Source organism: Dermacoccus sp. 147Ba (genome assembly GCF_004151355.1).
GTDB lineage: Bacteria > Actinomycetota > Actinomycetes > Actinomycetales > Dermatophilaceae > Dermacoccus > Dermacoccus abyssi.
The window spans coordinates 112984-167738 of the sequence record NZ_SEHL01000005.1; the positions used below are offsets into that span (position 1 = coordinate 112984).

General features: G+C 68.8%; 59 protein-coding genes (2 of these 59 only partly in view). 41 read left to right on the top strand and 18 right to left on the bottom strand.

The features are described from left to right. The 3 genes in view from folP to EVU97_RS08115 are tightly spaced (at most 24 nt apart) and all read left to right on the top strand, a layout consistent with a single transcriptional unit that may run on beyond the window. On the top strand, positions 1–637 hold the 3' portion of the coding sequence (gene folP / locus EVU97_RS08105) for a dihydropteroate synthase (RefSeq protein WP_225911341.1). 263 nt of this gene lie to the left of the window's left edge; the window shows 637 of its 900 coding nt (coding positions 264–900); the start codon falls outside the window, past its left edge; it ends in the stop codon at positions 635–637. A gap of 24 nt (positions 638–661) precedes the next feature. Further along, complete coding sequence (gene folK, locus EVU97_RS08110; RefSeq protein ID WP_129664954.1) at positions 662–1633, top strand: 2-amino-4-hydroxy-6-hydroxymethyldihydropteridine diphosphokinase; 972 nt, start codon at positions 662–664, stop codon at positions 1631–1633. Then, positions 1630–2163 carry a DUF3180 domain-containing protein gene (locus EVU97_RS08115; protein ID WP_129664956.1) on the top strand — a complete coding sequence of 178 codons (534 nt, stop codon included), beginning with the start codon at positions 1630–1632 and terminating at the stop codon, positions 2161–2163. The genes folK and EVU97_RS08115 overlap by 4 nt, the downstream gene beginning before the upstream one ends. A gap of 206 nt (positions 2164–2369) precedes the next feature. Here EVU97_RS08115 and EVU97_RS15115 read toward each other — a convergent pair whose 3' ends face one another. From EVU97_RS15115 to EVU97_RS08130, 3 genes are all read right to left on the bottom strand, one after another. Beyond that, positions 2370–3362, bottom strand: coding sequence for a DUF6801 domain-containing protein (locus tag EVU97_RS15115; protein ID WP_129664958.1), 993 nt, complete (start codon positions 3360–3362; stop codon positions 2370–2372). A 533-nt stretch (positions 3363–3895) separates the two neighbouring features. Next, positions 3896–5062 (bottom strand): NADH-quinone oxidoreductase subunit D, encoded by a 1167-nt coding sequence (locus EVU97_RS08125; protein WP_118915078.1) that lies wholly within the window; start codon positions 5060–5062, stop codon positions 3896–3898. Positions 5063–5302: 240 nt separating this feature from the next. Beyond that, positions 5303–6424 (bottom strand): DMT family transporter, encoded by a 1122-nt coding sequence (locus EVU97_RS08130; protein ID WP_129664960.1) that lies wholly within the window; start codon positions 6422–6424, stop codon positions 5303–5305. A gap of 81 nt (positions 6425–6505) precedes the next feature. On the opposite strand from EVU97_RS08130, the gene EVU97_RS08135 reads away from it, so the two are divergent. Further along, a complete protein-coding gene (locus EVU97_RS08135; protein WP_047312464.1) occupies positions 6506–7051 on the top strand; it encodes a CGNR zinc finger domain-containing protein in 546 nt (181 codons plus the stop codon). A 13-nt stretch (positions 7052–7064) separates the two neighbouring features. Here the strand turns inward: EVU97_RS08135 and EVU97_RS08140 are convergent, their stop codons facing one another. Next, on the bottom strand, positions 7065–8099 hold the full coding sequence (locus EVU97_RS08140; protein WP_240730163.1) for an SAM-dependent methyltransferase: 1035 nt from the start codon (positions 8097–8099) through the stop codon (positions 7065–7067). A gap of 78 nt (positions 8100–8177) precedes the next feature. On the opposite strand from EVU97_RS08140, the gene EVU97_RS08145 reads away from it, so the two are divergent. The 5 genes from EVU97_RS08145 to EVU97_RS08165 all read left to right on the top strand — a co-directional run bounded on the left by EVU97_RS08145 (position 8178) and on the right by EVU97_RS08165 (position 11383). Continuing rightward, complete coding sequence (locus EVU97_RS08145; RefSeq protein ID WP_370448530.1) at positions 8178–8741, top strand: AAA family ATPase; 564 nt, start codon at positions 8178–8180, stop codon at positions 8739–8741. Positions 8742–8829: 88 nt separating this feature from the next. Then, on the top strand, positions 8830–9768 hold the full coding sequence (locus EVU97_RS08150; RefSeq protein WP_129665155.1) for a Rossmann-like and DUF2520 domain-containing protein: 939 nt from the start codon (positions 8830–8832) through the stop codon (positions 9766–9768). Next, entirely contained in the window at positions 9765–10619 is an 855-nt protein-coding gene (gene panC, locus EVU97_RS08155) for a pantoate--beta-alanine ligase (RefSeq protein ID WP_129664964.1), read from the top strand. The genes EVU97_RS08150 and panC overlap by 4 nt, the downstream gene beginning before the upstream one ends. 83 nt (positions 10620–10702) lie before the next feature. After that, positions 10703–10966, top strand: coding sequence for a hypothetical protein (locus EVU97_RS08160; RefSeq protein ID WP_047312459.1), 264 nt, complete (start codon positions 10703–10705; stop codon positions 10964–10966). A 96-nt stretch (positions 10967–11062) separates the two neighbouring features. Further along, positions 11063–11383, top strand: coding sequence for an Lsr2 family protein (locus EVU97_RS08165; RefSeq protein ID WP_047312620.1), 321 nt, complete (start codon positions 11063–11065; stop codon positions 11381–11383). 65 nt (positions 11384–11448) lie between these two features. Here EVU97_RS08165 and ligD (EVU97_RS08170) read toward each other — a convergent pair whose 3' ends face one another. Further along, on the bottom strand, positions 11449–12330 hold the full coding sequence (gene ligD, locus EVU97_RS08170; RefSeq protein WP_129664966.1) for a non-homologous end-joining DNA ligase: 882 nt from the start codon (positions 12328–12330) through the stop codon (positions 11449–11451). Next, positions 12323–13270, bottom strand: a complete 948-nt coding sequence (gene ligD, locus EVU97_RS08175; protein ID WP_129664968.1) for a non-homologous end-joining DNA ligase — start codon at positions 13268–13270, stop codon at positions 12323–12325. Before ligD (EVU97_RS08175) ends, ligD (EVU97_RS08170) begins: the two co-directional genes overlap by 8 nt. A 56-nt stretch (positions 13271–13326) precedes the next feature. On the opposite strand from ligD (EVU97_RS08175), the gene EVU97_RS08180 reads away from it, so the two are divergent. Then, positions 13327–14118, top strand: a complete 792-nt coding sequence (locus tag EVU97_RS08180; protein ID WP_047312457.1) for a Ku protein — start codon at positions 13327–13329, stop codon at positions 14116–14118. Between the two features lie 27 nt (positions 14119–14145). Here EVU97_RS08180 and EVU97_RS08185 read toward each other — a convergent pair whose 3' ends face one another. Continuing rightward, positions 14146–15318, bottom strand: a complete 1173-nt coding sequence (locus tag EVU97_RS08185) for a hypothetical protein (RefSeq protein ID WP_129664970.1) — start codon at positions 15316–15318, stop codon at positions 14146–14148. A 242-nt stretch (positions 15319–15560) separates the two neighbouring features. Between EVU97_RS08185 and EVU97_RS08190 the strand changes: the two genes are divergently transcribed. Then, positions 15561–18182, top strand: a complete 2622-nt coding sequence (locus EVU97_RS08190; RefSeq protein WP_129664972.1) for an ATP-dependent Clp protease ATP-binding subunit — start codon at positions 15561–15563, stop codon at positions 18180–18182. Positions 18183–18267: 85 nt separating this feature from the next. Here the strand turns inward: EVU97_RS08190 and EVU97_RS08195 are convergent, their stop codons facing one another. Continuing rightward, a complete protein-coding gene (locus EVU97_RS08195; RefSeq protein ID WP_129664974.1) occupies positions 18268–19173 on the bottom strand; it encodes a ketopantoate reductase family protein in 906 nt (301 codons plus the stop codon). 90 nt (positions 19174–19263) lie between these two features. Between EVU97_RS08195 and EVU97_RS08200 the strand changes: the two genes are divergently transcribed. Beyond that, on the top strand, positions 19264–19764 hold the full coding sequence (locus tag EVU97_RS08200; protein ID WP_129664976.1) for an amino-acid N-acetyltransferase: 501 nt from the start codon (positions 19264–19266) through the stop codon (positions 19762–19764). 63 nt (positions 19765–19827) lie between these two features. Here the strand turns inward: EVU97_RS08200 and EVU97_RS08205 are convergent, their stop codons facing one another. Continuing rightward, on the bottom strand, positions 19828–20142 hold the full coding sequence (locus EVU97_RS08205) for a hypothetical protein (RefSeq protein WP_129664978.1): 315 nt from the start codon (positions 20140–20142) through the stop codon (positions 19828–19830). A 142-nt stretch (positions 20143–20284) separates the two neighbouring features. Between EVU97_RS08205 and EVU97_RS08210 the strand changes: the two genes are divergently transcribed. From EVU97_RS08210 to EVU97_RS08220, 3 genes are all read left to right on the top strand, one after another. After that, positions 20285–20818: a hypothetical protein gene (locus EVU97_RS08210; protein WP_129664980.1), complete on the top strand. Its 534-nt coding sequence runs from the start codon at positions 20285–20287 to the stop codon at positions 20816–20818. A 63-nt stretch (positions 20819–20881) separates the two neighbouring features. After that, positions 20882–22324, top strand: a complete 1443-nt coding sequence (locus tag EVU97_RS08215) for a gluconate:H+ symporter (protein WP_129664982.1) — start codon at positions 20882–20884, stop codon at positions 22322–22324. Positions 22325–22347: 23 nt separating this feature from the next. Beyond that, positions 22348–22884, top strand: coding sequence for a gluconokinase (locus tag EVU97_RS08220; protein ID WP_129664984.1), 537 nt, complete (start codon positions 22348–22350; stop codon positions 22882–22884). A gap of 74 nt (positions 22885–22958) precedes the next feature. Here the strand turns inward: EVU97_RS08220 and EVU97_RS08225 are convergent, their stop codons facing one another. The 5 genes from EVU97_RS08225 to EVU97_RS08245 all read right to left on the bottom strand — a co-directional run bounded on the left by EVU97_RS08225 (position 22959) and on the right by EVU97_RS08245 (position 28542). Continuing rightward, positions 22959–23831: an A/G-specific adenine glycosylase gene (locus tag EVU97_RS08225; RefSeq protein ID WP_240730164.1), complete on the bottom strand. Its 873-nt coding sequence runs from the start codon at positions 23829–23831 to the stop codon at positions 22959–22961. A gap of 4 nt (positions 23832–23835) precedes the next feature. Further along, entirely contained in the window at positions 23836–24915 is a 1080-nt protein-coding gene (gene disA / locus EVU97_RS08230) for a DNA integrity scanning diadenylate cyclase DisA (protein WP_129664988.1), read from the bottom strand. Positions 24916–25033: 118 nt separating this feature from the next. Beyond that, on the bottom strand, positions 25034–25879 hold the full coding sequence (locus tag EVU97_RS08235; protein WP_047312448.1) for a CoA ester lyase: 846 nt from the start codon (positions 25877–25879) through the stop codon (positions 25034–25036). 141 nt (positions 25880–26020) lie between these two features. Next, positions 26021–27439, bottom strand: a complete 1419-nt coding sequence (gene radA, locus EVU97_RS08240; protein ID WP_129664990.1) for a DNA repair protein RadA — start codon at positions 27437–27439, stop codon at positions 26021–26023. A gap of 257 nt (positions 27440–27696) precedes the next feature. Then, positions 27697–28542, bottom strand: a complete 846-nt coding sequence (locus tag EVU97_RS08245; protein WP_129664992.1) for a hypothetical protein — start codon at positions 28540–28542, stop codon at positions 27697–27699. Positions 28543–28690: 148 nt separating this feature from the next. Here EVU97_RS08245 and EVU97_RS08250 point away from each other — a divergent pair, with 148 nt between their 5' ends. The 15 genes from EVU97_RS08250 to EVU97_RS08320 all read left to right on the top strand — a co-directional run bounded on the left by EVU97_RS08250 (position 28691) and on the right by EVU97_RS08320 (position 42791). Beyond that, entirely contained in the window at positions 28691–29569 is an 879-nt protein-coding gene (locus EVU97_RS08250; protein ID WP_129664994.1) for a hypothetical protein, read from the top strand. A 19-nt stretch (positions 29570–29588) separates the two neighbouring features. Continuing rightward, positions 29589–30512 carry a Ppx/GppA phosphatase family protein gene (locus EVU97_RS08255; protein WP_129664996.1) on the top strand — a complete coding sequence of 308 codons (924 nt, stop codon included), beginning with the start codon at positions 29589–29591 and terminating at the stop codon, positions 30510–30512. Beyond that, positions 30512–31327, top strand: coding sequence for a sugar phosphate isomerase/epimerase (locus EVU97_RS08260; protein WP_205744876.1), 816 nt, complete (start codon positions 30512–30514; stop codon positions 31325–31327). The genes EVU97_RS08255 and EVU97_RS08260 overlap by 1 nt, the downstream gene beginning before the upstream one ends. Positions 31328–31397: 70 nt before the next feature. Continuing rightward, the gene (locus EVU97_RS08265; protein WP_047312441.1) at positions 31398–32312 is read left to right on the top strand and encodes a hypothetical protein; all 915 of its coding nucleotides are present in this window, start codon (positions 31398–31400) and stop codon (positions 32310–32312) included. 5 nt (positions 32313–32317) lie between these two features. Continuing rightward, entirely contained in the window at positions 32318–33112 is a 795-nt protein-coding gene (gene proC / locus EVU97_RS08270) for a pyrroline-5-carboxylate reductase (protein WP_129664999.1), read from the top strand. Between the two features lie 116 nt (positions 33113–33228). Continuing rightward, a complete protein-coding gene (locus EVU97_RS08275) occupies positions 33229–33786 on the top strand; it encodes an N-acetyltransferase (protein ID WP_129665001.1) in 558 nt (185 codons plus the stop codon). A gap of 5 nt (positions 33787–33791) precedes the next feature. Beyond that, on the top strand, positions 33792–34988 hold the full coding sequence (locus EVU97_RS08280; protein WP_129665003.1) for an acetoin utilization protein AcuC: 1197 nt from the start codon (positions 33792–33794) through the stop codon (positions 34986–34988). Between the two features lie 365 nt (positions 34989–35353). Next, positions 35354–35452 carry a 30S ribosomal protein bS22 gene (locus EVU97_RS08285; RefSeq protein ID WP_003792170.1) on the top strand — a complete coding sequence of 33 codons (99 nt, stop codon included), beginning with the start codon at positions 35354–35356 and terminating at the stop codon, positions 35450–35452. A 164-nt stretch (positions 35453–35616) separates the two neighbouring features. After that, the gene (locus tag EVU97_RS08290) at positions 35617–35859 is read left to right on the top strand and encodes a glutaredoxin family protein (RefSeq protein ID WP_369798813.1); all 243 of its coding nucleotides are present in this window, start codon (positions 35617–35619) and stop codon (positions 35857–35859) included. 182 nt (positions 35860–36041) lie between these two features. Then, positions 36042–36722 (top strand): redox-sensing transcriptional repressor Rex, encoded by a 681-nt coding sequence (locus EVU97_RS08295; RefSeq protein WP_129665005.1) that lies wholly within the window; start codon positions 36042–36044, stop codon positions 36720–36722. After that, entirely contained in the window at positions 36719–38023 is a 1305-nt protein-coding gene (locus EVU97_RS08300; protein ID WP_047312436.1) for a glutamyl-tRNA reductase, read from the top strand. Before EVU97_RS08295 ends, EVU97_RS08300 begins: the two co-directional genes overlap by 4 nt. Then, positions 38020–39015: a hydroxymethylbilane synthase gene (gene hemC, locus EVU97_RS08305; protein WP_129665007.1), complete on the top strand. Its 996-nt coding sequence runs from the start codon at positions 38020–38022 to the stop codon at positions 39013–39015. Before EVU97_RS08300 ends, hemC begins: the two co-directional genes overlap by 4 nt. A gap of 80 nt (positions 39016–39095) precedes the next feature. Next, the gene (locus EVU97_RS08310; protein WP_240730177.1) at positions 39096–40652 is read left to right on the top strand and encodes a uroporphyrinogen-III synthase; all 1557 of its coding nucleotides are present in this window, start codon (positions 39096–39098) and stop codon (positions 40650–40652) included. Continuing rightward, on the top strand, positions 40649–41626 hold the full coding sequence (gene hemB / locus EVU97_RS08315) for a porphobilinogen synthase (protein ID WP_129665011.1): 978 nt from the start codon (positions 40649–40651) through the stop codon (positions 41624–41626). The genes EVU97_RS08310 and hemB overlap by 4 nt, the downstream gene beginning before the upstream one ends. 184 nt (positions 41627–41810) lie before the next feature. Continuing rightward, positions 41811–42791: an endonuclease domain-containing protein gene (locus tag EVU97_RS08320; protein WP_129665013.1), complete on the top strand. Its 981-nt coding sequence runs from the start codon at positions 41811–41813 to the stop codon at positions 42789–42791. An 84-nt stretch (positions 42792–42875) separates the two neighbouring features. On the opposite strand, the gene EVU97_RS08325 is transcribed toward EVU97_RS08320, so the two are convergent. Beyond that, positions 42876–44084, bottom strand: coding sequence for a PLP-dependent aspartate aminotransferase family protein (locus EVU97_RS08325; RefSeq protein WP_129665157.1), 1209 nt, complete (start codon positions 44082–44084; stop codon positions 42876–42878). 94 nt (positions 44085–44178) lie between these two features. On the opposite strand from EVU97_RS08325, the gene EVU97_RS08330 reads away from it, so the two are divergent. Then, positions 44179–44706 carry an Lrp/AsnC family transcriptional regulator gene (locus tag EVU97_RS08330; RefSeq protein ID WP_240730165.1) on the top strand — a complete coding sequence of 176 codons (528 nt, stop codon included), beginning with the start codon at positions 44179–44181 and terminating at the stop codon, positions 44704–44706. Positions 44707–44808: 102 nt separating this feature from the next. Here EVU97_RS08330 and EVU97_RS08335 read toward each other — a convergent pair whose 3' ends face one another. After that, positions 44809–45339, bottom strand: coding sequence for a YceI family protein (locus tag EVU97_RS08335; protein ID WP_129665015.1), 531 nt, complete (start codon positions 45337–45339; stop codon positions 44809–44811). A 212-nt stretch (positions 45340–45551) separates the two neighbouring features. Between EVU97_RS08335 and EVU97_RS08340 the strand changes: the two genes are divergently transcribed. The 8 genes from EVU97_RS08340 to EVU97_RS08375 are packed head-to-tail and all read left to right on the top strand — an operon-like array spanning position 45552 to position 52485. Continuing rightward, positions 45552–46016, top strand: coding sequence for a MarR family winged helix-turn-helix transcriptional regulator (locus EVU97_RS08340; RefSeq protein WP_047312429.1), 465 nt, complete (start codon positions 45552–45554; stop codon positions 46014–46016). Positions 46017–46061: 45 nt separating this feature from the next. Continuing rightward, positions 46062–47390 carry a glutamate-1-semialdehyde 2,1-aminomutase gene (gene hemL, locus EVU97_RS08345; RefSeq protein WP_129665017.1) on the top strand — a complete coding sequence of 443 codons (1329 nt, stop codon included), beginning with the start codon at positions 46062–46064 and terminating at the stop codon, positions 47388–47390. A gap of 2 nt (positions 47391–47392) precedes the next feature. Beyond that, positions 47393–48079, top strand: coding sequence for a histidine phosphatase family protein (locus EVU97_RS08350; RefSeq protein ID WP_129665019.1), 687 nt, complete (start codon positions 47393–47395; stop codon positions 48077–48079). Continuing rightward, on the top strand, positions 48079–48693 hold the full coding sequence (locus EVU97_RS08355) for a TlpA disulfide reductase family protein (protein ID WP_047312427.1): 615 nt from the start codon (positions 48079–48081) through the stop codon (positions 48691–48693). The genes EVU97_RS08350 and EVU97_RS08355 overlap by 1 nt, the downstream gene beginning before the upstream one ends. Then, positions 48690–49457 carry a cytochrome c biogenesis CcdA family protein gene (locus EVU97_RS08360; RefSeq protein WP_082128883.1) on the top strand — a complete coding sequence of 256 codons (768 nt, stop codon included), beginning with the start codon at positions 48690–48692 and terminating at the stop codon, positions 49455–49457. The genes EVU97_RS08355 and EVU97_RS08360 overlap by 4 nt, the downstream gene beginning before the upstream one ends. Beyond that, positions 49457–51169: a cytochrome c biogenesis protein ResB gene (locus EVU97_RS08365; RefSeq protein WP_240730166.1), complete on the top strand. Its 1713-nt coding sequence runs from the start codon at positions 49457–49459 to the stop codon at positions 51167–51169. The genes EVU97_RS08360 and EVU97_RS08365 overlap by 1 nt, the downstream gene beginning before the upstream one ends. Next, the gene (gene ccsB, locus EVU97_RS08370) at positions 51169–52236 is read left to right on the top strand and encodes a c-type cytochrome biogenesis protein CcsB (protein ID WP_129665021.1); all 1068 of its coding nucleotides are present in this window, start codon (positions 51169–51171) and stop codon (positions 52234–52236) included. The genes EVU97_RS08365 and ccsB overlap by 1 nt, the downstream gene beginning before the upstream one ends. Positions 52237–52239: 3 nt before the next feature. Further along, positions 52240–52485 (top strand): DUF4229 domain-containing protein, encoded by a 246-nt coding sequence (locus EVU97_RS08375; protein WP_047312426.1) that lies wholly within the window; start codon positions 52240–52242, stop codon positions 52483–52485. 21 nt (positions 52486–52506) lie between these two features. Here the strand turns inward: EVU97_RS08375 and EVU97_RS08380 are convergent, their stop codons facing one another. Continuing rightward, positions 52507–53079 (bottom strand): vitamin K epoxide reductase family protein, encoded by a 573-nt coding sequence (locus tag EVU97_RS08380; RefSeq protein ID WP_047312425.1) that lies wholly within the window; start codon positions 53077–53079, stop codon positions 52507–52509. Further along, positions 53076–53732 (bottom strand): thioredoxin domain-containing protein, encoded by a 657-nt coding sequence (locus EVU97_RS08385; RefSeq protein ID WP_047312424.1) that lies wholly within the window; start codon positions 53730–53732, stop codon positions 53076–53078. The genes EVU97_RS08380 and EVU97_RS08385 overlap by 4 nt, the downstream gene beginning before the upstream one ends. Positions 53733–53808: 76 nt before the next feature. On the opposite strand from EVU97_RS08385, the gene EVU97_RS08390 reads away from it, so the two are divergent. Continuing rightward, positions 53809–54192 (top strand): helix-turn-helix transcriptional regulator, encoded by a 384-nt coding sequence (locus EVU97_RS08390; protein WP_047312423.1) that lies wholly within the window; start codon positions 53809–53811, stop codon positions 54190–54192. A 1-nt stretch (position 54193) separates the two neighbouring features. Then, positions 54194–54755, top strand: the 5' portion of a protein-coding gene (locus tag EVU97_RS08395; RefSeq protein WP_047312422.1) for a cation diffusion facilitator family transporter. It continues 359 nt past the right edge of the window; the window shows 562 of its 921 coding nt (coding positions 1–562); its start codon is at positions 54194–54196; the stop codon falls past the right edge of the window.

Sequence of the window (54755 nt, forward strand, 5' to 3'; positions counted from 1 at the left end):
GTGCGTCAGTGTCGACACGATGCGGGCGAGCGTCGCCCAGGCTGCCGTGGAGGCGGGTGCAGCGATCATCAACGACGTCAGTGGGGCGCTCGCTGACGAGGCGATGCCACGCGTCGCAGCCGAGACCGGTGCCGCGTTCATCGCGATGCACTGGCGTGGGCACTCGGTCGACATGCAGCAGCGCACCGTCTACGCCGACATCGTCGCCGACGTCGTGGCGGAGCTGACGGCGAGCGTGGAGACGCTGCTCGCGGCCGGTGTGTCGCGTGAGAAGCTCGTCGTCGACCCGGGTTTCGGGTTCGCGAAGACGGGGGAGCAGAACTGGGAGCTGCTCTCGCGCATGGGGGAGTTCGACGTACTCGGCCTGCCGGTGCTGTGGGGCACGTCGCGCAAGACGTTCCTCGGACGTGTCGGGCGCTCGCCGGCGCTGGTGACTGAGGACGGCGCCGTCCAGCCTGCGGAGCGTGACGCCGCGACGGCCGCGACCAGCCTGCTGGCAGCCCAGCACGGCGCGTGGGGTGTGCGCGTCCATGACGTTCCCTCGACGCTCGCCGCCCTCGACGTCGCGGTCGCGGCAGGGCAGATTGGCGTTCTGGGCCGCTCGTCGAGCCGCGGCTCAGCGCGATCACTGGGATGACGAAGACGCACGGAAGGTAGGGCGATGAGCGACACGATCACACTCACGGGGCTCGCGATCAGCGCACGCCACGGTGTGCTCGACTTCGAGAAGCAGATCCCGCAGCCGTTCGTCGTCGACCTTTCGCTCGAAGCCGACTTGGCGCCCGCGGGGCGTAGCGACGACCTCACCGCCTCGCTGTCGTACGCCGACGTCGCGGCGCGCGTCGTCGAGGTAGCCAGCGGAGAGCCTGTCGACCTCATCGAAACTCTCGCCGAGCGCATCGCCGACGCCGGCCTCGAGTGGGCGTTCGTCGAGGCCGTGGACGTGACGGTGCGCAAGCCGCACGCGCCCGCTGGGGTTCCGTTCACCCCGACCACGGGCGTCATGGCTGGGCCCGCTGTGTCGGTGCGCCGCGAGCGACGTCGTGCGGTCGTCATTGCGATGGGAACGAACCTCGGGCGTCGGGTGGCGACCATGCGTTCTGCGCTGGAATCGCTGCGCGCTCTCGACGGTCTCGACGTCGTGCACGTGTCGCCGCTCGTCGAGACCGACCCGGTCGGTGGCGTCGGGCAGCCTGACTATCTCAACGCCGTCGTCGTCGGTTTCACGCGCCTCACGGGGGAGCACCTGCTGGCCGAACTGCATCGCATCGAGGCCGAACACGGCCGTCGTCGCGACGTGCGCTGGGGCGCGCGCACCCTCGACCTCGACGTCATTGCCTTGGGCACGCCGGGGGAGTCGGACGAGGTGCGTGCCGGTGGCGAGCGTGACGGTGTGACGGCCGGCGCCGCGGAGGCGTCGAAGTCGCCGCTGGCGTTGCCGCATCCGCGAGCCCACGAGCGGGCGTTCGTCGTCGTGCCGTGGTGGCAGGCGGCGCCGTGGATGACGCTGCGGACTCCCGAGGGTGTTGTCGCGCTCGACGACCACGTGCGCGCGCTCGACGTCGCGGGGGTACGTCGCGGCCCGGCGTGGGACGCCGAGGAGCACCTCGACCTCGAAGGAGGCCTTCGATGAAGCCGCTTGCACCGCGCTCCGCGCTGATCGCGGGCGTCGTCGTCACGGCGGTGACGGCGCTCGCCATGCAGCTCGTGCGCAACGGCGGGAACGCGCTGCCGCAGCACAGCTGGTGGGAGATGCTGCTCGTCGTCGCGCTCTCGGGGGCGCTCGTGGCGGGCGGGTGGCGCGTGCGCGACCAGGTGCGCACACGGACGAAGGCAAAGCGCGAGGCCGACGCCCGACTTCGCGCGGGCCAGGATGAAGCACTGGCCCGCAGCGCTGCGGCCGGCGTCATGCAGGGCCACGAGGGGCCGAGCGCCGACACGGCGCGTCGCGTCGTCGTGTTCTCGCAGGCGGCGGCAATCGGTGGTGCGGTGCTCACGGGCTGGTACGCGGGGCAGGCCGTCGTGCAGTTCGGACGCCTGCATATCGCGTCGGTACGCTCCGCGGTGATTCTGCTCGGCGCGCTCGTCGTCGCGTCGGTGGTGCTGTCCGTGCTCGGTTTCGTCGTACAGAAGTGGTGCACGATTCCCGACGACGAGCGCTGACCCGGCAACCACTTCGTTCACGGTCCCGCCAGTCACCGAGCGCGCGGCTCACGGACGGAGCCGCACGCCTTGATGGCAGGTTTGGCTGAAGATGGCGCGGATGTCGTCCGCATCTTCGACCAAACCCACCATCTTCGATGGCGGGCACAAGCATGAGGGCCGCCCCGGAAGCTCCCGGGGCGGCCCTCGCCGTGCGTCAGTTGTGATCAGCCGCGGCGGCGACCGACGACGACAGCGCCACCGAGTGCAGCGATGCCGGCGGCAGCGAACGCGAAGCCGGCGAGGTTCGTCGGCTGCGACATGTCGGCGTAGTCGGTCTCGACCTTCGGGCCCATCGTCGTGCTCGGCGAACTGGACGGCATCGGCGACGTCGTCGAGGAGTCCGTGGGCTCCGAGGTGGGCGTCGTGGGCTCACTCGTCGGTGTCGTCGGGTCCGTCGTCGGCGTGGTGGGGTCGGTGGTCGGCGTGGTCGGGTCCGTCGTCGGCGTGGTGGGGTCGGTGGTCGGCGTGGTCGGGTCCGTCGTCGGAGTTGTCGGGTCCGTGGTGGGGGTCGTCGGATCCGTTGTCGGCGTGGTGGGTTCCGTCGTCGGAACGCTGCCGACCTGGATCGTGCCGATCGTCGTGTCCGCGCCGGCGGCGGCCTTGCAGCCGATGTGGAGAACGAAGCCGGAGTCCGTCGTCAGCGTGGCGGAGAAGCTGCCCGCCTTGACGGCGAGCGCACCGGCCGTCGTAGGCGCCGTGAACGACTGGCCGGAGCCCTTCGCCACCGTGGTGAGGTTGCCCGACGCCGGAACCGGCGTGTTCGCGACCGTGAGCTTCGCGGTGCCGTCGGTGTCGCCGACCGAGTAGTTGGCCTCCGAGGTGCCCTCGACCGTCTTGATGTTGAGCGAACGCATCTGGGCTGTTGCGTCGTCACCCGTCGTCACGTTGGCCGTGATCGAAGGTGCCGGAACCGTGGCGCCGGGCTCGACGCTCGCGGGCAGGTCGGTCGTCATCGACACGGTCCACGGCTGCTGGAACGTGATGCCGAGGTCGGTGACGGAGCAGGAGTAGTTGACGGTCTTCGTTGCCGCGGACGCACCCTGCGAACTGGCGAGCGCGAAGGCGCCGCCGGCGAGGGCGAGGCTCAGTGCACCGGCACCGGCGAGGCCACGACGGGCGGCAACAGGCGCTGCGTGACGGGGGGAGGGCTTGCTCATGGGAGGACTCCTCAGGCGTTTATCAGGGACGTATTGCCCGGTGAAGGGTTGCGGGCAACACGTGCCCTACCGTTGAGAGTAGAGCGTTGTGACCTGCTGCACAGTCAAAACGGGCAATGAGGTTACGCCGACGTAAGCGACGAGGGTTCGGCCGATGCGCCTCGATCCAGGGGATGCACGCTGCCGTTGGCAGAATCCTCCGAAGGCTCTGGGTCCTACCAACTGCAAGGGCTGTTCCTACTTGTCGATGTCCCTTGCTCCAAGGAGAAACACCCCGCGGCTGGCAGAACCCTCCGCAAGCTCCGGGCCCTACCAACCGCAAGGGCTGTTCCTACTTGTCGATGTCCATTGCTCCAAGTGAGAGCACCCCGGGCGTGCCGGAAGCCGTCCTCGCTGCGCTGCGGCGATTCCCAGCACGCCCAAGGGCTGCACTCACTTGTCGATGTCCCTTGCTCCAAGTGAGAGCACCCCGGGCGTGCCGGAAGCCGTCCTCGCTGCGCTGCGGCGATTCCCAGCACGCCCAAGGGCTGCACTCACTTGTCGATATCCCCAACCACAAAGAACATCGACCCCAAAATCGCCACCATGTCCGCGAGGAGCTCGCCCTCCATCACCTCGCCCAAGCAACTCATGTTGTTGAACGAGGCCGACCGCAGCTTCAGACGCCATGGTGTCTTCTCGCCGCGCGACACGAGGTAGTACCCGTTGAAACCGAGCGGGTTCTCCGTCGCCGCGTAGCCCGAACCCTCGGGCACCTTGAGCACCTTCGGCAGCTTCACGTTCACCGGGCCCTGTGGCAGCGACCGCAGCTTCTCGATGCACGCATCCGCGAGGTCGAGCGAGACGTGCGTCTGGTCGAGCAGCACCTCGAGTCGCGCCAAGGAATCGCCCTCCGGGCGCGTGATGACGCGGCCCGGGCCGCCCGGGGAGAACAACTCGCCGTAGGCGAGGTAGGGGTCGTCGCGGCGCAGGTCGACGTCGACACCCGCGGCGCGCGCGATCGGCCCCGAGATGCCGTACTGCTCCACCATCGCCGGCGTGATGACGCCGACGCCCTTCGTCCGGGCGTTGAGGATCGGGTTGCCGACGATGAAGCTCTCGATCTCCGGCATGCGACGGCGCACCGTCGCGACGGCCTCGGCGGCACGGTCGAGCCAACCTGCGGGGATGTCGTCGCGCAGCCCGCCGATGCGGTTGAACATGTAGTGCAGGCGGCCGCCGGCGATCTCCTCCATGACGGCCTGCAGTTCCTCGCGCTCGCGGAACACGTAGAACATCGGCGTGATAGCGCCGAGCTCCAACGGGTACGAGCCGAGGAACATGAGGTGGTTGAGCACCCGGTTCAGTTCGGAGAGCAACGTGCGCGTCCACGTCGCGCGCTCGGGCACCTCCATGCCGAGTGCCCGCTCGACCGCGAGGCACACGCCGATCTCGCTGCTGAACGCCGAAAGCCAGTCGTGACGGTTCGCCAGCACGAGGATCTGCCGGTAGTCGCGCACCTCGAACAGCTTCTCCGCACCGCGGTGCATGTACCCGACGATCGGTTCGCACTTCGTGATGCGCTCGCCGTCGAGGGTGATGCGCAGGCGCAGGACGCCGTGCGTGGCCGGGTGCTGCGGGCCGATGTTGAGCACCATGTCCGACGTCGCGAGACCCCCGGCTCCCATGCCGACCGTCAGTTCGCGCGCGCTCGTAGACATGCGGTCAAGTCTGCCAAAGCGGGACGGCAGTCGTCGGGCGCGCCACGCGCCGGACGGCGAGCGGTCGCCGAGGCGGGCGGTGCGTCGGCGGCGCAGGGGAACCAGGTGCGCTGACGCCGCCCTCGCACGAAGAGTTCTACACCCCGGGCGTTGAGGTGCGCGCGGGGCGTCCTATCCCTTGTGTCCTCATGTCTCGCCCCGTAACGACGAAGGTGCGCACGGTGCTCACCTTCGAGCCGATCAGGAGCGGGCGGCCTCGCGCAGAGCGGTGGCGCCGCCGGCGTGCTCGTCATCGACGAGGGGCGCCTGGGCTTCGTCGAGCCAGCGCGTCACCTCTTCGTCGTGCTCGGCGGCGACGACCGGTCCGAAGGCCTCGGCGTGACGCGACTCGTCGACGCGCACGAGCACCACGCCGCCGACGATGAACAGTCCGCCGACGGCCTGCACGAGCGTCGGCACCTCGCCGACGATCATCCACGCGAACGCGACGGCGAAGAGCACCTCGAGCAGCGAGATGAACGACGCGACCGTGGAACCGAGCACGCGTGCGGCGTAGATGCCGGTCGCGTAGGCGATCGCCGCCGCGATGACGGCGAGGCCGAGCACCGGGACCCAGAAGGGCACGTGACTACCGGCGAAGGCGACGTCCTGCGTGCTCACGGCGGTGGGCAGCGCCTGCACGGCGCACATCGCGAGCAGGATGAGCGCGCCGACGATCATGCCGCCGCCGGCGAGTGCGATCGACGGCAGGTTCGTCTCGTCGTCACTGGCGATGATGAAGTACACGACGAGGCACAGTGCTGCGCCGAGCGCCCACGCGACGCCGACGAGGTCGACGGTGAACCCGTTGAACACGTCGAGGACGAAGAGCAATCCGACGACCGCCGCGAGCGTGCCCGCCACCGTGAGGCGACGTGGGGCGCGACCGTAGCGGGCCCACGCCCAGCCGACGAGCAGCACCGGCGCGAGGTACTCGATGAGCAGCGCCACGCCGACGCTGACGTGGGTCACGGCGTTGAAGTAGAAGAGCTGGCAGCCCGCGACGCCGAAGATGCCGTAGAGGACGATCGGCTTCCAGTTCTCCGCCACCGTTTGCCAACGACCGCGCAGGGCGAGCGCCGTCGGAACGGCGAGCACGAACGCTGCGATGGTGATGCGGGCGGCGACTGCCGTCACCGGCGTCCAGCCGGAACCGAGCAGCGCCTTGGCGAAGGAACCCGACGTTCCGAACGCCGCACACGAGACAATGGCGACGATGAGTCCCATGCTCGTATGTGACATCGCACCTTCGCGTCGGCCGAACCGCTTGCGGGTCGGAACGGGAACGGGGTGGATGTCGTGCGCGACCTGGGTGGGAGCCATGGGAACACCTCCAACTCTCGTGTAAGTGGTAAAAAGTAAGTTGAGTGGTTACATTAAGTCGTCACAAGGTCAGGAGTCAAAATGGCGTTTGGTCATGACACGGAGGATTCGCTGCTCTCCGCGGCGGCCCTCGTCAACACGTTGACTCCGGAGGACTCGCTCGAAAACGTCGGGGATCTCGACGAATTCGTGCGCAGCTGGGCCTACACGGGTGCTCACACGCACACCCGAGCGGAGCTCGACGAGGTGCGTGCGCTGCGTCCCCGCTTCCTCGAAGCGTGGTCGATGTCACGTGACGACCTCGTCACGTTCGTCAACGACGTGCTCCTCCAGAACGAGGCCCTGCCGCAGCTCGTGCGCCACGACGGGTGGGATTATCACCTCCACGCAACGCCGTCCGACGCGCCGCTCGCGAGCCGCATCGCGGTGGAATCGGTCATGGCGTTCATCGACGTCATCCGCGCCGACGAACTCGAACGACTCAAGATGTGCGCCGGCGACTGCGGGGGAGTGCTCGTGGATCTGTCGAAGAACCGCTCACGCCGATACTGCGATCGCGGCTGCGGCAACAGGGCCAACGTCGCGGCCTACCGTGCGCGCAAGGCTGCGGCGGCCGAAACCGACTGAAGCCTGCCGAAGGTCAGCGGATCTCGCGCACCCACCAGAAGAACGCGCCCAAACCGCCGGGGCTGACGGCGGCCGCCAGCGCCGAACGTACCGCCAGCCGTTGCAGGTAGGCCGGGGGGGCGGTGTGCGCCAGATCGAGCGGCACCGGCTCGAGGGGCTCCTCGCCGAACAGATCGAGCATGACGGCGCGCTGCGTCGTCACGTGATCGGCGTCGAGGGAATCGACGGCCACGTGGGCCGTGACGTCGCACGAACCGTCCGGGATCGGAGTGCACTCGGCGCCTTCGCGGAACCCGGTGAGTGTGCCGAGCGGTGGCCGCGTCGCTCTCGTGTGGCCGTAGTCCACACCGACGAGAACGCTGCCCGGCGTGGCGTGGCGTGACACGTTCTCGATCAGGTACGACCACGCGCGGTCACGGGTGAGGCCGACCTCGACGCGATCGCCAGGGAGGTGGGTCTCGGCAGCGTCGGGGCCGGGAGACGACGTGGCGTCCGAAGTATCGTGCTGCGGCCGCCACCAGCGTCGGACCCAGTCGAGCTCGGGCTCGGTGAGCGGCTCGCCGACTGACTCAGTGCCGTCGTGTGCGACGAGAACGCTGCGCAGGACGCCGTCGTCGTCCGCTTCGGCGACCGTGCACGGCACGACGTCGAGCCACTCGTGAGCGACGACGAGCGCGCGGCGTCCGTCGAGGAAATCGAAGTCGGGAACGGCGGCCGCACCCGGTGACTGCACCCACGCGATGCGGTCGCTCACGGCGTCCGGCCGAGCGACGACATCGACGCCGATGAGCTCGAGCGACGGGTCAGCGAACCGTGCGAGAGCCTCGAGGAGTTCACCGCGCCCGCATGCGAAGTCCACGACGACCTCGGCGTCGCAGCGCTCGGCGTAGGCGAGCACCGCCTGAGCCAGCACATCGGCGACGCCGGGAATGCCCTGCGCCGAGGTGGCGAAATGGCCCGCCGGCCCCTCGTCGCGTCGATAGAAACCGGCTTCGCCGTAGAGCGCATTGTGCCAAACGTCGAACCAGGGCCGGGGGTGGGTGCTCACGCTCCCATTGTCGCGATGTTTCCTCAAGAACGCGGCACCCGTGCCGCGGCGCCCGCTCATCATCGGGAGAATGGGCGGGTGCCGATCATCGATGTTGACGAGTTCGTGAGCCGCACATCGCGCGAAACGGCCCGCCGCGTTCTCGTCGCGGGCACTTCCGGCTCCGGGAAGACAACCCTCGCCGCCCGCATCGGCGACGCGCTCGGCATCGAACACGTCGAGATCGACGCTCTCTTCCACGGCCCGAACTGGACCCCGCGCGCCACCTTCCTCGACGACGTCGAGCGCTTCAGCGCAGGCGCGGCCTGGGTCACCGAATGGCAGTACAGCCAGGTGCGCCCGCTCCTCGCGCAGCGCGCCGACCTCGTCGTCTGGCTCGACCTGCCGCGCCACGTCGTCATGCGACAGGTCGTCGCGCGCACGGTGCGACGGCGTCGGCACCGCGAGGAGCTGTGGAACGGCAACGTCGAAGCCCCCCTGCATGAGGTTTTCACCGACCCCGAGCACATCGTCCGGTGGGCCTGGGCGACGTACGACCGCAACCGCAGCCTCGTCCAGGAGATGGCGAGAGCGCGCCCCGGCCTCCCGATCGTCAGGGTGCAGAACCGCACGGACGCCGCCCGCCTCGTCGACGCGTTGTGATGTTGCCTGCGTAGCGAGGCGCCGGTGCCGCGGCGCCCGGTCAACATCGGGGATGCGGATCGCAGGTAGCGTGGGGCGAGTGAGTGAAATGGGGCCGCCGAGCCTTCGCGTCGGCGTCATCGGTGCCGGACGCGTCGGTGCCGTCCTCGCTGCCGCTTTGCGCAAGGCCGGGCACGAGGTCGTCGCGGCGTCCGGCGTCAGCGACGCGAGCCGTGAGCGCGCCGAGGCGCTGCTGCCCGCCGTGCCGCTCCTCCAGCCACAGGAGGTCGCCCAGCGTGCCGACCTGCTCCTGCTCACCGTCCCCGACGACGAACTGGCACCGCTCGTCGCGGGACTCGACTTCCCGGGCGCTCTCGGCGCCCGCATCGTCGTTCACACGAGCGGTGCGCAGGGCCTGGCCGTGCTCTCCCCGGTCGTCGAGGCCGGCGGCGTGCCCCTCGCCATCCACCCGGCGATGACCTTCCGCGGCACCGACGCCGACCTGCCGCGCCTCTCCGGATGCCCCTTCGCCGTCACGGCGATGCCCGACCACCGCATGGTCGCGGACGCCCTCGTCCTCGACATCGGCGGGGAGCCGTTCACCCTCGACGAGGCCGACCGCACGCAGTACCACGCAGCGCTCGCACACGGCTCGAACCACCTCGTCACCCTCGTCGCGCAGGCCGCCGAACTGTTGCGCCGCATCGACGTCGACGACCCCGGACGCCTCCTGCGGCCGCTACTCGAAGCCGCCCTCGACAACGCCCTCGAGCGTGGCGACAAGGCCCTCACCGGCCCCGTCGCCCGTGGCGATGCGGGCACGCTGACGCGTCACCTCGCGATGCTCGATGCCCTCGCAGCCGACGGTGTCGCCGGCGACATCCCGCCCACCTACCGCGCCCTCGCGCTCGCCACGGCCCGCCGTGCGGGATCGCGCGGGGCGCTCACCCCGATCCAGATCGACGCCGTCCTCGGCGTCCTCGACCCGCCCGGTGTCGCGGGCCCCTCCGACACCACCGAACCGCCAGCACCAGGAGAACCCCGATGAGCGCACCCGTCGTCGCCCACACCCGAGCCGAGTTCACCGACGCCCGAGCGAAGCTCGACGGCAGCGTCGCCGTCGTCATGACGATGGGCGCCCTCCACGAGGGCCACGCCACCCTCATCCGTGAAGCACGCGCCGCCAACGACAACGTCATCGTGACGATCTTCCTCAACCCGCTGCAGTTCGCCGCTGGTGAGGACCTGTCTCGTTACCCGCGCACGCTCACGAGCGACCTCGAGATCTGCGAGCGAGAGGGCGCTGACCTCGTGTTCGCCCCCAGCCCCGACGTCGTCTACCCCGACGGCGAGCCCGGCGTCCGCATCTCCGCCGGCCCGCTCGGCACCGTTCTTGAGGGCGCATCGCGCCCCGGTCACTTCGACGGCATGCTCACCGTCGTCAACAAGTTGCTCAACATCGTCGGCCCGACCCGCGCCTACTACGGGCAGAAGGACGCGCAGCAGCTCCTGCTCATCAAGCGCATGGCGCGCGACCTCGACATGCCCGTCGAGATCGTCGGCGTCCCGACGGTGCGCGAGCACGACGGCCTCGCCCTCTCCAGCCGCAACGTCTACCTCAGTGAGCACGACCGCGAGGTGGCCCTGTGCCTGTCGAAGGCACTCAAGGCCGGGGAAGCTGCACGCAACTCCGGCCCGGCCGCCGTTCGGCGTGCGGCCCGTGAGGTGCTCGTGCATGAGCCGCTCGCGCTCGTCGACTATCTCGTGCTCGTCGACCCGGTGACGCTCGAACAGGTGCCCGAGTACTTCCGCGGAGAGGCACTGCTCGCCGTGGCCGCGAAGGTGGGGACGACGCGCCTCATCGACAACATCCCGCTGGTCATCGGCGGCGATCGCTGACGTGGGCGCCCGCCTCGGAGCGGGCATCCGTAGAATGAAGGCTCCGAGCGCCGCGCTCGGATTCGACGAAAGGACGTGAAGTCGTGGACACCCTGTGGCCGGCCATTCAGACGCTCGTGCCGTCCATCGGCATCCTCGGTCTCTTCTACGTCATCATGCGCCACATCATGGAGGGCGACCGCCGCGAGCGCATCGCCCAGCAGCAGTGGGAACGTGATCACGACCTTGCCAAGGGCACCGTCGCGCCGAAGGAAGCAGACGCAGTTCTGCAGAATGCGCACCTTCCCAAGTCGGCACCTGGAACGATGGATAGCCGAATTGATCGCTCGGTCGATCGTGATAATTAGATTTTCGTTTTTCTTAACCCTTTCGTTAGGCTTGCCTTGTTGAAGTGACCGAGCGCAGTGCTCGGCGCAATGAAATGGCCTGAAGGGGTGCACAACATGGCGCAGCGTGTACACGTGACGCTTGAGGACGACATCGACGGTTCAGAGGCCGCGGAGACCATTCAATTCGGTCTCGACGGCGTCAGCTACGAGATCGACCTCTCTGACGCGAACGCCGCGCAGTTGCGCGACTCGCTCTCGAAGTGGGTCGGGCACGCGCGTCGTGTCGGTGGCCGCAAGCAGCAGGCTCGCACGACGTCAGCTCGTAACGATCTGAACGAGATTCGCGAGTGGGGTCGTGCGAACGGTTACAAGGTCAGCGACCGTGGTCGCGTTTCGGCCGACGTTCTCAAGGCGTTCGACGCCGCCAAGGGCTGAACTGAACTCGGTGAACAAACCAAAGGGCTCGTCATTTCATCCAATGACCGGCCATTTGGTTTGTTTTATCCTCTTTTCAGGATGTTCATAGGATCTTCCGAGTGCATTCTGTGATCGAGCACCTCGTCGAGATCGATCTGTTCCAGAGTTCCGGGGCTGTCCGCCGCGTTGCTGATCTCGTCCCACGTGCGCGGCAGCGCAACGAAGGGCCGGTTCCTTCCGCGCAGTGACCACGGCGTGATGGTCGTCTTCGCCGCCACGTTCTGCGACCAATCGATGAATACCTTTCCCGGGCGTAGGGATTTGGTCATCTTGGCCGTCACGAGATCAGGTTCGAGCTCGGTGAGTTTCTCCGCGACGACGCGGGCGAACTCGCGGGCCTCGTCGCTCGAGCGTTTCCCGTCGAGGGCCGCGTAGACCTGCATCCCCTTGCTGCCCGAGGTGACGGGTACGCAGGCCCACCCGAGGGAATCGAGCAGGTCCTTCATGACGAGGGCCACGCGCGCGCACTCGTCGAGGCCCGCGGGTGCGCCGGGGTCGAGGTCGAGCACGAGGCGATCGGGAGCCCGGCGCTCGCCGTTCTCCCAGCGCCACTGCGGCGTGTGGAACTCGAGCGACGCGAGATTGGCGAAGTAGGTGAGCGCCGCCGTCGAGTCGACGAAGGGGTAGCGCACGCCGTCGATGTCGTGCGCCGTCAGCCACGAGGGCGCTCCGCCGGGCACGTTCTTCTCGAAGAAGTTGAGGTCGCCCACGCCGTGGGGGAAGCGGACGCGCGTCACGGGGCGCCCGGCCATCTGCGGCAACAGGCGCGGTGCGACAGCCGCGTAGTAGTGGAGCACCTCGCCCTTCGTCGTCTCGGTGGCGGGGTAGAGGAGCTTGTCGAGATTCGTCAGCTTCAGGCGCCGCCCGTCGACCTCGGCGACGGTGACCGTCGGTTCGTCAGCCACGCGCACCCCCGATGTCGAGGCGCAGACCCTTGTAGGACGGCTGACGCAGGCGCCCGCCGGCGCTGCGGCCGAGGTGGGTGACGTCGACCGTGATCTCCGGGCGCACCCAGTGCGTGCCCTCGAGATCCTCGGGCGGCAGGTCGTCGGCGGTGAAGGGGCACTGTGGCATCGGCGTGAGCCACTCGAGCAACGCCCGACCGCTGGAGGCGGAGAAGCCGGTCCCCACGCGGCCGCGGTAGCGCAGGCCGTCGTCGGTCACCTCGCCGACGAGGATCGCACCCACCTGCGCGAGCGAACCCGCGACCGGCCGCCAGCCTCCGACGACGAAGGTGTCAGCCTGGCGATGGACGCTCTTGAGCCACTCCTCGCTGCGCACGCCGGGTCGGTACGGAGCGTCGACGCGCTTGCTCACGATGCCTTCCACGCCCTGTTCGAGCGTCGCGGCGAAAAGGGCCGCGCCGTCCTCGTACGCCTCCGGCACCTCGACGGCGACGCCGTCAGCCACGCCCGCCCCCTCGAGCAGGGCGCGCCGGGCGCTCCACGGCATCGTGACGACGTCGTGGCCGGCGGCGCGCAGGACGTCGAAGGCCATGAACCGCACGGGGGTTCGGGCCATGCGCCGGGCGTCCTCGGGCGAGGTTGCCGACATTCGCGAGCGGCCACCCCCGGGAGCGAGCCGGTGCATCACCGTGCGGAAGTCGGGTGCTCCGTCGACGAGGGCGACGATCTCGCCGTCGAGCACGATGTCGTCGAAGTCGGCGAGGTGCGAGCCGGTGATCTCGGGGAAGCGAGCCGTGGCGTCGGCGCCGGACCGGGTGGCGATGCTCACCTCGCCGCCGCTCACCGTGACGATGGCGCGAATGCCGTCCCACTTCACCTCGTGGCGCCACGACGGCCCCGTCGGCGGCGCTGCTGCGGGTGAGGCGAGCATGGGGCGCATAGGCTCACCCTAGACGCGGTGTGCGGGCCACACGCAGCCCGCGAGGAAAGGACGCCATGCGAGCCATCTGGAAGGGCGCGGTCAGCTTCGGCCTCGTCAACGTGCCGGTGCGGTTGTACTCCGCCACCGAGAACCACGACGTTCAGTTCCGTCAGGTCCACGCCGAGGACGGCGGGCGCATCAAGTACCAGCGGGTGTGCAGTCTCGACGGCGAGAAGGTGGCCTACAGCGACATCGCGAAGGGCTACGAGACCGACGAGGGTCAGATGGTCGTGCTCACCGACGCCGACCTCGCCGAGCTGCCCCTGTCGACGAGCAAGGAGATCGCAGTCGACCGCTTCGTGCCGGCCGAGCAGATCAGCCCGCTCGTGCTCGACAAGGTCTACTACCTCGAACCCGACAAGGCCGCGATCAAGCCGTACGCCCTTCTGCGCAGCGCGCTCGAGGAGAGCGGTCGCGTCGCCGTCGTGACGGTGGCCATCCGCACGCGCGTGACCGTGGCGGTGTTGCGCGTTCACGAGGACACCCTCGTGCTGCAGACGCTGTTGTGGCCCGACGAGGTGCGCGAGCCCGACTTCGCGGTGCTCGCCGAGAAGAGCGAGGTCACCGACGCCGAGCAGGCGATGGCCGCGATGCTGGTCGAATCGCTCTCGGGTGACTTCGACCCGAGCGCCTACGAGGACGAGTACGAGCAGGCCGTCAAGCAGCTCGTCGAGGCCAAGCTCGCCGGGGGAGAGGTCCACGAGCCCGAGGCCGAGAAGGAGGAGAGCGCCGAGGTCGTCGATCTTCTCGCGGCTCTGCAGGCCAGCGTCGACCGGGCGAAGAAGGCGCGCGGCGAAGCGGTCTGACGCTGCGGCTCGCCGGTCGCGACTCCGCTACTCGACCGGGCGCAACACCCCGTCGGCGAGCATCTGGACGAGGGTCTCCTGCACGAGGGCCGTGGCGTCCGGGTGGTCGCCGAGCTCCGCGACGCACTGCGCCGTGAGCTGCTCGAGGTCGCGCGGCTCGGCGCTCGCGTCCCACACGAGTGTCGCGAGCCCCGACATCCGCACCGGCGCCGCGCCGAGCAGAACGATGGCCTCCATGACCTCGTCGTCGACGAGGGCGTCGACGAAACGTGCGCGTTCGACCTCGAGGCCCTCCGCCACTCGATCGGGGTCGACGGGAAACTGCTCCGGCGGAAGGTAGGGCGAGGTGTCACCCCACGCGCCGGGCACGTGGCGCCAGAACGGCTCCAGCGGTTCGAGCGCGAGGGCCCTCCGCAGGAGGTGCTCGGTCTCGGCGATTTCCCGGTAGTGCATCTCGTGGATGCCCCCACCCCCCTGGGCGAGCCGCGCGAGGACGTCGAGCGAACCGGGAATCTCCGGCATGGCCGACGACTGAGGGAGAACCTGAGCGAGGCCGTCGAAGAGATGAATGTGCTCCAGGCGGGCGACGTCGCCCGACGCCTCCTCGCCACGCTCGCGGACGAGAACGACGAGCGGTCCGAGCGTCAGCGGCCCGGCCGGAGGGAACGCGAGCCCCACCTCGCCAGGGTCGTGCTGTGTCTTCTCGTACGGCTTGCTGGGGTCGATGACGACCGACAGCGGCTTCGGGTAGGGCATGACCGTGCGGGCCTCGCCGATGATGAGCGACTCGTCGCTGACGTAGCCGTAGCCGCGGGAGCAGAAGTGGCGGGTGGCCGTCGTCTTACCCGTACCTGATGCGGCGACGAACCCTGCGACTCGGCCGGTCTCCGGCTCCGCGACGCCGCCGGCGTGCAGCATGACGAACTGGGCTGCGCGGCGTCCGATTGCCTCGCGGGTGATGCTCGTCGTGAGGTTGTAGTCGGCGATGTGGTCGTCCGATTCGCCGTCGGCGCCGCGCGTGACGGTGAGGGGCTCGTCGTTGAGCTCGGGCGCGCCCGGCAGCGGCGCGATGTCGCGCTGGGCAGGCGAATCGGGCAGACACCACGCCCACTGCGAACGGATCGACTCCGCTCGCTCCGCGGGCACGTCGACATCGACGTCGAGGCCGAAGACACGGAGGCGGAGCGTGACGGTTTGCACGTCGGCCAGCGTAGCGACGAGGCGAGCCGCGACCCGGTTGGTTTCACGCATCAAACCCACGCAGGACATCGGGCTCGGTTCCGCCCACGGCGAACGCGTGCCACTTCCGGCGTCGATGCGGAACAGGATGACGGATCGAGGCGTTGGCAACGTCAAAGCCCGGCGAGCCTCGAACGCGCGAAACGTGCGATCTCGGCGCTCCCGGCTAGCATCGAGTGAGATCTCGGCATCGAGGAGATGACATGTTCGAACGGTTTACCGACCGTGCCCGCCGTGTGGTGGTGCTCGCGCAGGAGGAAGCGCGCATGCTCAACCACAACTACATCGGCACGGAGCACATCCTCCTGGGCCTCATCCACGAAGGCGAAGGCGTTGCCGCCAAGGCGCTCGAGTCGCTCGGCATCTCCTTGGACGCCGTGCGTGAACAGGTTCAGGAGATCATCGGCCAGGGGCAGCAGACGCAGTCCGGCCACATTCCCTTCACGCCCCGCGCGAAGAAGGTTCTCGAGCTCTCCCTGCGTGAGGGGCTGCAGCTCGGCCACAGCTACATCGGCACCGAGCACATCCTGCTCGGCCTCATCCGCGAGGGTGAGGGCGTTGCCGCGCAGGTCCTCGTCAAGCTCGGCGCAGACCTGTCGACGGTGCGCACCACCGTCATCCAGCTCCTTTCGGGCTACCAGGGCAAGGGTGAGCCGGCCGGTGCCGGCGTCGGCGCGTCGTCGTCCGGCCCCGCCGAGGGCACGCCCGCGGGTTCGACGGTGCTCGACCAGTTCGGTCGCAACCTGACGCAGGCCGCCCGCGAGGGCAAGCTCGACCCGGTCATCGGGCGCGAGAAGGAAATCGAGCGCGTCATGCAGGTGCTGTCGCGTCGTACGAAGAACAACCCGGTGCTCATCGGTGAGCCCGGTGTCGGTAAGACGGCCGTCGTCGAGGGCCTGTCCGCCGCGATCGTCGCGGGCGACGTGCCCGAGACGCTCAAGGACAAGCACGTCTACTCGCTCGACCTCGGCTCGCTCGTCGCCGGTTCCCGCTACCGCGGTGACTTCGAGGAGCGCCTCAAGAAGGTGCTCAAGGAGATCCGCACGCGCGGCGACATCATCCTGTTCATCGACGAGATCCACTCGCTCGTCGGTGCAGGTGCCGCCGAGGGGGCGATCGACGCCGCGTCGATCCTCAAGCCGATGCTCGCCCGCGGTGAGCTGCAGACGGTCGGTGCGACGACGCTCGACGAGTACCGCAAGCACATCGAGAAGGACGCGGCGCTCGAGCGTCGTTTCCAGCCGATCCAGGTCAACGAGCCGTCGATCCCGCACGCGATCGAGATCCTCAAGGGTCTGCGTGACCGCTACGAGGCGCACCACCGCGTGACGATCACCGACTCCGCGCTCGTCGGCGCCGTCAACATGGCCGACCGCTACATCACCGACCGGTACCTGCCGGACAAGGCGATCGACCTCATCGACGAGGCCGGCGCTCGCCTGCGCATCCGTCGCATGACGGCTCCGCCGGAGCTGCGCGAGTTCGACGAGAAGATCGCGCACGTGCGTCGCGAGAAGGAATCGGCCATCGACGGCCAGGACTTCGAGAAGGCCGCCTCCCTGCGCGACGACGAGCGCAAGCTCGTCGAGGAGAAGGAAGCCAAGGAGAAGGCCTGGAAGGCCGGCGACCAGGACGTCGCGGCCGTGCTCGACGAGGAGCTCGTCGCCGAGGTTCTCGCCGCGTCCACCGGCATCCCGGTGTTCAAGCTGACCGAGGAGGAGTCCTCGCGACTGCTGCGCATGGAGGACGAGCTGCACAAGCGCGTCATCGGCAACGACGACGCCATCAAGGCGCTGTCGCAGGCCATCCGTCGTACGCGTGCGGGGCTCAAGGACCCGCGTCGTCCCGGTGGTTCGTTCATCTTCGCCGGCCCGACCGGTGTGGGTAAGACCGAGCTCGCCAAGTCGCTCGCCGAGTTCCTCTTCGGTGACGAGGACGCGCTCATCACGCTCGACATGTCCGAGTACGCGGAGAAGCACACCGTCTCGCGTCTGTTCGGTTCGCCCCCCGGCTACGTCGGGTACGAAGAGGGCGGCCAGCTGACGGAGAAGGTGCGTCGCAAGCCGTTCTCGGTCGTCCTGTTCGACGAGGTGGAGAAGGCTCACGCCGACATCTTCAACTCGCTGCTGCAGATCCTGGAGGACGGTCGCCTGACCGACAGCCAGGGCCGTGTCGTGGACTTCAAGAACACCGTCATCATCATGACGACGAACCTGGGCACCCGCGACATCGCGAAGGGCGTCACGCTCGGCTTCGCAGCCGGCAACGACCAGCGCAGCAACTACGACCGGATGAAGGCGAAGGTCTCGGAGGAGCTCAAGCAGCACTTCCGCCCCGAGTTCCTCAACCGCGTGGACGACACGATCGTGTTCCCGCAGCTGTCGCAGGAGGAGATCGTGCAGATCGTCGACCTCATGGTCGCGAAGCTGGACGAGCGCCTCAAGGACCAGGACATGGCGATCGAGCTCACGCAGACCGCCAAGAACCTGCTCGCCAAGCGCGGCTACGACCCGGCTCTCGGTGCTCGTCCGCTGCGTCGCACGATCCAGCGCGAGATCGAGGACCAGCTGTCGGAGAAGATCCTCTTCGGCGAGCTGTCCAAGGGCGACCTCGTGCTCGTGGACGCCGACGGTGAGGGCAAGGACGCGAAGTTCACGTTCTCCGGCACGCCGAAGGCGCTCTCGGAGCACACGCGAGCATCTGACCAGGTCGACACCGACATGAAGGGCGCTGTTCCGTTGTCGGACGACCTGTCCGGTCCGATGGACTTCGGCGGCCCGGTCGGTGGCAACACCGGCGGCGGCGAGGGCACGGCCACGGCCTGACGCTCTCGCTGAGCTGACAACGAAGCGGCGGCCCGCTTCCCTTCGGGGAGGCGGGCCGCCGCTTCGTCGTGTGCTGGGGGCGCTCTCAGCTGGACTGTTGTGGCTGCAGGCGCGTCATGACGTCACGGATGACGGGGGTGTCGATGCCGTGACGCTCCCCGGCGCGCAGGAGGGCGCCGCCGATGGCGTCGATCTCCGTCGGACGGCCGGCTTCGGCGTCGCGCAGCATCGAGGACTTCGCGGCGTCTCCGAGCGCGTCCGCCAGCTGTCGGGCTCGTTCGTCGAAGCGGGCGCCGCACTCGGCGGAGCTCACGAGGGCGGCTTCGTCGATCATGGCGTCGAGCTCGTCGGCGTGCTCGGTGCGCACGACGCCGATGGGTGCGCGGTTCACCGTCGTCGACAGGGCGAACGGGCCGAGGAAGGAGAGCTTGGCCCAGAGCATCTGCGCCTCGTCGTCGAGGACGCGAGCGCCGAGACCGATCGCACTTAGTGTGGCGGCGGCTTGGTCGAGGCGGGCCCGGTCGGTGGTCGAGCTCGCCAGGTCGATGTCGGCGAACGAACTGGCGTGCTCCACGATGCCCGGCCGCGGGCGCGTGGCCTCCACGCGGATGACCCCGCCCGTCACCTGCCCGGGGGAGTAGCGCTCGCGCAGGAGCGTCATGTGGTCGACGCCGTTGAGCAGCGGGACGATGAGCGCGTCACCGATGGCGTCGGGGTCGAGGCGTTCGAGCGCCGCCTCGAGGCTCGTGGCCTTGACGGTGACGAAGACGAGGTCGGCGGGCTCACGCAGCGTCGTGTCGGCTTCGACCGGCGCGGTGAAGTGGCCGAACTGCGCACTGCTGACGGCGATGCCGTCGCGGCGCAGAACGTCCGCCGTCGACTCGGACGCGAGGCACGTGACGCGGTGCCCGGCGCGCGAGGCGAGGGCCGCGATGAGGCCACCGACACCGCCGGGGCCGAGGACGACGATGTGCTGGGGTGAGTTCTCCACGGGGTGCCTGGCGCTTTCCGACTGGGGGGCGTGAGTCTCTCGATCCAATCACGGCGAACCCCGCGTTCGGCGGCGTCGTAGGCTGAAGGAATGACCTCCCCGCAGTTGCGCAACGCCCGCACGCCCGATGTGCGGGGCATCCGGAGGCTCGTGGGGCCGTACGTCGAGTCGAAGGCCATCGTCGACAAGCCCGTCGTGTCGTACTTCGAGTCGCTGTCGGAGTTCGTCGTCGTCGAACTGGACGGCGAGATCGTCGGCTGCGGCGCCCTGCACGTCATCTGGGAGAACGTGGCGGAGGTTCGCACGCTCGCGGTGTCGCCGACGGTCAAGGGCCGTGGCATCGGCTCGATGATTCTCGACGAGCTCGTGCGCCGCGCCCGCGCCGTCGGCGTGAGCCGCGTGTTCTGCCTGACGTTCGAGACGGCCTTCTTCGGTCGCCACGGTTTCGTCGAGATCGAGGGCGCGCCCGTCACGCGCGAGGTGTACGCGGAGTTGCTGCAGTCATACGACGAAGGTGTCGCCGAGTTCCTCGACCTCGATCGGGTGAAGCCGAACACGCTCGGCAACACGAGGATGCTGCTGCAGCTCTGAGGGGTGTGTCCTTGTCCTCTGGCGTCGACGCCGGCCCAGCGCTGTGCGCCGGGCCGGGCCGGGTCAGTGGCCGGTGACGCGGAGGGCGTCGACGATCTGCCGAGCCCGCTCCATGGTGTCCACGACGACGCCGTAACGGCGAGCGTCGCTCGTCACGATGTCGACGCGAGCCTGCCCGCCGGTGTTGAGGCGGACGCCGCCGGATGAGTTCTCCCGGCCGACGACGAACCAGTTGAGGGCGCCGTGGTTGCGACCGTTGTCGGGGTGGGCCTCGGCGGATGCGATGTCCCGCAGCGGAATCGAGCGACGGTAGAACGGAGCGCGCAGCGTGACGTGCGTGCGGTCGGCGTCGACCTCGACGACGACCTTCTGGCCCATCGGCGCGACTCGGTTCCCGAGGGCGTGATGCGAAGCGCAGCAGGCTCGTTCATGTCGACAACGGTACGAGAACGGGTGGGGAAGCAGGTCAGTACAGCCCACTGTGCGGGCGAACCGATCAGGCGTGGAGGACACTGGGGCCGTGAAGGTGACGATCGCGGGTGACGACGGCACGCGTCGGCAGGTGTACCGCGTGCGATGCCGTCGGTTGCCGTGGGAGCCGGGCACACCGCGCGTCGCCGAACTGCTTCTGGGTTTCTTCGGCAAGAGCGACACCAGGAGTCTCGGTGGGCTCTCCGGCGATGCAGGGGCGGTCGTCCTGGTTGTTCTCCTCGTGCCTCTAGTCGTGGCGGCAAGTCTCGTCATGGGCGAGCTGGCACTGCTGCTCCTGACTCTTCCGCTTCTTGCCCTGTGGCGCGTCCTTCTGCGCCGGCCGTGGCCGGTCTACGTCGCGCGCAACGGCGGAGTGATTCACGTCGAGCGGGCGTCGACGTTCACGGCGGCCCGCAAGCGCCGGAACGAGATCGCTGCAGGCATCGCGAGCGGTACGTGGCAGGCGTTCGCGCCGCAGCCGCGTCACTCACGGGGAGCCGAGGGGGCGAGCGGGCCGGTGAAAGATCGTGACTCAACCGGAACGATCCGGGGGCTTGGCCGCCGTGGGGGAGTCCTACGGTGAGGTGACGTCGGCCCGCGTGCGACCGGTACGTCGTTTCACCCACCTCCGTTCGAAGGACACCTCATGGTCCACTTCATGGCAGCCGACGCTGCCGAGCCGCTCTCGAGCGCGTCGTCCGGGCAACTCGCGCTCGCGGCGCTCGCGGGCATCGCCGTCGTCGTCCTCGGCATCACCGCCGCCAAGCTGCACCCGTTCCTCGCGCTCATCCTCGGAAGCGCGGCGCTTGCGCTCGTGGCGTGGGTACCCGGCGAGGCCGCAGTGAAGAGCTTCACCACCGGGTTCGGCACGACGGTCGGCTCGGTCGGTCTGCTCGTCGCGCTCGGCGCCATGGTCGGCCAGCTGCTCGCGGACTCCGGCGGCGGCAACGCCATCGTCGACAAGCTCGTCTTCGGCGTGAAAGCAGCCGCGCTGCCGTGGATGATGGCGCTCGTCGCGGCCATCATCGGTCTGCCGATGTTCTTCGAGATCGGCGTCGTCCTCCTCATCCCGGTGGTTCTCTCAGTCGCGCGCCGCGCCAAGCAGCCCGTGCTGCTCGTCGGCATCCCGGCGCTCGCAGGCCTCTCGGTGCTCCACGCACTCGTGCCGCCGCACCCCGGCCCGGTGGCTGCCATCGAAGCGGTCAAGGCCGACACCGGCCGCACCCTGATGTTCGGCGTGCTCCTCGCCATCCCGACGCTCATCATCGCGGGCCCGCTGCTCGCGCGTCTCATTGCCCGACTCGTGCCGGTGGACGCTCCCGCCGAACTCGCTGCCGACGCAGGTTCGCCCGGTGCGGCCGTCGGGGACTCCGACCTGGCCGAGGAGTCGGCGGACGGCAAGGCCGCTTCGCCCGCCACGAAGCGCCCTTCGTTCGGCGCGGCCATCGGCTGCATCCTGCTGCCTGTCGTGCTCATGCTGCTCGCATCGATCACGGAGATCTTCCTGCCCGACTCGGGCACGTTCCTCACCGTCGTGAAGTTCTTCGGCACGCCGTCGGTGGCACTCATGCTGGCCGTGCTCGTCGCCCTGTTCGCGCTCGGTAAGGGCAGCGGGATGTCGCTCGCGACCGCCAACGGCGTCATGAGCAACGGCCTGCCCGCCGTCGCCGGCATCATCCTCATCGTCGCTGCCGGTGGTGGTTTCAAGACGCTGCTCGTCGACGCCGGTGTCGGCAACGTCATCAAGGAATGGGCCGAGGGCAAGAACCTTTCGCCCCTGCTCATGGCGTGGCTCGTCGCCGTCGGTATCCGTCTCGCGACGGGTTCGGCGACGGTCGCGACCATCACTGCGGCCGGCATCGTCGCGCCGATGCTCACCGGCCTCGACGCCAACCAGCTCGCCCTCGTCGTGCTGGCCATCGGGTGCGGCTCGGTGTTCTTCAGCCACGTCAACGATGCGGGCTTCTGGCTCGTCAAGGAGTACTTCGGGCTCACGGTCGTCCAGACGCTCAAGTCGTGGTCGCTCATGGAGACCGTCATCTCCGTCGCGGGCTTCGCGTTCTGCGCCATGGCCTGGATGCTCGTGTGAGCTCCGGGTCTAGGGTGAGCCGTATGACTTCTCCCAGTGCACCGCAGTTCGTCATCGTCATGGGCGTCTCCGGCTCCGGCAAGACCACCGTGGCCGAGGGTCTCGCGGAGCACCTGGGGTGGACGTACGTCGAAGGCGACGACCTGCACCCCGCGGCGAACGTCGAGAAGATGCGCAACGGCATCCCGCTCACGGACGAGGACCGCTGGCCGTGGCTGCGCAAGATCGGTGAGTGGATCGACGAGCACGAGGGCGAGGGCAAGAGCGCCGTCATCACGTGCAGTGCGCTCAAGCGCACCTACCGCGACCTGCTGCGCGAGGGGCGCCCGGGCGTGACGTTCTGCCACGTCGACGTGTCGCGTGAGGAACTCGAGCGCCGCCTCGCCGAGCGCAAGGGTCACTACATGCCGGCGTCGCTCCTGCAGTCACAGCTCGACACGCTCGAGGAGCTGAGCGAGGACGAGCCCGGCGTCATCGTCGAGTCCACGGGCGGCCAGGAGGCCGTGCTCCGCGAGGTGCTCAAGGCGCTGAACCTCCACGGCGAGGGCTCCGCCACCTGACCAACGCTCTGGTTGGCTGAGTTCGTTGCGGTTGGTGACGGTGCACCGTCACCAACCGCAACGAACGTCACCGGCTAGGCGTGCCCCGGCAGGGCGAACGAGTCGTCGCCCACGAGGTCGACGAGCCCGTCGGCTACGAGCGAGTCGAGGCAGCGCTCACGCTGCACCTCGTCGTCCCAGACCTGACGCAGGTCGTCGTGCGGCACCGCGCCGTCACGCTCGCGCAGGACGGCGAGCAGTTTGCCGCGAACCATGCGATCCGTTCCGGCCCAGGCCTGTCCGCGTCGTGCGGGGCCGTCGTACGCCGGAGCGCCGGCCTGCTGCCACGCGCACAGGTCGAGGACCGGGCACTCGCCGCAGGCAGGCGCCTTCGCGGTGCACACGACCGCACCGAACTCCATCGACGAGGCGTTCCACAACACGTGGTCCTCATGCGGGAGCAGTTGAGCGGCCAACGCCCGCTCGGCAGCGCTGAGGCTGGGGCGCGGGAACTGAACACCCGTGACGGCGCGCGCTTCGACGCGTCGGATGTTCGTGTCGATGACAGGAATGCGCTCCCCGAACGCGAACGCCGCCACCGCGGCTGCCGTGTACTCGCCGACCCCCGGAAGTGCGAGAAGCTCGTCGGACGTGGACGGCACGTCGCCGTCATGTCGCTCGACCATCGCAACGGCCGCCGCGTGCAGACGCAGCGCCCGGCGCGGGTAGCCGAGGCGACCCCAGTGACGGACGGCGTCGCCGGCCGGTGCGGCCGCGAGGTCCGCGGGCGTGGGCCAGCGATCCATCCACTCCTGCCACAGCGGCGCGACGCGGGCGACGGGGGTCTGCTGGCTCATCACTTCGGAGAGGAAGATGCCCCAGGGCGTCGTGCCGGGCTCACGCCACGGCAGCGGGCGCGAGTGGGCGAGGAACCAGTCGTTCAGCCGGACGACGAGGTCGGTGCTCACGCGCTCAGACGTAGCGTTCGAGGATGCTGCTCTCGGCGAGGCGGGAGAGCCCCTCGCGCACAGCGCGTGCGCGGGATTCGCCGACGCCATCGACCTGAAGCAGGTCGTCGAACTCGGCGCCGAGCAGAGCCTGCAGGCTGCCGAAGTTGTCGACGAGGCGCTCGATGATGGCGCCCGGCAGGCGCGGCACCTTCGACAGCAGGCGGTATCCGCGAGGCGTGACGAGCGCGTCGAGGGAGTCGCCGACCACGGCGAAACCGACGGCGCGGGCGTTGGCGGAGATGTCGATGAGGTCCGCGGAGCTGAGGGCGGCGAGGTTGGCGTCGGCCTGCTCGAACGTGAACCCGTCACGGGCCGAGGCGAGGTAGTCGCGGATGACGAGCTCACGGTCGTCACCGAGGGAGCCGACGAGTTCCTGCAGCTGCAGGTCGATGAGGCGGCCGTCGGTACCGAGTTCGACGACGTACTCGGAGATCTCGTCGTTGATCCGGCGCACCATCTCGAGGCGCTGGAGCACCTGGGCGACGTCGCGCACGGTCACGAGGTCTTCGATCTCGAGAGCGGAGAGCGAGCCGGTGACCTCGTCGAGACGCTTCTTGTACCGTTCGAGCGTCTGCAGGGCCTGACCGGCGCGCGACAGGATGGCGGGGGAACCCTCGACAACGTGACGCAGGTTGCCGACGTAGACGGCGATGATCTGCATCGACTGGCTCACGGAGATGACGGGGTAGCCGGTCTGCTTCGCGACGCGCTCGGCGGTGCGGTGACGCGTGCCGGATTCGCGGGTCTCGATCGAGCTGTCCGGCACGAACTGGATGGCGGCGCCAATGATGCGTTCGAGACCCGACGAGACGACGATGCCGCCGTCCATCTTGGCCAGCTCGCGAAGTCGCGTGGCCGAGAACTCGATGTTGATGGGGAACCCCCCCGTGGAGATCGAGTCGACCACGTCGTCGTGCCCGACGACGATGAGTGCGCCCGTGCGGCCACGCAGGATGCGCTCCAGGGCGTCACGCAACTCCGTGCCGGGGGCGATGGCCGCGAGGGTCTCCCACAGGAGCGTCTCGTCGGAACGCTCAGCCACGCTCTTCTCCTTCACACCGGGCGGTGAATCACCATGTTGAACATAACGTGCCGAGGCGGTTCGGACGCACGTCGTGACACCTTCGTGACGTGCGTCCGAGGCCGCGTTCACCGGACGGTCAGGACGTCCACAGACCGTAGGACTCGCCGAGGTTGCGGATCTTCTGGGCGCGGGCCAGACGCGGGGCGTAGCTGCCGTCACGCGAACCGCCGCCGTGCTCGTGCTCGTCGAGCAGTTCGGCGGCCCACTTGATCTCGGTGTCGCTCGGGGCGAGGCCGTGGTTGATCGTGTCGGTCTGCTCGGCGCGCAGCGTCAGCTTGCCGGTCATGCCCATGCTCTGGGTGACCTTGCAAGCCTCGAGGAGCGCGTCGTCGGAGTCGGTCAGCGTGGGACCGTCGATCGGGCCGGGCAGCTGGCCGACGCGGGAGGCCACGACGAGCTTGGCGCGCGCGTAGGCCAGAGCCATCGGGTCGTCGCTCGCGCCGGTGTCACGACGGAAGTCGCCGACGCCGAAGGCGAGACGGAACGTGCCGGGGGCCGAGGCGATGGCCGTGGCGCTCTCGACGCCGAGGGCCGATTCGATGAGCGCGAGCACCGGGGTGCCGGCGGCCAGGCGCATGGCCGTGAGCGTGACGTGCTCCGGCTTCTCCGTCTTGGCGAGCATGACGCCGCGCAGTCCGGGTACGCCGTGGAGCGCCTCGAGGTCGTCGGCCCAGTACTCGGTGTTGATGTCGTTGATGCGCACCCAGCCGGTCATGCCGTCGCGCAGGGCGTTGACCACCGCGTCACGGGCGGAGGACTTGTGCTCGGCCGGCACCGCGTCCTCGATGTCGAAGATGACCGAGTCGGCCTCGGATGCCAGAGCGGTGTCGAACAGCTCGGGCTTCATGGCGCTGGCGAGCAGCCAGCTACGGGAAAGGGTGGCCGGGAGGGCGGCCGCGCGGGCATTGCGTCCGGAAAACACGTCTTGTTTCGTTCCTCAGTCGTCGTCGGTTTCGTCGGCGCGGCCGGAAAGGCGCGCTCGACGTACATCACCCTAAGGGTCGGCGGGGCGTACTCCGCAGTACGAATGGGCGGCGGTGGACACGTTCGCGTGTCGGAAGAGTCAGCCGCGGGAGGGCGCCGCGCCGGCATCGGCCGACGGATGGGATGCGGAGGAGGCCGTGCCGACAGCGCGCATGGCCGAGCCGAGGTCGGCGCATTCTGCGATGCGCATGTCGGCCGGCGGCTTCTCGGTGCCGAGCGAGCCGGCAGGGATGATCGCCTTGTCGAAGCCGATGCGTGCGGCCTCGGCGAGTCGACGCGCGACACCGCTGACAGCCCGGATGTCGCCGGAGAGCCCCACTTCTCCAACGGCGATGAGGCCGCCGGGTAGCGGCTTCTCCTGCGCCGAGCTGAGCAGCGAGAGCGCGACGGCGAGGTCGGCCGCGGGCTCCGTCAGCCGTGCGCCGCCGACGGTGGAGACGTAGCAGTCAGCCCGGCTGACCGGCGCGCCTGCGCGGCGCTCGAGGACGGCGAGGATCATCGCGGTGCGCGAGGAGTCGACGCCCGCCGTCGTGCGTCGCGGCGACCCGCCGGCCGACGGTGCGACAAGGGCCTGCACTTCGGTGACGAGCGGCCGACGGCCCTCGAGCGTCACGGTGACGCACGTGCCCGCGACGGGTTTGTCGCGGGCCGTGAGGAACAGCGAACTCGGGTCGGCAAGACCTTCGATGCCGCCGTCGGACAGGTCGAAGCAGCCCACCTCGTCGGTGGGGCCGTAGCGGTTCTTCACCGCTCGCACGAGGCGCAGCCGCGAGTGGCGTTCGCCCTCGAAGGTGATGACGACGTCGACGAGGTGTTCGAGCAGACGCGGGCCGGCGATGGAGCCGTCCTTCGTCACGTGCCCGACGAGCACTGTGGAGATGCCGCGCGCCTTGGCCACCTGGATGACGGCGGCGGCCACCTCGCGTACCTGCGAGACGTTGCCCGCGCTGCCCTCGATCTCGGCGCTCGCGATGGTCTGGACCGAGTCGATGACGAGCAGGGTGGGGGAGACGGAGTCGATGTGGGCGAGCACGGTGGCGAGGTCGGTTTCGCTCGCGAGGTAGAGCGTGTCGGCCACGGCGTCGGTGCGGTCGGCGCGCAGACGTACCTGAGCAGCGGATTCCTCGCCGCTGACGTAGAGCACCTTCGCGCCCGTACGCGCGGTGCGGGCGGCGACGTCGAGCAGCAGTGTGGACTTGCCGATGCCGGGCTCACCCGCGACGAGCATGACGGCCCCCGGTACGAGCCCCCCGCCGAGGACGCGGTCGAACTCGCCGACGCCTGTTGTCGTGACGGCGGCACGCGTGGCGTCGACGTCACCGATCGGCTTGGCCGGGTTCGTCACCTTCGCGGCCGGCTGCGTGCGCACGGCGACGGCGCCCGTCTCCTCGACGGTTCCCCACGCCTGGCACTCGCCGCAGCGGCCGACCCACTTCACGGTCTGCCAGCCGCACTCGGTGCACCGGTACGTCGGTCGCTTCGAAGCCTTGCTTGCCATGGCTCAAACCCTAGAGGCCGGCACTGACAACCCCGTCGTGACGAGGTGGTGCCGGTGGTCGACCGACCGGGCGAGCGACGAGCACGATGTCTTGATCTCGTGCACCAACTCCGGACGTCGGTCGGGGTGGCCGCCACACGCGTCGTCGCGGACAAACCCCCAACCTTGGGAGTTTCGCGACCAACGCTCACCCCTTCGGCCGAAAAACTCCCAACGTCGGGCGTTCCACATCCCAGCGGCGACGCCTGCGCGGAGCCTCAGCGCCCCTCGGCCTCCAGCGTCGCGGGGTGGACGTAGAGCGGCAGCAGGTCGCGACCCGCCGGTGTCACGGCCAAGGCCCGGGCGGCGGCGAGGTGTGCATCGCAGTACCCGGCGAGGACGTCGTAGGCCTGCTTGCCCATGAGTTCGACGAGTTCGGGCTTCTGCGAGACGTAGACGGGGTCGGCGCCGATGTGCGCCTCGGAGTTGCCCGAGCAGTACCAGTCGAGATCGTGACCGCCCGAGCCCCAACCGCGCCGGTCGTACTCGGCGATCGTCGTCTCGAGGTACTCCTCGCCGTCGGGCAGCGTCACGCGCCGGTACGAACGGCGGATCGGCAGTTGCCAGCACACCTCGGGCTTCAGCGTCCACGGCTCGACGCCGGTCGCCCACGCCTTCTGGTGCAGCGCGCACCCGAGCCCGGGGGCGCCGTTGTCGACGTCGTCGTCCCCGCCGTCCACGGCCTGGCCGAAACCGGGCCGGTTGAGGAACACGCAGGCGCCCTCGACGACGCGTGTCTTGCGGTCACCTTCGTCGTCGGTCTCCACCCACCCGGCGTCCGAGACGATCTCGTCGTAGAACTGGACGTCGTCGGGCGTCAGCGCCGCGACGACCTCAGCGACGTGCTTCTCGTCCTCGTCACCCGTGAAGTGGGCGCCCAACACGCAGCACCCGAAGTCGGGCTTCGACGCGTCGATGCCCGCGCAGCCGGAACCGAACGTGCACGTCCAACTCGACGTCAGCCACGTGAGGTCGCACCGGAAGCGTTCGACCGCGTCGGGCTCGCTCGCCGGATCGTCGAACTCCACCCACGTGCGCGGGATCTCGAGGTCACATTCAGTCACTGCACGATCTTAGGTGGCGTGTTCGTCGCCTCTTCCGAGCAGAGCCGGAGCGGGCTGTCAGGGGCGGGCTCTACTGTGGTGACGAGCCGGCCCGCCCGGCCCCGGACGCCCGGCGAGCAGCGCGTTCGAACCCCGAAGCGAGGAAGGCATGCCGATGCGACGACGAGTGCGTGCGGGTGTCACCGCAGGCGTCCTCGCGGCGAGCCTCTTCGTGTCGGGTTGTGACGCCGTCCGTCACGTCCTGGATCAACAGGCGGAGCGGTCGTCGTCGCCCTCCACCACCCAGCCCGTCACCGACCCGGCGCAACGCGTGCGTCAGAGCGATCTCGAGACCAAGGTCGGCGCGGGCATGAACGCACGCACGCCGGGCGGCGCGATGATCGTCGCCTCCAACGGCACCCGGATACCGAACGGAATCGTCGAGGCCAGCGCCAAGGCCGCGGCGTCGGTACGCGCCCTCGACCCGCAGGCCTCGAAGAATGCCCTGCTTGTCCTCGTGCCGCGCGACGACGCCGAGTTCAAGGAGTACACCGGCCAGGAGGCAGCCTCTCAGCTGGCCAACACGGTCACCGGTGGCGGCGGTCGTCTTCCGTACGTCGTCATGAGCGACTGGACGACGAAGAATCCTGACACCCTCACCACGCGCGAGACTCTCGCGCACGAGGCGTTCCACGCGCTCACGCTCGAGAAGCTGGCCACCGAGCGTCCGCTCTGGCTGCTCGAAGGGTGGGCCGAGTACGTCGGGCAGCGCACCGTGCCCCAGGCGCCGCACAAGCGCGACGACATCTCGCCCCACGTGCCGAGCGACGAGGAACTGCGCGGAGCGAACGCCGCGGACGCCTACTACACGGCCTTCACGTTCGCCCGGTACCTGCGCGACACCCACGGACACGACAAGGTGATGGCCTTCTACTCCGAGGCCGTGCGCACGAAGGAACCGCTGGAGGCCCTGCTGAACAAGCACTTCGGTAAGGGCCTCACGGCGCTGGAGTCCGGATACCTGGCCTGGTATCCGACGTTCCGCTGAGACCGATACCCTGCCAACCATGCGCCTCGGAGTGATCGACGTGGGATCGAACACGGTCCACCTCCTCGTGGTCGACGCCCATCCCGGGGCTCAGCCACTTCCTGCCACGTCCCACAAGCGTCTGTTGCGCCTGTCCGAGCACGTGACGGCCGACGGGCTAATCGACGACGAGGGCATTCGTGACCTCACGCAGTTCGTCGGTGAATGCGTCCAGATCGCAGAGGACCTCGGCATCTCCGAGCTCATGTCGTTCGTCACCTCCGCCATCCGCGAGGCACCGAACGGCCAGGCCGTTCTCGACCACGTGCGCGACGTCACCGGGCAGAGCCTGCGCGTCCTCACCGGCGAGGACGAAGCCCGCGTCACCTTCCTCGCCACCCGCCGCTGGTTCGGGTGGTCGAGCGGACGCCTGTTCGGCATCGACATCGGCGGCGGTTCGCTCGAACTCGCCACCGGCATCGACGAGACGCCCGACACCGCCATCAGCCTTCCGCTGGGTGCCGGCCGCCTCACGCGCACTCTCGACGGCGACCCGCCGTCGAGCGAGGACCTGCGCACGATGCGCGCCCAGGTGCGTACGCAGATCGCGTCGTCGGCTCGCACCCTGACGCGCTGGGGCACGCCCGATCGGTACGTCGGTACGAGCAAGACGATCCGATCGCTCGCCCGCATGTGTGGGGCGGCGCCCTCGAGCGACGGCCCGTTCGTGCACCGCAGCCTCGAACGCGCGGCGCTCGCCGACCTCGTTCCGCGCCTCGCGAGCATGACCGCCGAGGAGCGCACCTCGCTGCCGGGCGTCTCGCCCGAACGCTCGGCCCAGGTTCTTGCCGGCGCCGTCGTCATCGAGGCCACGATGGACATCTTCGGCGTCGAGCGCCTCGACGTTTGCCCGTGGGCCCTGCGCGAGGGCCTCATCCTGCGCCGCCTCGACGCCCTGGAGTGATGACGGTGCCCGCACCCATCCGCGTCGGCCTGTCGACGGCGTCGTGCTACCCGCTCGGCACCTCGGCGGCCTTCCGTATCGCCGCCGAGCTCGGTTACGACGGCGTCGAGGTCATGGTGTGGAACGAGGCGGCGAGTCAGGACCCCGAGTTCCTGCGGGATCTCGTCGAGCGCTGGGGTGTGCCCGTGTTGTCGGTCCACGCGCCGACGCTCCTGCTCACCCAGCGCGTTATGGGCAACGAGCCGTGGGGCAAGGTCGACCGCTCCGTGGCGCTCGCGCGTGACGTCGGTGCGTCCACCGTCGTCCTGCACCCACCGTTCCGGTGGCAGAAGGAGTACGCGACGGGCTTCGTCGAAGGTGTGGCGCAACGCGAACGCGAGCACCCGCAGATCCGCCTCGCCGGCGAGAACATGTTCCCGTGGCGGGCCCGGGGCCGCGAGGTTCAGGCCTACCTGCCGCACTGGGATCTGCGGCGCAACCACTACTCCCACACCACTCTCGACCTCTCGCACACGGCCACGTCCGGTAGCGATGCCCTGGCGCTCGCCGACGAGCTCGGTGACCGCCTCACGCACATCCACCTCGCCGACGGCTTGGGCTCGTACAAGGACGAACACCTCGTGCCCGGCCGAGGTAACCAGCCGTGCGCCGAACTGCTCCAGCACCTGTCCCGAACGGGCTTCAGCGGGGACGTCGTCGTCGAGGTCGGCACCCGGCGCCTTTCGGACGAGGACAGGCTCATCGATCTCGCCGAGGCCCTCGCCTTCGCCCGCCTCCACCTCGCCATCGGAGCGGGGGAGGCGTCCGCACCCTGAGGGCGCTGTGCCCCGTACACGCCGCCGAGTAGGCTTGAGCGAAATCGCGCTATGGAGACGACACCTTGCCATGGACCCTCGTTCACTGACACCTCGCCTTCCCGTCGCGACCTCGCGTGTACTGGCGCTGACGTCGCGGGGGCCGATCGCGCGTGCGGCCTCGAAAGTGCTCGTCGCGGGCGAGAGCGTCGACGACGCCATCCGCGTCACCGGTGAGGTGGTCGTCGGTGGCCAGCGCGTCTCGTGGATGCCGTTGCTCACGCACGCCGCAAGCCCGGACGACATCATCACCGCGCGTCAGGAGACGATCGGCGCCCTCAACTGGCTCGCCGCCGCGGGCACCGAGGCGCCCGACCTGACACTCGACGTCGCGACCTTCGGTGTGCTCGCGCCCGATGTCACGCCCGGCATCCTGCTTAACGCGCTGCGCGAGGTCGGTCAGGCGGCGCGCAACGCCGGCGTCAGCCTGACGCTCACCATCCCCGATGCCGCGCTCATCGAGGCCGTCCACGTCCTCGGTCACGAGCTGCGTCAGGACTTCCCGGAGGTCGGTATCGTCCTGCCGACGCGTCTTCGCCGCCTACCCACGGAGGTCTCCGACTTGGCGCGTGAGGGGCAGCGGGTGCGCCTCGCCACAGGTCGCCTCGACGCCGCGATCGGCCTCACCTCGGCGCGCGAGAGCGGCGCGGCCTTCGTCGACATCACGAAGCAACTGCTGGCCGGCGGCGCGCAGGTCAGCTTCGACACCGACGACGCGCTGCTGCTCGACATCGTGGGCTCGTTGGTGCAACGGTACGGAGCCGAAGGCGCCGAGGTCATCGCGCCCTTGGGTACCCAGAGTGCGCGTCAGCGCGAGATCGACACGCTCGCCACCCGCGTCCTCGTGCCCTACGGCCCCCGGTGGGCCGAGTACGTCGCGAACCTCGTGGCCGCGCGCCCCTCGCTGGCGCTGAGCCTGCCGAACCCCATTCGACGAAAGGGCTGATCCCCATGACCATCGCATTCATCGGTACGGGCAACATGAACGAGGCCGTCATGGCCGGGGCCCTCGCGGGCGGTTACGACGCCGCCGACGTCGTCGCCACCGCGCGCCGTGACGAGCGCATCAGCGCGCTCAAGGAGAAGTACGGCGTCGAGGCGACGAACTCCAACCCCGAAGCCGTGGCGGACGCCGACACCGTCGTGCTCGGCGTGAAGCCGTACCAGCTCGACGACATCCTCACCGAGATCGGCGAGCACCTCACGAAGGACGCTGTCGTCGTCTCCTTGGCCGTCGGCCGCACGCTCGAGTCGATGGAGGCCAAGCTGCCCGACGGCGTCGCCGTCGTGCGCGTCATGCCGAACACCCCTTCGATGGTCGGCAAGGGCATGCATGCCGTCACGCCGAACGAGGCGTGCACCGACGAGCAGTTGGCCCGTACGAAGTCGCTCCTCGCGGCCTCGGGCGATGTCGTGACGGTGGCCGAGAAGGACCACGACGCCGTCACCGCCGTCTCCGGAAGCGGCCCGGCGTACCTGTTCTACATCGCCGACGCCATGATCGAGGCAGGCGTTCTGCTCGGCCTCCAGCGTGACGTCGCTCACCGTCTTGCCGTCCAGACGATCGTCGGAGCGGGTGCGATGCTGGCCGAATCGGGCGACTCCCCGGTGCAGCTTCGCGAGAAGGTCTCGAGCCCCGGCGGCACGACGATCATGGCGCTCGCAGAGCTGGATCGACGCGCCGTACGGGCGGCCATGGTGGCCGCGATGCAGGCCTCGCACGACCGCTCGGCATCGATGAACTGACGCCGCGTCGCCTTCAGCCGATTCCCAGTTGTCGCCCGGCGAACTGTGTGCCCGCGATGTGATGCGGAAGGCGCTTCAAGAGGCCAAGCGACGTTCAAACGTGATTCGATATGGCCATGACTGCGTTGACTGTACGTACCCTCGGTGAAGACGAGTGGGAGACCTATCGCGACGTTCGCCTCAGCGCGCTGAACGAATCCCCGGAGGCGTTCGCGGCTACGGCATCGGGTGAGAAGCAGATCGAAGAGGAGGAGTGGCGCGCGCGTATGCGCCGCTCGCGTCGCCTTCTCGCCGAGAACGAGGCCGGCGACGGCGTGGGCATCGTCTCGCTGCGCACCCACAGCAACGACGAGGTCGACCAGCCCTACGGCGAGCTCTTCGGCCTGTGGGTGGCTCCTTCGCAGCGCGGCACCGGTGTGGCCGTCAACCTCCTCGAGGCGCTCCTCGAGCAGGCTCGCAAGGACAACCTCGGAGCCGTTCTGTACTGGGTCGGCACCGACAACGCGCGCGGTGTGGCCTTCGCGTCCGGTCACGGTTTCCGCCCCACCGACTACCGCCGTCCGATGAACCCGGCGTCGCCCGACACCGAGTCCACCGAAGAGATCGCCTTCGTCTACCCGATCACCACGGACTCTGAGCACGTTCCGAGCGCCGTCATCGACTCGCGTCACTGACCGACATGGACGACACGGCCCTCGTCATCTGGGACCCCGCGCTCGTGGGGTACGACTTCGGTGAGGGTCACCCCATGAACCCTCTGCGTCTCGCCCTCACGGCGAAGCTCGCGGAGGGTCTTGGCGTTCTTGAGCACGTTCGCATCGAAGCGCCGTCGCTGCCCGACGGGTCGGACGCCTTCCTCGAGACCGTTCACTCGCGTGAGTACCTCGACGCGGTGCGTGTGGCGTCGCAGAACCCGGCGTCGGCCGATCAGAACTTCGGTATCGGCACCGAGGACGACCCGGCGTTCGCGGGCATGCACGACGTTTCCGCGCTGATCGCCGCCGGCACGCTGCAAGCCGTGCAGGCCGTCCATTCAGGCGAGGTGCGCCACGCGGTCAACTTCACCGGGGGCCTGCACCACGCCATGCCCGACAAGGCGAGCGGTTTCTGCATCTACAACGACGCTGCGGTCGGCATCCAGTGGCTGCTCGACCAGGGCGTCGAGCGGGTCGCCTACGTCGACATCGACGTTCACCACGGTGACGGCGTCGAGAAGGTCTTCTGGAACGACCCGCGGGTGCTCACGATCTCGATCCACGAGTCGGGCACCGTTCTCTTCCCGGGCACCGGCTTCGCCCGCGACATCGGCGGCCCCGACGCCGAAGGCAGCGCCGTCAACATCTCCCTGCCGCCCGGTACCGGCGACTCCGACTGGCTGCGCGCCCTGCACGCCGTCGTCCACCCCGTCGTCACGGCGTTCAAACCGCAGTTCATGGTCACGCAGCACGGCTGCGACTCGCACTACTCCGATCCCCTCGCGCACATGGTGCTCACCGTCGATGCGCAGAAGGTGGCGCACCGCTCGCTGCACGAACTCGCGCACGACGTGTGTGACGGACGCTGGGTCGCCCTCGGTGGCGGCGGCTACGAACTCGTCGACGTCGTGCCGCGCTCCTGGACGCACCTCACGGCCATCGCCGCCGACCGGCCCATCTCTCTCGAAACCGAGACGCCCGACGAGTGGCGCGCCCACGTCGAGGAGATCACCGGCCGCACCGCGCCCAGCCGCATGGGCGACGGCGTCGCCGAGAAGGACGACGTCTGGTTCCAGTCCTGGGCTTCCGGAATGCACCCCGAATCCACCGTCGACCAAGCCGTCATGGCCACCCGCGAAGCCGTGTTCCCGCTCCACGGGCTGGACGTCTGGTTCGACTAGCCGCGTAGCGGCTCCCCTGATCCGATGTTGAGCGGGGGAGCGGGCACCGGTCCCGCGAATCTGAGGCAACATCGCGGGTAGTGAGCGGTGATCCGCTGCGAAAGCCGCAGCCCTCTTCGGTGACGTAACCACGCTGGAAGCGGACGCCCCGCAGCCCTGTCGCACCGAACTCGGCGACCGAGCCTGCGAGGTCGCCGAGTCGGAAGACGGGGCAAGGGAGCATGGCGATTTCGCGCGACAAATCGCCTGACGATAGGATGGTGCAGATATTCCCGTGGCCGGGCGTCCTCGTGGCGCCGCTGGTATTCATCGGCGAATGTCGGCCCGGGCATCGCCAAGGACACAAGGTAAGGAACGGTTCACTCATGGGCTCCGTCATCAAGAAGCGCCGCAAGCGCATGGCCAAGAAGAAGCACCGCAAGCTGCTTCGCAAGACGCGTCACCAGCGTCGCAACAAGAAGTGACCTGATCACTTCGAGCACTCGGGCCCCTCACGCACTCGTGGCGTGCAGGGGCCCTTGCGTATCGTCGAGGCGATAGGGATGCCCCGCGCCTCGCCCGAACAGCGTGTGCCGTGGACGTCGGCGGCACATGGACGAGCGGTGACCAGGAGGTAGCTGTGAGAAGAATTACATTGATCGGCAAGCCCGGATGCCACCTCTGCGACGACGCCCGCGCCGTCATCGAGCGCGTGGCTCGTGAGGAGGGCGTCGAGTGGGAGGAGCTCAACATGCTCGACGATCCCGAGCTGGTCGCCCGCTATGCCGAGCAAATCCCCGTCACACTGGTCGACGGACGCCAGCACGACTACTGGCGCGTCGATGAGAACCGGCTCCGCAAGGCACTGTCCGCGCCGCCGAGGGGCGCATAGGGACGAAGGTCCCTTGTCCAGTTCGGTGCCATGTTTGGGGCGCCATTCCGCCCTAAAGGGGGTCCGGTCGACTTTGTGAACGGTTGCACTAAGTCCTAAGCTCGGGGGGTCCTGCAGAGCCTTCTGCAGACGTTTGGTATACGCGCCGAGAGGCGCAGACGCCGACGAAAGGTAGCGCCGCCGTGAGCACCGAGCAGGCCGCAGCGCGCCGGGATATCCCGGACGCGACTGTGAACCGCCTACCGGTGTACCTCCGGGTGCTGCGCGAGGTGGCCACCGACGGCCACACCACCATCTCCTCCGAGACGCTCGCCGAGCAGTCCGGAGTCTCCTCCGCGAAACTGCGCAAGGACCTTTCCGCGCTCGGCTCCTACGGCGTGCGCGGCGTCGGGTACGACGTGGCCACCCTCGCCGGTCACATCACCGGAGCCCTCGGCCTCGAGCGGCAGTGGGCCGTCGCCATCGTCGGTATGGGAAACCTCGGCCGCGCGCTCGCCACGTACGGCGGCATCGGCGTCAAGGGTTTCGAGATCAAGTGGCTCATCGACGACGACCCGCGCGTCGTCGGTTCCGTCGTGGGCGGCCAGAAGGTCGTCCACTTCGACGCGCTCGTACCGCAGGTGGACGAAGGCGTCATCGGCGTCATCGCGACGCCGGCGCCGTCCGCCCAGCAGGTCGTCGATCGCCTCATCGCCGCGGGGGTACGCAGCATCCTCAACTTCGCGCCGGCGGTGCTCACCGTGCCCTCCGACGTGCAGGTGCGCGGCGTCGACATGGCAACCGAACTTCAGATCCTCGCGTTTCGTGAACAGAACGCGCGAGGGCCACAGGGGGATCGCGAGATGAAGGAGCTCATGGCATGAGCGTCATTGTTCTGGGGCTTTCCCACCGCTCGGCCCCGCTCGCCGTGCTCGAGAAGGCCTCTCTCAACGCCGAGGGCCAGGCCGATCTGCTCGAGCGCCTCGGCAAGGGCGAGAACCTCACCGAGCCCGTCGTGCTGTCGACGTGCAACCGCGTCGAGGTCTACGCCGACGCCACGACGTTCCACGGTGCCGTCACCGAACTCGGCGACGCCCTCGCCGACGTCACCGGCATGCCGATGGCCGACCTGCGCGACTACCTCTACGTCCACTTCGACGAGCGCGCCGTCGCGCACCTGTTCAACGTCGCGGCCGGCCTCGACTCGCTCGCCGTCGGAGAGAGCCAGATCCTCGGCCAGATGCGCGACAGCCTGCGCGAAGGTCAGGAATCGGGCCGTATCGGCCCCGTCATGAGCCGCCTGGTGCAGCAGGCGCTGCGCGTTGGCAAGCGCGTGCACTCCGAGACCGGCATCGACTCGGTCAGCCGCTCGCTCGTCGAGCGGGCACTCGAACTGTCGGGCAACATGCTCGGTGACCTCACGCGGGTGCGCGCCGTCGTCGTCGGTGCCGGCGCGATGAGTTCGCTCGCCACGCACACGCTCGTGCGCCACGGCCTCGGCTCCGTCACCGTCGTCAACCGCACGTACGACGCGGCTCGTCGTCTTGCGGACGCCGCTGGGTGCGACGCGCGCCCCATCGAGGAGCTCGACGCGGCCCTCGCCTCCGCCGACCTCGTCGTGTCGTGTACGGGCGCCGTCGGTCACGTCATCGACGCGACGATGGCCGCCCGCGCCAACCCTGACGGCCGCCCTCAGGTTTACATCGACCTCGCCCTGCCGCGTGACATCGCCGACGAGGTCGCGGCCGTTCGCGGCGTGGCAGTGCTCGGATTCGAGGATCTCGGCCCGCAGGTCGAGGGCCAGCCCGGCGCAGAGGCCGAGATCAAGGCGGTCCAGGACCTCGTGACGAGCGAGGTGGCCGACTTCGTCGTCGCCCGCCGCGCCGAGCGCGTCGCCCCCACGGTGGCGGCGCTGCGCGCGAACGCCGCGGAGATCGTCAGCGCCGAGCTGAACCGCCTCGAGACCCGCGTACCCGACCTCGACGAGACCACCCGAGCCCAGGTGCAGCTCACGGTGCACCGCGTCGTGGAGAAGCTGCTCCACACGCCCACCGTGCGCATCAAGGAGCTTGCCGGCCAGGGCGGAAACGTCGGCGAAAGCGACTACGCGGCAGTTCTTTCCACGCTTTTCGACCTCGACCCGGCGCAGACGCGCGTCGTGTCCGTCCCCCCGGAGCTGCCATGAGTGCCCCCCGCCACGAGCGCCCGATCCGACTCGGAACGCGGCGTAGCCACCTCGCGGTGACCCAGTCGACCCACGTCGCAGACGCCCTGCGCGCTCACGGCCACGAGGTCGAGCTCGTCGAGGTCACGACCGAGGGCGACATCAACCTGGCCCCGCTGGCCCAGATGGGTGGCACGGGCGTCTTCGCCGCCGCACTGCGTCAGGCACTGCTCTCGGGCGAGGTCGACATGGCCGTGCACTCCCTCAAGGATCTGCCCGTCGCACCCGAGCCCGGCCTCGTCGTCGCCGGTATCCCGACGCGTGAAGACCCGCGTGACATCCTCGTCGCCCGCGACGGCCTGACGCTCGGTGAACTGCCGGCGGGTGCCGTGGTCGGAACCGGCTCTCCGCGACGTGCGGCCCAGCTGCAGGCCCTCGGCCTCGGACTGGAAATCCGTGACATCCGCGGCAACATCGACACCCGCATGGGCTTCGTGACCAAGGGTGAGATGGACGCCGTCGTCCTCGCTCGCGCCGGCCTGGCCCGCGTGGGCCGCACCGACGAGGCGAGCGAGACCATCGACCCGCTGCAGATGTTGCCGGCCCCCGGCCAGGGCGCCCTCGCGCTCGAGTGCCGCGAGGACGACGAGGTCACGCGTGCCGTGCTCGCCGAGCTCGACGACGCCGACACCCGCGCAGCCGTCACGGCCGAGCGAGCCGTGCTCGAAGCCCTGGAGGCCGGCTGTGCCGCACCTGTCGGTGCCCTCGCCGAGATCGTCGAGGAGCCCGACGGCACCCTCGAGATCTCGCTGCGCGCCTTCGTCGGCGCCACGGACGGCTCCCTCGAGCTGCGCCGCAGCGAAGTCGGCCCCTACGACGATCCGCAGGGCATCGGCGAGCGTCTCGCCCGCACCCTGCTCGACGACGGCGCGGCCGCCGTCATCCCCCCACGCGAACCGCGGCAGCAGACGCCGCGCGTCGAAACCACCACCGAATCGGAGCGATCCAAGTGAGCACCGCAGCCAAGCAGGCCAAGTCGGCCACCCGAGTCGCGTTCGTCGGCGCCGGGCCCGGCGATCCCGGCCTGCTCACGATGCGCGCGGCGCAGCTTCTCGCCGAGGCGGACGTCGTCGTCCTCGACCAGCTGTGCCGTGAGCAGTTCGTCGCATCCCTCGTGAGCGACGGCGTGGAGTTCGTCGACGGCGGGTACGGCGAGGCCGGCACCGAGTTGACCAACGCCAGCCGCGCGAAGCTTCTCGTCAAGGCCGCCAAGGCTGCGACGGAGGGCCACGACGACGGGCGCGCCCTCGTCGTGCGCCTCATGGACGGCGACCCGGCCACCTTCCACGGCCTGGCCGAGGAGGCCGGCGCCTGCGCGAAGGCCGGCATCGAGTTCGAGATCGTTCCGGGCGTCTCGGCCGTCTCCGCGGTTCCCGCCTACGCGGGTGTGCCGCTCACCGACAGCAAGGCCCGCAACATCCACGTCGTCACCGCCGGCGACCCGAAGGTCGACTGGGCGCGTTCGATCGACGCCTGCACCACCGTCGTCGTCCTCGGCCAGGCCGACCTGCTGCGCGACTCGCTCGTCGAACTGCGCGCTGCCGGCCGCCGTGGCAACACGCCGGTCGCGCTGACGCAGAACGGCACGACGATCACCCAGGAGACGACGACGCTGACGCTCGACGAGGTGCCCGCGGCACTGCGTCGCGCCGAGTTCGACGGGCCCGTCATGGCCATCGTCGGCTCGACCGTGGGTCACCGCACCGCCCTGTCGTGGTGGGAGAACAAGCCGCTGTTCGGCTGGAAGGTGCTCGTGCCGCGCACCAAGGAGCAGTCGGGTTCCATGACGCGCCGCCTCACCGAGTACGGCGCGAGCAGCGCCATCGTGCCGACGATCAGCGTCGAGCCGCCGCGTACGCCGGCGCAGATGGAGAAGGCCGTCAAGGGTCTCGTCACCGGCCGCTACGAGTGGGTCGGCTTCACGTCGGTCAACGCCGTGCGCGCCGTGCGTGAGAAGTTCGCCGAGTTCGGTCTCGACGTGCGTGCCTTCGCGGGCCTCAAGATCGCTGCCGTCGGTGGCGTGACGGCGGACGCTCTGCGCGAGTGGGGCATCGAGCCCGACCTCATGCCGAGCGGCGAGCAGTCGGCCAAGGGCCTGCTCGAGGTGTGGCCCGACTACGACGAGCAGCTCGACCCGATCAACCGCGTCTTCCTGCCGCGCGCCGACATCGCGACGGAGACCCTCGTCGCCGGCCTCGAGGAGATGGGCTGGGAGGTCGACGACGTCACCGCCTACCGCACGGTGCGCGCTGCGCCGCCGGCGCCCGAGGTGCGTGAGGCGATCAAGTCCGGCAAGTTCGACGCCGTCTGCTTCACGTCGAGTTCGACGGTGCGCAACCTCGTCGGCATCGCCGGCAAGCCGCACGCATCTACCGTCGTCGCGTGCATCGGCCCGGCCACCGCGAAGACGGCGGAGGAGCACGGTCTGCGTGTCGACGTCCTCGCGACCGAGGCCTCTGCGGCTGCGCTCGTCGATGCGCTCGCCGCTCACGGTCAGTGCCTCGCCGCCGCTGCGGCGGAAGCGGGGGAGAAGGTGCGTCGTCCCAGCGAGCGTCGCGGGGCGGCCCGTCGAAAGGTGAAGGCCCGATGAGCACGTACGACCTGCCGCACCGTCCGCGCCGCCTGCGCACGTCACCGGTCATGCGCAACATGGTGGCCGAGACGTCCGTGGCGCCGTCCGACCTCATCCTGCCGGTGTTCGTGCGCGAGAACGCGACCGAGAACACGCCCATCAGTTCGATGCCGGGCGTCGTGCAGCACACGCTCGACTCGCTCGTCGACGTCTCGAAGCAGGCGCGCGACGCGGGCGTTGCGGGCGTCATGCTCTTCGGTGTTCCGGAGACGAAGGACGCCCAGGGGTCGGGTTCGATCGACCCCGACGGCATCCTCAACGTCGGCTTGCGCGCCGTGCGTGACGCCGTGGGCGACGATCTGCTCGTCATGGGCGACCTGTGCCTCGACGAGTTCACCGACCACGGTCACTGCGGCGTGCTCGACGCGCAGGGTCGTGTCGACAACGACGCGACGCTCGATATCTACGCGCAGATGGCCGTCGCGCAGGCTCAGGCGGGCGCTCACGTGCTCGGCCCGAGCGGCATGATGGACGGCCAGATCGGCGTCATCCGTGCGGCGCTCGACCTTTCCGGCCACGACGACGTCGCCGTCATGGCGTACTCGGCGAAGTACGCGTCGGCGGCTTACGGTCCGTTCCGCGAGGCCGTGCAGAGCTCGCTCCAGGGCGACCGCGCGACGTACCAGCAGGACCCGCGCAACCGCACGGAGTCGCTGCGCGAGGCGATGCTCGACGAGGAGCAGGGCGCCGACATGCTCATGGTGAAGCCTGCTCTGCCGTACCTCGACGTGCTCTCCGACGTCGCCCAGGCCGCCACGGTGCCTGTCGCGGCGTACCAGGTCTCCGGCGAGATGGCGATGATCGAGGCGGCCGCCGCGAACGGCTGGATCGACCGCGAACGCATGATCCGCGAGACCCTCACCAGCATCAAGCGCGCCGGCGCGTCGATCGTCCTGACGTACTACGCGATGGAGTTTGCCCGCGGCCTCTGACGCGCGGCGTTAGACGTAGGACGGGCTGATTTCTTTCCTTCTTGTGCGCAAGGGGTTCGATTGCGCACAAGAAGGGAAGAAACCTTCCCGAGTAGTGGTGGGCGCTGTCTTTCGTGCGGGATGCTCCCCTCGTTCCTGTGGATAACTTTCGAGCCGGATCCGCTCCGCGCGTCAGGCTGAGGGCATGGTCACCTCGAACCGACGCCACGAGAGTGTGCTTTCCAGGCGAGCTGTTGCCGTCGCCACGCTGGACGGATGCTTGTTCACCGCCGCCGAGGCTCGTGCCGCCGGGCTGACGATCAACGATCTGCGCAGTGACGCTGTCGTCGCGCTCCGACGCAATGTCTACGTCACCGCCACGACACCGATCACCCTCGGGCTGCGGTGTGGAGCGGCGCTGCGCGTCACCAAGTCCGACGCCCGCGTCGCCCACGTCACCGCCGCGCGGCTGTGGGGCCTTCCCGTCCCGGAGACGCACCGACTCCATCTCAGCTACGAGCGAAGGCCGAACAAGACGCTCGTCGGCACGATCGCTCATCGGCATCCAGCAGCAAGCCTGGCGAGATCGGTGTTCGTCGCCGGTGTAGGTCGTTTGCCGGTTTCCGACCCGACGGGCGTCGTCACCGAATGCGCCGACTCGCTGGGGCTCGTTGATCTCGTCGTCCTCGCAGATGCGGTGCTCAGCCGTCACGATGTCGATGCAGGGCGAGCCATTGATGTGTGGAAGCACGGTGCAGGCCCGCATTCGGCAGCGCTGCGTGAGGTCGCCCGCCGCGCGCGGGAAGGCGCTGAGTCGCCACCGGAGAGCCGGACGCGCCTCCTTCTCGTTCTCGCGGGTTTGCCCGAGCCTGTTGTGCAACACGAGGCTTTCGTGGCCGGGCGGCGACGACGATTCGATCTCGCCTACCCCGAGCTCAAGATCGCCGTGGAGTACGACGGCTCCTACCACTACGCGAGTGAGGCACAGAAGCAGGCTGACATCGTGCGCGAGGATGAGCTTCGCTCCGCAGGATGGATCGTCATCCGGGTGGTTTCGGTCGGGATCTTCCGGGATCCGGCATCGACATTGGCTCGAGTGGCGGACGCGCTGACTCAGCGGGGTGTGAAAGTCGCACCCAACACCGCATGGCGGCAGCACTTTGTCCAGCTCGCGCCGGTGGCGTGACACGAGTGGGGGTGTTTTCTTCCCTTCTTGCGCCTCAGGAGACCCCTTGCGCACAAGAAGGGAAGAAAACGCCCCTTGTGGTTGCTAGGCGCGGACGGCGACGCGCAGGTTCGGTTCCTCCCGCGCAGGCTCGGGGGAGAGGTCCCGGGCCGCTTCGAGGGCCTGGCGCAGGTCGGCGATGACGTCGTCCGGGTTCTCGAGACCGATCGACAGGCGCAGGACGTCCTCGCCCGGCTTCGCCTCGGACGCGACCGGCCGGTGGGTCAGTGCCGCCGGGTGCTGGATGAGCGTGTCCACGCCGCCCAGAGACACCGCATTGACGATGAGGCGCACGTGCTCCGCCACGGCGGCAGCGGCGTCGAAGCCGCCCTTGACCGCGAACGCCATCATCGCGCCCGGGCCTGCCATCTGCCGTGCGGCGATGCCGTCGGGGTCGCCCGCGGGAAGCCCGGGGTAGCGCACCCACTCCACGAGGTCGTGCTCGGCAAGGAAAGCCGCCACCGGTCGCGCGTTGGCCTGCTGCTGCAGCACCCGGACCGGCAGGGTCTGCAGCCCGCGGTGCAGTTGGTAGGCGGACGTCGGTGCGAGCAGGCCACCCGTGATGGCGCGCACCTGACGCAGCCGCGTGGCCCACTCCGTGCTCGTCGCGACGACACCGCCGAGCAGGTCGCCGTGCCCGCCGATGTACTTCGTCGCCGAGTGCAGACTGATCGCTGCGCCGAGCGCCAGCGGCTGCTGCAGCACCGGTGTGGCGAACGTGTTGTCGACGGCGACGGGCACGTCGCCCGCCTGGCGCGCCACGTCGGCGATGTCGATGAGGTCGATCGTCGGGTTGCCGGGCGACTCGATGAGCACGAGGCCCGTGTCTGCCTCGATCGCGTCCGCCACGGCATCGGGCGTCGTGAACGTCACGCGGGTGCCGAGCAGGCCGGTGGCAAGTAGGTGGTCCGTGCCGCCGTAGTGGGGGCGGACACCGACGATGTGAGGCTTGCCCGCCGCAACGCAGGCGAGCAGGACGGCGCTGATCGCCGCCATCCCGGTCGAGAACGCGACGGCTTCCTCGGCGCCCTCCATCGTGGCGAGCCCACGCTCGAAGCGGTGGACGTTCGGGTTCCACAGACGCTGGTACACGTACGAATCACCGGGGCGCGGGCGACCACGGGTTGCCATCTGCTCGTACGAGTCACCGCCCTGCACGCCGGTGACGGGGTAGGTGGTCGACTGATCGATTCCTGCGACGTGCACCCCGAGAGCCGTGAGGTCTTCCCGGCCGGCGTGCACGGCGTTCGTCATGAGCGAAGAAGTGTGGTTCACATCACATAGTGTGTGGAGTCCGCGGAATCGTGGCAATGACGCCGCCGATTCCCCGAAAAGAGGTGTGTCTGAGGTGGAAAGCACGAATTCCCGGTTGAGTTCGGCGGGTGACTCGCAGGTTCGACGACCGTTTCTCGGCCCCGCGTGGAGCCCTGACGCCGTCGGTCGTCGGCTCGTCGAGCTACTCGTCGAGGACGGCCGGATGTCGAACGCCGAACTCGCGCGGCGGGTCGGCGTGCCGGAGTCGACGTGCAGCGGCCGGTTGCGTGTGCTGCGTGAGCGAGGCGTCATCGCCGGGGTGCACGCCGACGTCAATCTCGGCTCCCTCGAGTTACCGCTGGAGGCGATGATCGCGCTGCGCTTCACGGGCCACACGCGTGACGACATCGACGGCTTCCGCGCCGCAGTCGCCGATGTGCCCGGCGTCCTCGCGGCCTTCCACGTGACGGGGGAGAACGACTTCCTCGTCCACGTCTGTACGCAGTCTCCCGACGCCCTGCGCGACATCGTGCTCGACCACCTCGCGGTGCTGCCCGGCGTCGTGCACGCCGAGACGAGCCTCATCTACGAACGCATTCGCGGTTCCCGCCCTCTCGGCTGAGGCGCGACGGCACGCGATGAAGGGCGAGCGAGGAAGGGCGATTCACGAAGAGGCCGCGGTACCCGAACGGGTACCGCGGCCTCTTCGTGAAGGCTGGTGTGATCAGGCCTTGGCGAACTCGAGGTCGAGGTTGATCTTGATCTTGTCGGAGACGAGCGCGTTGCCGCCGGGGGCTGCGGCGTCGAAGCTGAGGCCGAAGTCCTTGCGGTTGATCTCGCCCTGGGCCTCGAAGCCGGCGCGGGTGCCGCCCCACGGGTCGTCGGAGATGCCGTTGAACTCGTAGTCGAACGTGACGGGCTTCGTCACGTCCTTGATCGTCAGGTCGCCCGTGATGGTGTCGTCGCCGATGTTCGTGGCATTGAACGTCATCGTCGGGTACTGCTCGACGTCGAAGAAGTCAGCGCTCTTGAGGTGACCGTCGCGGTCGGCGTTGCGGGTCTGGACCGATGCCGTCTGCACGGTGAACTCGAGCGTCGAGTTCTTGCGGTCCTCGGCGACCTCCGCGTTGACGCTGACGTCCGTGAAGCGACCCTTCACCTTGGTGACGGCGAGGTGGCGCGCGACGAAGCCGATCTCCGTGTGGTCGGCGTCGATGTTCCAGGTGCCGGGAGCGATGTCGTTGAGGGAAACCATGGTTGTGGTCCTTCCGTTGCGATGTGTGGTCGGTACGGAAATGACGATACACGCAGATAGTTGAACGTTCAACTACACTGAAGAAACGTGGACGGAAACAAGATGTCCACACGAAAGCGTTGACACTGAACGAAACGTGAATCAACCCTCCGGTCGGATACCGGACGGTAGGGGCGCGCGACGGTGGCGAAGCACGGAACGGACGGTGGAGGATGACGAAAGAGACGCGCTGGCTCGATGAGGACGAGCAGACGGCATGGCGTCACTACCTACGGGCATCGCGCGCGCTGAGCCTCGCGCTCGATCGCGAACTCCTCGACCACGGCATGTCGCTGGCCGAGTACGAGATCCTCTCGATGCTGTCCGAGGCCGAGGGACGTCGTCTGCGGATGGGGGCGCTCGCCGACCTCGTCGTTCAGTCCCGCAGCCGCATCACGCACACCGCCACGCGCCTGCAGCGACGCGGGTGGGTGACGCGGGAGTCGTGTTCCAGCGATTCGCGTGGGGTCGAACTCGTCCTCACCGACGGCGGCTACGACGCCCTCCTGCTCGCAGCCCCCGTTCACGTCGCGAGCGTGCGTCGATACTTCGTCGACACCATGGATGGCGACCAACTGAGCATCGTCGGTGACGGCATGCGCCGCGTGCACGAGGAAGTCGGTGGCGAGCGGGGCTGAGGCCCGCCAAGGGCGTTGTCAGGGGGCGGTGGGAGAATGGACAACATGAGTGGAAGCACCTCGAAGTCCGCAGAACTCCTGGCCCACGCGCGCACGGTGACGCCCGGCGGGGTGAACTCGCCGGTGCGCGCCTTCCGTGCCGTCGGTGGCACGCCGCGGTTCATCCGCGGGGCGAAGGGTCCGTGGCTCACGGACGTCGACGGCAACCGCTACGTCGACCTCATCTGCTCGTGGGGGCCGATGATTCTCGGCCACGCCCACCCCGACGTCATGGCCGCCGTTCAGGACGCGGCCTCGCGTGGCTTCAGCTTCGGCACCCCGAGTGAGAACGAGGTCGCCCTCGCCACCGAGATCGTGCGCCGCGTCGAGCCCGTCGAGCAGGTGCGTCTTGTCTCGTCCGGTACCGAGGCCACGATGTCGGCCATCCGCCTCGCGCGCGGCGCCACGGGCCGGAGCAAGATCGTGAAGTTCGCAGGCTGCTACCACGGCCACGTCGACGCGCTGCTCGCCGCAGCCGGCTCCGGCGTCGCCACCTTCGCCCTTCCCGACACGGCCGGCGTGCCGAAGTCGAGCGCCGGCGAGACCATCGTCCTGCCCTACAACGACGTCTCCGCGCTCGAAGCTGCCTTCGCCGAGCACGGTGACGAGATCGCTGCCGTCATCACCGAGGCCTCGCCCGGCAACATGGGCGTCGTGCCGCCCGCCCCCGGTTTCACGAAGGCGCTGCGCGACATCACGACCGAGCACGGCGCGCTGCTCGTCTCCGACGAGGTGATGACGGGCTTCCGCTGCTCCGGTGCCGGCTGGTTCGGCCACGAGGGCCAGCAGGGTGAGAGCGCCCCCGACCTGTTCACCTTCGGCAAGGTCATGGGCGGTGGCTTCCCCGCGGCCGCCTTCGGTGGCCGCGCCGACCTCATGGGCATGCTGGCGCCCGACGGTCCCGTGTACCAGGCGGGCACGCTGGCGGGTAACCCGGTGGCCACGGCCGCCGGCCTCGCCACGCTGCAAGGCTGCACCGACGAGGTCTACGCCCACCTCGACTCCACGGCGCACGCCATCGCCGACGCCGCCTCCGCCGAACTGACGAAGGCCGGGGTGCCACACACCGTGCAGTGGGCGAGCTCGATGTTCTCGATCTTCTTCCGTGACGGAGCGGTCACGAACTACGACGACGCGAAGGACCAGGACACCGAGGCCTTCTCGCGCTTCTTCAACGCGATGCTCGACCAGGGCGTCCACCTGCCGCCGTCGGCCTACGAGTCGTGGTTCGTCTCCGCGTCGCACGACGACGAGGCCGTCGCGCATGTGATCGACGCCCTGCCCGCCGCCGCGCGAGCCGCGGCCGCTTCCACAGACTCGTCTGCGACACTCTGACCATGACGAACGACGTCCCGCTTTACCCGTCGACCGAGGCCCCCACCCCCACGACGAAGACGCTGGTGCACCTCGTGCGTCACGGCGAGGTGTTCAACCCGAAGAAGGTGCTCTACGGGCGCCTCGACGGCTACCACCTCTCCGAGCTCGGCCGTGAGATGGCCGAACTGACGAGCCAGTGGCTCGCTCCGCGCGACATCACCTACCTCGTCAGCTCGCCGCTCGAGCGTGCGCAGGAGACGGCCGCGCCGCTCGCCGAGAAGCTCGATCTGCCCGTCGTCCTCGACCCGCGCGTCATCGAAGCCGGGAACGATTTCGAGGGCCTGACCGTTGGATCGAACCCCAAGCAACTGCTCCAGCCCCGCTTCTGGCCGAAGCTCGTCAACCCGCTGCGGCCGAGCTGGGGAGAGCCGTACCAGGAGATCGCCGAGCGCATGTACACCGCCATCCTCGACGCCCGTGACGCCGCGGCCGGACACGAGGCCGCCGTCGTCAGCCACCAGCTGCCCGTGTGGACGGCCCGTCGCTTCGCCGAGGGCAAGCGCCTGTGGCACGACCCGCGATCGCGTGAGTGCACGCTCGCGTCGGTCACGACGATCGAGTTCACCGGTGACGAGATCACCGGCGTCCAGTACGCCGAGCCCGCGGGTCGCCTGCTGCCCAACTCGACACAGTCGGTGGGTGCCTGATGGCGCGCCGTGCCCGATCGCTCAAGGCAACCGCAGCGACGTCGCTCGCCCTTGCCGTCACCCTCGGTCTGAGTGCGTGCGGTAGCGAGCAGAACGACAGCATCAGCAAGCAGGCCCAAGCCGGCGACAACAAGGGCTACGTGGCCGGTGACGGTTCCGTCGAAGAACTTGCGGCCGCCAAGCGTGCCGAGCCCGTGCAGCTCACCGGCGAGACGCTGGACGGCAAGAAGTGGAACGTGGAGTCCGAGCGCGGCAAGGTCGTCGTCCTCAACGTGTGGGGTGCGTGGTGCGGCCCGTGTCAGGCCGAGACGCCGCACCTCGAGAAGGCGTGGAAGAACTACGACAACGCGAACAAGCCCGTCGTGTTCATGGGCCTCGACCAGCGTGACTCCGACGCCGTCGCCAAGTCCACGCTCAAGAAGTGGGGCGCCACCTACCCGTCGCTGAAGAACGACGACGGGCAGAACCTGCAGGGTCTGCAGCGCAAGGTCGTCGCAACGCCAACGACGCTCGTGCTCGACAAGCAGGGGCGCATCGCGGCACGCGTCTCCGGTTCCACCACCGAGACCACGGTGCGGAACATGGTCGACAAGGTGCTCGCGGAGAAGGCTTGAGCTCCAGCGTTGCGGCGCTCGCTCACCTGACGAGTTCCCCCGAACAGATCGTCGCGAACGGCGCGTTGCCGCTCGCGATCTTCTTCGCTGCGCTCGCGGGGGTCGTCTCGTTCGCGTCGCCGTGCGTGCTGCCGCTCGTGCCGGGCTTCCTCGCCTACGTCACGGGCTTGACGGACGAGAAGCGACGCACCCGACTCGTGCTCGGCGCGTGCCTGTTCGTGCTCGGATTCTCCGTCGTCTTCGTCGGCATCCAGGCCGCCGTCAGCCTCGTCTACGACACGGTGGGCGCTCACCGCAGCCTGCTCACGCGCATCGGCGGCGTCATCGTCATCCTCATGGGGCTCATGTTCCTCGGCGTCGTGGGCCAGCGAGGCTTCACGGTGCGCTGGCGCCCGGCCGCGGGCCTCGTCGGGGCACCGTTGCTCGGTGCCGCGTTCGGTCTCGGGATGGCTCCCTGCATCTCGCCGGTTCTCGGCACGCTGGTGGCGGCCAATACGTCCCTCAACGCGGACAGCCAGGGGAGGGCTCTGTTCCTCACCGTCTGTTACGCGCTCGGCATGGGCCTGCCGTTCATCCTCATCGCCGCTGGGTGGAGCCGTGCCGAGAAGGCGTCGAAGTGGCTTCGTGACCACCACCGTCCGATCCAGATCGTCGGCGGCACTCTCATGATCGCCATGGGCCTGCTCATGGTGAGCGGGCTGTGGGAGGAACTCATGGCCCTCGTCCAGTCCAACCTCGTCAACCAGTTCGAAACGGTGATCTAGTGGCAGCCAAGAAGGCCCCGGGCAACAACGGGCCCGAGACCAGCGACGACGCAGCGAAGGGCGCAGCCGCCAAGAAGTCGCCGCGAGGCGGCGCGAAGGCCGGTGGCAAGTCCGGCACGTCGGGCAAGGCCGGCGCGAGCATCGGTGTCGTCGGCATGCTGCGCTGGTTCTGGCGCCAGCTGACGACGATGCGCACGGCGCTATTCCTGCTGCTGCTCGTGGCCATCGCGGCCGTGCCGGGCTCGATCTTCCCGCAGCGCTCGATCGACGCCACCCGCGTCACCCAGTACGAGCAGGACCACCCCGACCTGTTCCCGTGGCTCGATCGCCTCGGGATGTTCAACGTCTACAGCACGCCGTGGTTCGCCGCGATCTACTTGTTGCTCGCCGTCTCGCTCATCGGCTGCATCATCCCGCGCACCAAGGTGCACTGGAAGGCGATGCGTTCCGGTCCGCCGAAGATGCCGCGCAACATCAAGCGTCTGCCGGCTCACCGCAGCGAGACCGTCGACGCGAGCCCCGACGCCGTTGCCGAGGCCGCGCGTGAGGTGCTGCGCCGCAAGCGCTTCAAGCTCCGCAAGGACACGGGCGACCTCGAGGTCGCCTCGGAGGGCGGCATGCTGCGCGAGAGCGGCAACCTGCTGTTCCACCTCAGCATCGTCGGCATCATCGTCGCCGTCGCCGGTGGCCACGTGTGGGGTTGGCGCGGTGACGTCATCGTCCCGGACAAGAGTGGGTTCACCTCGACGATGACCCGCTACGACACCCTCAAGCTCGGCCCCTGGGTCGACCTCGAGGAGGATCTGCCCGACTGGTCGCTGAAGATGGACAGCCTCAAGGTCACCTTCGAGGACAAGGTCGACCCCACGAGCCCGCAGTGGGGTCAGCCGCGTGACTTCACGGCCGACGTCCACTTCAAGGAGTCCCCGAACGCGAAGTGGCAGCAGGACCAGATCCGGGTCAACCACCCGCTCAAGGTCGGTGGCGGCGAGGTCTACCTGCTCGGAAACGGCTACGCGCCGAAGATCACGTACAAGGACGCGAAGGGCAACGTGCTCTACGACCAGTCGACGCCGTTCCTCGCCGTCGACAACCAGTACAAGTCGACGGGCGCGTTCAAGATCCCCGGCGCCTCGCCGGACCAGGTGGGTCTGTTCGGCTTCTTCCTGCCCACGGCCTACGTCGACCCGAACAAGGGCCCGAGCTCGGCCTTCCCGGACGCGAAGGCTCCCGCGCTCTACCTCGGCGTCTACAAGGGTGACCTCTACCCGAACGGCCGCCCGCAGTCGGTCTTCAGCCTCGACACCGAGAAGATGACGCAGGTCAAGGACGAGAAGGGCCAGCCCCTTCGTCTGCAGATCGCACTCGGTCAGACGGTGAAGCTGCCGAACAACATGGGTTCGGTCACCTTCGAGTCGGTGCCGCGTTGGGCGGGTCTCTCGATCCGGCACGACCCGGGCAAGCTGCCCGCTCTCATCTTCTCCGTCACGGCCCTCGCAGGCCTCGTGGTGTCGCTCATGATTCGCCGCCGCCGCGTCTTCGTCCGGGTGCGCCCGGCCGCGGACGCAGACGGTTCGAGCGCCCCGCGTACAGTGGTGGAGATCGGTGGCCTCGCCAAGGGCGAGGACCCCAGGCTCGCTCTCGCGGTCGACGAAATCTTCGAACGCATCCAGGCTCGCGCCGTCACGACCGGAACGACAGGTAAGGCATGATGTCCGCTTTCGCCCTCATCGACGAGGCCAACAGCGCCCTCGCCCAGAACTCGACGTACGCCGTCTACGCCTCCGGGCTCGTCCTGACGTTGGCCATGCTGGCGTTCTGTGTCGACCTGGCACAGACCCCGGGCCGCAAGGAGCGTGTCGGCGAAGCCGCTGCCCACGCCGGGGACGAGGACGCCGCCGCGGGTACGTCCGCGACCTCGAGCCGTGATAAGTCGGCGGGCGGCGCCACGGCCGTCCTCGAGCGCACCGAGACCCACTCCTCCAAGCGTGACCTCGACGGTGACGGCGGGAGCGATCTTCCTGCCGACCCGGCGCCGCGCAAGTGGGCCGGCACGGGCATGGCCCTGACGTGGCTCGGAACGGCGGCGCTCGTCCTCGGCATCGCGCTGCGCGGCTTCGCCGTCGGCCGTCCGCCGCTGGGCAACATGTACGAGTTCGACCTCGTCGGCACCGCGTTCCTGCTCGTGTGCTTCCTCGGCTGGAGCCTGCGCAAGGACGTGCGCTGGCTCGGTGCGTTCGTCACGCTCCCCGCCGTCCTCTTCATCATGCTCGCGGCCCTCGTGTACTACACCGAGGCGAGCAAGCTCATGCCGTCGCTGCAGTCGTACTGGCTGTCGATCCACGTGACGGTGGCAACGCTGTCGATCGGTCTGTTCACCATCGGCTTCGTCATCACCTGCCTCTACCTCGCGCAGCTCAACCGTGAGGAGAAGGGCAAGACGGGCGGCTTCCTCAAGGCCCTGCCGGATTCCAAGACCCTCGACCGTCTCGCGTACGGCGTGCACATCATCGCGTTCCCGCTGTGGATGTTCACGATCCTCGCCGGCGCCATCTGGGCCCAGGAGGCCTGGGGCGCCTACTGGAACTGGGACCCGAAGGAAGTGTGGTCCCTCGTCATCTTCATCGTGTACGCGGCCTACCTGCACAGCCGCGTGACGGTCGGGTGGAGCGGTCGCAAGGCCGCCGTCGTCGTCATCATCGGCTTCGCCTGCATCCTCATCAACTACGGCGTCGTCAACGTGTACTTCGTCGGCCAGCACTCCTACTCGGGGCTCTGATCCATGGCACCTGTCGCGCGCTACACCGTCCTGCGCCTCCTCGTCTTCTTCGGCTGCCTCAGCGTCGGCTGGCTCGTAGGGCTCCGTGGTTTCCTGCTGCTCATCGTGGCGGCCATCGCCTCGACGGTCATCAGCTTCTTCGCGCTCAACCATTTCCGTCAGGAGACGGTCGACGTCGTGGAGAGCCGCGTCGAGCGTCGCCGCGAGCGCTCCAAGGAACTGCGCGAGGCCGAGGACAACGACGAGTAGTTCGTCGGACTCATCCACCCGTCACACCAGGGTCAGCCAGTAGTCCTGGAATCGTAGGAAGATGGCGAGCACGAGGAGTGCGAGCCACATGACAGCTGCGCTGGGTGCCCAGCGGCTGACCGCCGCGGGTACCGCGCCTTCCGAGGCGCCGGCCCGAACTGCGACGGTGACCAACGCGAGCATGACGACCCACACCACCATGCAGTAGGGGCAGAGCGCCCCGATCACGGTGAGGCTCTGCCAGATGAGCCAGTGGACGAAGGCAAACCCCACGAGGACGCCGGCGAGCAAGCCGACCCAAACCCAGCGGCTGAAGTGGAGGCCGCCCGCGCCCAGGGCGCCGGCGGTCATCACGATGCTGAAACCCACGATCCCCAGTACAGGGTTCGGCAGGTCTGCCACGACACTTGCCTGCCACGAGGTGATGACCGAGCCGCAGGCGACGACGGGATTGATGCTGCAACTCGGGACGTGCTCCGGATCGGCCAGCAGTGCGAGCTTTTCCATCAGGAGAATGACGGAGCAGACGAGGCCGACGGCAGACAGGCCGACGAGGGCGATGCTCTGCCGCCGCTCGCCCGCGGAGCTGCTCACTTCACCGCTTCATCGATGAGGGAACGGAAAGCCTCCATGGAGTCGACGGTGACCTTTTCGCCGTCGAGGAAGAACGTCGGGGTGCCTTCGACGCCCGCTTCCAGGCCGGCTTTGTAGTCCTTCTCGACGCGGGCCTTGGTGGCGGGGGACGCCACGGCCCTGTCGTAGGCGGCCATGTCGAGGCCAAGTTCTTGCGCGTAGCCTCGGAACACGGAGGCTTGGGATGTCTGCTTCTCGCCCCACTGTGTCTGACGTTCGTACATCGTGGAGTACATCTGCTGGAGTTTGCCCTGCTGTGCCGCGGCCTCCACAGCGAGCGCGGCGGTCATGGAGTTCTTGTGGCCCGGCAGCGGGAAGTAGCGGATGACGAAGGTGACCTTGCCCTTGTAGTCCTTGCGGAGTTCCTCGACGAACGGGTATGCGGCGCGGCACGCCTCGCATTCGAAGTCGAGGAATTCGACGAGGACCGGTGAGCCGTCGGGTGCCTTTTGCAGCCGGTGGCTGTCAGGGGCGGCGAGGTTGGACACGGCCGTGTCCCCGGATGCGGACGGCGTCGGCTTCGGTTCTGGGGTCCTGTTGAGGAATATCACTGCGACGATGACGGCGGCAACGATCGCGACGACAAGTGCGGCGGCGAGGGCGGGCTTCTTCATGCTCATCCTTGTACGGCGGGCGACAGTGGGATTACGCTAACATCTGTTCAATTGATCAGATGTTAAGGAGTTGCTCGTGTCGTCGAATGTCGAAGCGCTCGATGCTTGTGCGCCGGGGGCCGACTGCCCCGACAAGGTCGCTTTGGCGATGGAGGCATTGCCGCCGCTCGAGGTGATCGAGGAGATCAGCAGCGTCTTCAAGCTGCTTGGCGATCCCACTCGAACCCGTCTGCTCTACACACTGCTCGACGCGGGGGAGCTCTGCGTCTGTGATCTCGCGGAGGCGACCGGGGTGACGGAAACGACTGTCTCACAGGCTTTACGTCTGATGAGGTCGTCCGGGGTTGTCATCGGTCGTCGAGCGGGCCGAAACGTCTTCTACCGCCTTTCGGACGGCCACGTGCGCATGTTGCTCGACGTGACGCGGGCGCACATCGATCACGACACGAGTAAGTCCTGAGATGGGGCACGGTCACTCGCACGGCCCCACGGCCGCTGAAGGCACTTCGGCCGCAGGGCGTCATCGGTGGCGCCTGGCGGTCTCGTTCGGCCTCGTTCTCGCGTTTTTCGTCGTCGAACTCGTCGCAGGTCTGCTCTCGGACTCACTGGCTCTGATCAGCGACGCCGGCCACATGGCCGCCGACGTCGTGACGTTGGGTGCGGCGCTCGTCGCCACACGCATCGCGACACGGAAGGACACGACAGGCCGCCGCACGTTCGGCTCCTACCGCGCTGAGGTCTTCGCCTCCGGGTTCGCAGTGCTCGTCATGCTTGGCGTGTCGATCTACATCGCGGTGGAGGCGATCGGACGTTTCGGGTCCCCGGGCGAGCCGGCTTCGGGCGTCATGCTCGTCGTCGGTGCGATCGGGCTGGTCATCAACCTCATCAGCATCGCGCTGTTGCGCGCCGGGGCGAGCGAGAGCCTGAACGTGCGCGGCGCCTACCTCGAGGTTCTCGCGGACAGCCTGGGCTCCGTCGGGGTCATCGCCGCCGCACTTCTCGTTCGATTCACCGGCGCAACGT

Excerpts from the sequence above, each read along its gene's own strand:
- folK (WP_129664954.1), top strand. The coding sequence starts at position 662 with ATGAGCGACACGATCACACTCACGGGGCTCGCGATCAGCGCACGCCAC.
- EVU97_RS08115 (WP_129664956.1), top strand. The coding sequence starts at position 1,630 with ATGAAGCCGCTTGCACCGCGCTCCGCGCTGATCGCGGGCGTCGTCGTC.
- EVU97_RS15115 (WP_129664958.1), bottom strand. The coding sequence starts at position 3,362 with ATGAGCAAGCCCTCCCCCCGTCACGCAGCGCCTGTTGCCGCCCGTCGT.
- EVU97_RS08125 (WP_118915078.1), bottom strand. The coding sequence starts at position 5,062 with ATGTCTACGAGCGCGCGCGAACTGACGGTCGGCATGGGAGCCGGGGGT.
- EVU97_RS08130 (WP_129664960.1), bottom strand. The coding sequence starts at position 6,424 with ATGGCTCCCACCCAGGTCGCGCACGACATCCACCCCGTTCCCGTTCCG.
- EVU97_RS08135 (WP_047312464.1), top strand. The coding sequence starts at position 6,506 with ATGGCGTTTGGTCATGACACGGAGGATTCGCTGCTCTCCGCGGCGGCC.
- EVU97_RS08150 (WP_129665155.1), top strand. The coding sequence starts at position 8,830 with ATGGGGCCGCCGAGCCTTCGCGTCGGCGTCATCGGTGCCGGACGCGTC.
- panC (WP_129664964.1), top strand. The coding sequence starts at position 9,765 with ATGAGCGCACCCGTCGTCGCCCACACCCGAGCCGAGTTCACCGACGCC.
- EVU97_RS08165 (WP_047312620.1), top strand. The coding sequence starts at position 11,063 with ATGGCGCAGCGTGTACACGTGACGCTTGAGGACGACATCGACGGTTCA.
- ligD (WP_129664968.1), bottom strand. The coding sequence starts at position 13,270 with ATGCGCCCCATGCTCGCCTCACCCGCAGCAGCGCCGCCGACGGGGCCG.
- EVU97_RS08180 (WP_047312457.1), top strand. The coding sequence starts at position 13,327 with ATGCGAGCCATCTGGAAGGGCGCGGTCAGCTTCGGCCTCGTCAACGTG.
- EVU97_RS08190 (WP_129664972.1), top strand. The coding sequence starts at position 15,561 with ATGTTCGAACGGTTTACCGACCGTGCCCGCCGTGTGGTGGTGCTCGCG.
- EVU97_RS08200 (WP_129664976.1), top strand. The coding sequence starts at position 19,264 with ATGACCTCCCCGCAGTTGCGCAACGCCCGCACGCCCGATGTGCGGGGC.
- EVU97_RS08205 (WP_129664978.1), bottom strand. The coding sequence starts at position 20,142 with ATGGGCCAGAAGGTCGTCGTCGAGGTCGACGCCGACCGCACGCACGTC.
- EVU97_RS08215 (WP_129664982.1), top strand. The coding sequence starts at position 20,882 with ATGGTCCACTTCATGGCAGCCGACGCTGCCGAGCCGCTCTCGAGCGCG.
- EVU97_RS08220 (WP_129664984.1), top strand. The coding sequence starts at position 22,348 with ATGACTTCTCCCAGTGCACCGCAGTTCGTCATCGTCATGGGCGTCTCC.
- radA (WP_129664990.1), bottom strand. The coding sequence starts at position 27,439 with ATGGCAAGCAAGGCTTCGAAGCGACCGACGTACCGGTGCACCGAGTGC.
- EVU97_RS08250 (WP_129664994.1), top strand. The coding sequence starts at position 28,691 with ATGCCGATGCGACGACGAGTGCGTGCGGGTGTCACCGCAGGCGTCCTC.
- EVU97_RS08255 (WP_129664996.1), top strand. The coding sequence starts at position 29,589 with ATGCGCCTCGGAGTGATCGACGTGGGATCGAACACGGTCCACCTCCTC.
- EVU97_RS08260 (WP_205744876.1), top strand. The coding sequence starts at position 30,512 with ATGACGGTGCCCGCACCCATCCGCGTCGGCCTGTCGACGGCGTCGTGC.
- EVU97_RS08265 (WP_047312441.1), top strand. The coding sequence starts at position 31,398 with ATGGACCCTCGTTCACTGACACCTCGCCTTCCCGTCGCGACCTCGCGT.
- proC (WP_129664999.1), top strand. The coding sequence starts at position 32,318 with ATGACCATCGCATTCATCGGTACGGGCAACATGAACGAGGCCGTCATG.
- EVU97_RS08275 (WP_129665001.1), top strand. The coding sequence starts at position 33,229 with ATGACTGCGTTGACTGTACGTACCCTCGGTGAAGACGAGTGGGAGACC.
- EVU97_RS08280 (WP_129665003.1), top strand. The coding sequence starts at position 33,792 with ATGGACGACACGGCCCTCGTCATCTGGGACCCCGCGCTCGTGGGGTAC.
- EVU97_RS08285 (WP_003792170.1), top strand. The coding sequence starts at position 35,354 with ATGGGCTCCGTCATCAAGAAGCGCCGCAAGCGCATGGCCAAGAAGAAG.
- EVU97_RS08300 (WP_047312436.1), top strand. The coding sequence starts at position 36,719 with ATGAGCGTCATTGTTCTGGGGCTTTCCCACCGCTCGGCCCCGCTCGCC.
- hemC (WP_129665007.1), top strand. The coding sequence starts at position 38,020 with ATGAGTGCCCCCCGCCACGAGCGCCCGATCCGACTCGGAACGCGGCGT.
- EVU97_RS08310 (WP_240730177.1), top strand. The coding sequence starts at position 39,096 with ATGCGCGCGGCGCAGCTTCTCGCCGAGGCGGACGTCGTCGTCCTCGAC.
- hemB (WP_129665011.1), top strand. The coding sequence starts at position 40,649 with ATGAGCACGTACGACCTGCCGCACCGTCCGCGCCGCCTGCGCACGTCA.
- EVU97_RS08320 (WP_129665013.1), top strand. The coding sequence starts at position 41,811 with ATGGTCACCTCGAACCGACGCCACGAGAGTGTGCTTTCCAGGCGAGCT.
- EVU97_RS08325 (WP_129665157.1), bottom strand. The coding sequence starts at position 44,084 with ATGACGAACGCCGTGCACGCCGGCCGGGAAGACCTCACGGCTCTCGGG.
- EVU97_RS08335 (WP_129665015.1), bottom strand. The coding sequence starts at position 45,339 with ATGGTTTCCCTCAACGACATCGCTCCCGGCACCTGGAACATCGACGCC.
- EVU97_RS08340 (WP_047312429.1), top strand. The coding sequence starts at position 45,552 with ATGACGAAAGAGACGCGCTGGCTCGATGAGGACGAGCAGACGGCATGG.
- hemL (WP_129665017.1), top strand. The coding sequence starts at position 46,062 with ATGAGTGGAAGCACCTCGAAGTCCGCAGAACTCCTGGCCCACGCGCGC.
- EVU97_RS08350 (WP_129665019.1), top strand. The coding sequence starts at position 47,393 with ATGACGAACGACGTCCCGCTTTACCCGTCGACCGAGGCCCCCACCCCC.
- EVU97_RS08355 (WP_047312427.1), top strand. The coding sequence starts at position 48,079 with ATGGCGCGCCGTGCCCGATCGCTCAAGGCAACCGCAGCGACGTCGCTC.
- ccsB (WP_129665021.1), top strand. The coding sequence starts at position 51,169 with ATGTCCGCTTTCGCCCTCATCGACGAGGCCAACAGCGCCCTCGCCCAG.
- EVU97_RS08375 (WP_047312426.1), top strand. The coding sequence starts at position 52,240 with ATGGCACCTGTCGCGCGCTACACCGTCCTGCGCCTCCTCGTCTTCTTC.
- EVU97_RS08385 (WP_047312424.1), bottom strand. The coding sequence starts at position 53,732 with ATGAAGAAGCCCGCCCTCGCCGCCGCACTTGTCGTCGCGATCGTTGCC.